We start from the raw sequence: 56,651 nt of genomic DNA, 5'->3' as shown, positions 1-56,651 counted from the left end.
TCGACAGCGGCCTGGGCCTGGTGCACTTCATCAACCTGGTGGACCAACTGGAGCAAATCCCTGACGCCTGGCGCGTGGCGTTCGACCCGGCCCAACCCCTGACCACACCGCGTGGCCTGGCCATCGACCGAGCGCCCGTCGCCAAGGCGTTGCGCGAAGCCATGCTGGCCTCCACCGCCGACGTCGCCAAGCTGGGCCTCAAACCGGGTAGCAAATGGGGTGACGTCCAAGTCAGCGGCCAGACCCCGATCCACGGCGGCCCCCAGGAACTGGGGATCTACAACGCCATGCAAACCGTGCCCCGTGCCGATGGCAAGCGTGAAGTCGTCAGCGGCAGCAGCTACCTGCAAATCGTCACCTTCGACGACCAGGGACCACAGGCCCAAGGCGTACTGACGTTCTCCCTTTCCAGCAACCCCGCATCGAAATACGCCAAGGACCAGACCCAAGCCTTCTCCGAGAAAAAACTGCGCCCACTGCCGTTCACCGACGCCCAGATCAAGGCCGACCCGCAGTACCAGACGCAGCGCATCAAGGAGTAGGGCAGGCACGCAACTCCTTGATGCCAATGCGAAATATTTTTGAAATCAAGGGGTTGCAGGCATTGGCAAATGAGTACATAATGGCGCCCATCGAACGCAACGAAGCATTAAAAACTTCAATGTATTCAATGAGTTAGAGTAGAGGCATGGCTTTATAGTCCACTCAAGTTTTTATGCGGTGAATGTCAGCAACCAGGGCATTGATCGTTTGAGGCCGAGTAGCAAAATGGTTATGCAGTGGATTGCAAATCCACCTACGCCGGTTCGATTCCGACCTCGGCCTCCACTCTTAAAACCCCGTAGATTAACGTCTACGGGGTTTTTTATGGGCGGGTGAAAAGTGGCAGCCGTTTGATCCGACGCGCAAACTCAGTTGCCGCTCGGCTCGGACCTGTTGATGCGCAGCCCCTTAACTTCACGCGCATACAGCGCTAGTTTTTCTTGTTGGTTTGCCAGCAGCGCACAAATCTTCATCAGAGCGACTGCTGCACTTGGCGTATTGCCACCCGCCGCGAGAGCGGTCAACTCCACCACTGACCACCCAATAACAGCCGCTGCATCTTCAAGGTCATAGAACAATTCCTGCTGGGCGGTTCTGGGCCCGTCGAGGCCCTGGATCAACTCTTCCATCTACCTCTCCGTTTGATGCTGATTCAGCTTGAGGCCCATCACAACCATCCCGACCTTTGCCAGATCCGTGTTGAATGGGATTTCACCGATTTGCAGGAACCCAAATGTTTCGTAGAACCGTCGGGCATTTGAATTGCTCTTGAGCACATCCAGCCACAGTAAGAGTTCTCCACGCTTTGCTGCCTGATCGCAAATGAGCTGCAAAAGTTGCTTGCCGTAGCCACGTCCGGCAGCGGATTTCAGGAAATAGATTTTTTGCAATTCTGCGCCCAACTCACCGGTGATAGGTGCTGGTGTCGACCAGTTGACCTTGGAAAACCCAATGGACGTGCCCTGTTCATCTGAGACGATCAGCCATGAGTGACGGTCGGGCAGGTCAAGTGATCGGCTGAGCGAATCGCGTGCGAAATCCCGCTTGAGGAAGTCGCTCATGCCAACAGGGGACCACAAGGTCGAGAAATGCTCTTGATAGGTCTCGCGGCCCAAGGCTCCCAGGCTGTCGAGATCTGCTTTTGTTGCTGCACGAATGTTGATCATCGGAATCGCCCCGGTTAGCTCAAACCCACTGCCCATACACGTATCCACTACAACACAAACCCTACCAAGACGTTACACGAAAGCCGTGACGGACTTCATTTGCAGCGGTCTTATTTTCCGTACACCCAACCTTGTAAAGCAGAGAGTGTTGTCATGAAGTTGAATTACCTAACCAAGGCAGCTGTGGTTGTCGCGCTGTTGTCGACCTTGTCTGGCTGCTGGATGTTTATGCCGCCGGGCGGTGGTGGCGGCGGTGGGCATGGCGGTGGGGGTCATGGTCAAGGCGGCGGCCCTGGTGGCCCTGGCGGCCCTGGCGGCGGTCAGCGTTAACCATCAGTCAACCAGAGGCAGGTCATGAACAATGACCTGCCTCTTTTTTTGCCTGGGACAAATCCCGGACAAAGAAAAGCCCGCGATGGGGAGTGCGGGCTAAAAGGGATGTTCATTAGGAGCTGAGTCCACCCTAGCCCGGCGTCTGTGAAAGCTTTGTGAAAAGTGTACGCCTCATTCCGCGCCTGGCTGTATGGGGCAGGGGAGGCCATAACCCACTACTGTCCTGGCATACCACTCCTGCTTGGATGCTGCCTTATGTTCATCCCCACCAGCCTGCTCTCGGCCTTTGTGCTGTTCGCCTTCGTGTCCTCAATTACACCGGGGCCCAATAACACCATGTTGCTGGCCTCGGGGGTCAATTTCGGGTTTCGTCGCTCGATGCCTCATGCGCTGGGGATCAGTATCGGTTTCATGCTGCTGGTGATTTCGGTCGGCCTGGGGCTGGGCGAAGTGTTCAAGGTGTTTCCTTGGGCCTACACCGTGTTGCGCTATGTGGGCGCAACGTACCTGTTGTACCTGGCGTGGAAGATCGCAACGTCGGGCGGCATGTCCGACAGCAATGACGAACGCGGCAAGCCCATGACCTTCCTCGGCGCCGCTGCGTTTCAGTGGGTCAACCCCAAGGCATGGATTATGGCGCTGGGCGCCATTACCACCTACACGCCGGCCGAGGGCTATGTCGTCAATGTGCTGGTGATTGCGCTGGTGTTTGCCGTGGTAAACCTGCCCAGCGTGTGCGTCTGGGTCGGGTGTGGCAGCGGCCTGCGCAATGTGCTGCGTGAGCCGCGCTGGCTGCGACTGTTCAACTGGTCCATGGCCGGGTTGCTGGTGTTGTCGCTGTACCCGATGTTGTTTGCCAGCTAAGTGCTAGACCGGTGAGATGGTTGCCAGCAGGCCGATGCCGATGGTCAGCACTAAAAAACCGAACAGGAAAATCGCCATCTTGGTCATAAGGCCTCCGAAGGGAAGGGGAAAAGGATTGGGGCTATTGTCCGCCCTGAGGGCATTTCAATACAGGCGCAGATAACAAAGAAAAAACCGTATCAGATGCGCTCTGCACTGTTCTGCCACGGGCTTCGGAGCCCTGTGCTTTTTTCAAGATCAGCGTCTGAGACAGCCACCGCATTTCCCCCTAAGATGGCGCCCACTGCATCAACAATAAGAGTGGGCCAACCCTCGATGGAAAGACGTCAATTTAGCGGTGGCATGAAAGGCAAGAACCTGCGCTACCTCAATGAAACCTCACAGCCGGCGTCGGTCACCCGCGTCGGCTTCCTGTTGCTCGAACATTTCTCCCTGCCTGCCTTCACCCAGACCCTCGACACTCTCGTCACCGCCAACCTGCTACGCCCCGATCTGTTCGCCTCACGCACGTTTGGCTGGGGCGATGGCGAAGTGACCAGCGACCTGGGCCTGGTTATCCGCCCCGATGCGTGCCTGGACGCTGCTGCGTTGCATGAGTTGGAGTTGTTGGTGATCTGCGGCGGATTTCGCACCGAACTCAAGGCCAGCGAGGAATTCATCCAACTGCTGCGCAACGCTGCCGAGCACGGCGTCCACCTCGCGGGTCTGTGGAACGGCGCTTGGTTCCTCGGCCGCGCCGGACTGTTGCAGGGCTACCGCTGCGCTATCCACCCGGAACATCGCCCGGCGCTGGCGGAAGTGTCCAAAGCCACCCACGTCACCAGCGAACCCTACGTGATCGACCGCGACCGTCTGACCGCCTCCAGTCCTTCAGGCGCCTTCCATATGGCCCTGGACTGGATCAAGAGCCTGCACGACAAGGCGTTGGTCGAGGGTATCGAAGACATCCTGGCCTTCGAGGAGTCCCGCTACCGGCGTATCAAGCCCACCGAAAACGTCAGCGTCAGCGCGCCGTTGCGTGAAGTGGTGAAGCTGATGGACGCCAACCTTGAAGAACCCTTGGAACTGGACCAGTTGGCGGTCTACGCCGGCCGCTCTCGTCGACAGTTGGAGCGACTGTTCAAGGAGCAATTGGGCACCACGCCACAGCGCTACTACATGGAACTGCGCGTGACCGAAGCGCGGCGGTTGTTGCAGCACACCGAGTTGTCACAGGTAGAGGTGCTGGTGGCGTGTGGCTTTGTGTCGCCGAGTCATTTCAGCAAATGCTACAGCTCGTACTTCGGCTATCGCCCCTCTAAAGAAAAGCGCCTGGTCAAATAGCCTGGGCCGGGCGTCAGCGAGGCTTTGTTGGCGCTGGCTCAGGTCAGGAAACAGCCGTGCGGTTGACCATCGCCAGAATGGTCGCCAGCAATTCGTGCTGGGCTTCTTCACGGCTGATTTCGCCGCTGGCGGCGGCATGGGACAAGGCTTCCGCCGCGCCGAGCATGGCCCGCAGGCCGGCTTGGGACACTGTGCCGCTGGGAGCGAAGGGCGCCAGGGCGTCGCGGCATTTGTCGAGAAAGATCGCCTCGTACTTGCGCTTGAGGGTTTCCAGCTCCGGTGAGCCGCTGAGTGCGGCGGTGACGCCGGGAATTTCCCGACCCTGCAATAACACGCAGTCCACATACGACGCGGCGATGACCCACGCGCGGTCGTCCAGGGTCGCGCTGCTGGCTTCGATGGCTTGGGCAAACACCTGATTCTGGCGTCCGTCGAAGTCTTCATACAGCGCAGCCAGCAACCCCGCCCGGGTGACGAAATGGTCGTAGACCACCGGCTTGGTCACGCCCGCCAGTTCCGCCAGGCGGCCCAGGGTCAGGGCGTCGGTGCCTTCTTCACGCACCAGTTGCCAGGCCACCTCCAACAATTGATTCAGACGATCTTCACGGGACAGACGACGACGTGGGGCAGGGGGCTCAGTGCTTGACATGCTTATATACCAAAAGTAACTTACTCGAATTAACTTACTAACAGTAACTAAGTCCCAGCCTAAACCGAAAGGGAGTCAATGTCATGCACGCACTGATCGTTGTAGCTCATCACGACCCACAATCCCTCACCCACAGCATCGCCACGCAAGTCGCCGCAGGCCTCATCGCTTCTGGTCACACCTACGAAATCGCCGACCTCGCCGCCGAAGGTTTCGACCCGCGCTACACCGCCGCCGACCACCTTGTCCATCGCACCCGCGCCGCACCGCCGGCCGATGTGCTTGCCGAACAGGCGCGCCTCGACCGCGCCGACGCCCTGGTGCTCGCGTTTCCCATCTATTGGTGGTCGCTGCCGGGGCTGCTCAAGGGCTGGATCGACCGCGTGTTCGTCAATGGCTGGGCAATCGACTACGGCCCGGATACCCCGGTGTTGAAAAAACTACGCCACTTACAGGTGCACCTGCTGGCCCTCGGCGCAGCCGATGACAGCGCGTTTGACCGCCACGGCTATGCCAAGGCGATGCGCACGCAGATCGACTACGGCATCTTTGATTACTGCGGGGCGAAGGTGCTGACGTCCGAGTTGTTGCTGGAGTCGGAGGGCGGCGCGGCCGAGGCGCATCTGAAAACGGCGAAGGCCGTGGGGCAGGGGTTGTTCGAAACCGAGACCGTCACCGGTTGATTCACCCCTCGCGAAACAGGTCGTGGGCGTCCAACAGGCGGTAGGCGATTTCCGGGCGTTTCTCCAGGCCTCGGCGAATCGCCGCCGGGATTGATTGCCGGGTCTTGCGGCACATGCCTGGCAGCTCGTCGATCACGATCTGGATCCCGCGCATGCTCTTGACCTCGGTGTGCCCTGGCGCGATGTGCACGCGGATGCCCAATTGCTGGTACATCAGTTGTTGCAGGCGCTCCAGGTCTTGCAGGCTCTTGAGGTCTTCAAGGCGGTCGAGCAGGCGTTTTTCTTCCTGGCGCGTGAGGTTGAGGATGCGCAGGTCGGCGCCGGGCGCTTCAAGCAGTTGCTCGCGGTCGCAGACACAGGCGCCGGGTGGGCAGGGTTGGCGAATTGTCATGTGCATTCCCTCCCCACTCCGGCGCCGTTGACTCAGTAGCTGAGCTTGACCCCAAGACTGCCCAAGGCCTTCCAGTACTCAGGATAGGTCTTGGCGACACAATCCGGGTCCTGAATGCGGATCCCCGACACTTTCAAGCCCGCCAGGGCAAAGCACATGGCGATGCGGTGGTCGGCGTGGGTGTCGATCAGCGCAGTGCAGGACGTACCGGCCAGCCGAGGATCAGCGGCGACCAGCAAATCGTCACCTTCGATGGTCGCCAGGCCCGGACGGATCTCGTTGAGGCCGTCATGCAGCGCCTGCACGCGATCACATTCCTTGACCCGCAGGTTAGCCAGCTCAGTGAAACGCACCGGGGTGTTGTTGAACGCGGCCAGCACGGCCAGCGTCGGGATCGCGTCCTGCATCTGCGAGCCCACCACGGTGGCCTGCATGTTCGGGAACTGAGCGATCACGGCCTGGGCCTTGGCGTCGGGCTGGGTGAAGTCCTGCGCGGCCACGCCGATGTCGATACGGCCTCCGGTCAGCACTTCAGCGGCCCACAGGTAAGTGGCGGCGGACGCGTCCGGTTCGATCAGGTAGTCATGGGCGGTGTAGCCGGTAGGGGCCACGCGCCACGTGGTGTCGTTGAGCTCGTCCACCTGCGCGCCAAAGGCACGCATGCAGTCCAGGGTCAGGTCCACATAGCCACGGGCGCCGATGTCCTTGCCGGTCAGCGCCACTTCAATCGGCGCCTCACCGCACGCGGCCAGCATCAACAGGGCCGAGACGTACTGGCTGGACAGCCCGCCGTCAATCTCAAAGCGCTTGGCCTGGACCTTGCCCACGCCGTGTACGGTCACCGGTGGGCAACCGGTGGGACTGTCGACCTGGATGCCGTTCTGGCCGAGGGTGGCCAGCAGCGGGCCGATCGGGCGCTTTTGCATATAGTCGTCGCCGTCCAGCACCACGGTGCCTTCGACGGTGGCGACGGCGGCCGTCAGGAAGCGCATCGCCGTGCCGGCATTGCCGAGGAACAGCGGTTGCGCAGGCAACTGCAGCTTGCCGGAACCGGTGACGACAAAGGTGGTGTCATCCGGCTCATCGATGGTCACGCCCATCTGGCGCAGGGCTACCGACATGTGGCGGGTGTCGTCGCTTTTCAGCGCGCCACTCAGGCGGCTGGTGCCCTTGGCCAGGGCGGCCAGCAGCAGGGCGCGGTTGGTAATGGATTTGGAGCCGGGCGGTGCGACCTTGCCGTTCAGGGGAAAGTTGGGCGGTGTAACGGTCACGGTTTTCTGCGAACTCAAGGTACAAGGCTCCTGATCAAGGCAAGGTGGGACGGAGTGGCCGACGGGCGGACCCGAATAATCGGCCAAAGGTGCGGTGCTTGTCGAGGTTTAGCGCTGGCTCAGCCAGTAATCATGCAGGGCACGCGCCGCCGGTTCGATCTCGCTGACGCGTTGCTGGTGGGCCTGCACATCCAGGTCGGCCGGCAATTCGAAGTTGTCCTGCTCGGCGCACCAGGAGATCTTCTCCAGCAGCGCGGTCTGTGCGGCGGGCAGTGTTGGCCAGTTGCCGATGGCGGCGCCACGGATATACCCAAAGCACCATTCTTCGGCGAGGGTCACGGTCTGGCCTTGATGGTCGGTGTCATCGAAGCGTGCCTTGAAACCTTGGGCGTCGGTCGCCAGTTGGGCGGCCAGCAGGTTGATATGACGCACGCACAGGTCCAGGAACTGCTTGGCCTCTTCGGCGCTTTCCCACTCCGGGTTCTGCCCACCCCAGATCGCCGGGAACCACTCTGCAATATCGACCTGCGCGGGGCTGGATACCAGGGCGGTGAAGTAGCCGTCGAGTTCCGCCAGGTTCAGCACCGAATGGTCATCGCCGTACTTGAGCAGGGTTTCTTCGATGAAGTCCAAATCGGCGGTGGCGAGGGGTTGGGCGTGCATGGCATTTCCTTAAAACGTCGAGCGCCGCGGGTAGGGCGGCTTAAAGCGCCAAGGATGGCGCCTGGCAGGGTTTTTTGCCAGTCCCGCTTTTGGCCGATGCGCCGTGGTGCACCCTTGTTATAGTTCGGGCCTTATCACTCGCCAGCCAGGGATCACTGCCATGTCCGAATACCAAGCGTTCGTCGTCGAAGTTACTGGCAACGTTGCCCATGTGCAGATCAACCGCCCGGAAAAAATCAACGCGATGAACGCGGTGTTCTGGACCGAGATCATCGACATCTTCCAATGGATCGAAGACACCGACGCCGTGCGGGCCGTGGTACTCAGCGGCGCCGGCAAGCATTTTTCGTCGGGCATCGACCTGATGATGCTGGCCTCGGTGGCCAATGCGTTCGGCAAGGACGTGGGCCGCAACGCACGCCTGCTGCGCCGCAAGATCCTGGAGCTGCAAGCCTCGTTCAATGCGGTCGACAACTGCCGCAAGCCGGTACTGGCGGCGATCCACGGTTATTGCATCGGCGGCGCCATCGACCTGATCAGCGCCTGCGACATGCGTTACGCCGCTGAAGATGCGCAGTTCTCCATCAAGGAAATCGACATCGGCATGGCCGCCGACGTCGGTACGCTGCAACGCCTGCCCCGCATCATCGGCGACGGCATGCTGCGTGAACTGGCCTACACCGGGCGCCAGTTCGGCGCCGAGGAAGCACGCAGCATTGGCTTGGTCAACCGCGTCTACGCCGATCACGAGCAACTGCTGGCCGGTGTGCTGGAAATCGCCCATCAGATCGCCGCCAAGTCGCCGATCGCCGTGACCGGCACCAAGGCCATGATCAGCTACATGCGTGACCACACGGTCAATGATGGTCTGGAATACGTTGCCACCTGGAACGCGGCTATGTTGCAATCCAACGACCTGCGCGTGGCCATCGCGGCCCATATGAGTAAGCAGAAACCCGAATTCGTGGATTGACTGATATGACCCAAGGCTGGATTACCACAACGCTGCTGGACAACGACACCCCCGGCGGCTGGGCCGTCGCCCGCAGCCGCGACGGCTTTTTGCATGACCCCAACGGCCCGCTGTTCCCTCGCGAATGGCTCAAGCGCCAGGACTTGGTGGTGTTGGCCGAGCACGGCATCGGCCACCTCGACGGTGAGCCGGTGTATTTGCTGGAACTCGACGCCACCGCTGACGTGCCGGGTTGCAGCTGGCAAGGCCTGCGCGGCTTCATGCTGCAAGGTGATCACACACTCTACAAAGTGCTCGGATACGCCGCTCAGATCGGTACGTGGGCGCGGGAGCATCGGTTTTGCGGCAGTTGCGGCCAGGCGATGGTCCAGGTACCACGGGAGCGGGCGATGTTCTGCCAGGCGTGCGACCTGCGCAGCTACCCCAGGATTTCGCCGAGCATGATCGTGCTGGTGACCCGTGGCGACGAGATCCTGCTGGCCCGTTCGCCGCGTTTTGTGACAGGCGTGTACAGCACGTTGGCGGGGTTTGCCGAGCCGGGGGAATCGGCCGAGGACTGCCTGATCCGCGAGGTGCGCGAAGAAGTGCAGGTGGAGGTCAAGAACATCCAGTACATGGGCAGCCAGTGCTGGCCGTTCCCCCATTCGATGATGCTGGGCTTTCACGCCGAGTACGCCGGTGGCGATATCGTGCCCCAGGCTGACGAGATCGAAGACGCGCAGTGGTTCAACATCCACGACCTGCCGCCGTTGCCGGCGTCACGCTCGATTGCGCGCTACCTGATCGACCTCTACCTGGCCCGTCGCCTAGGCCACGCTGAACCAGTGCTGCCAGGCTAGGCGCACCGTCAGGCCGAGGACCACGGTAATAAACACCGGGCGAATGAATTTGGCGCCGCCGCTGATCGCGCTGCGTGCGCCAAAGAACGCGCCACACATCACCGAGACGCCCATCGCCAGGCCGACGATCCAGTCCACCGAGCCGTTGAAGATAAACACCGACAGCGCCGCCGCGTTGCTGACGAAGTTCATGCTGCGCGCCACGCCGCTGGCCTTCACCAGGTCGATGGGGTGCAGCAGCATGGTGCTGACGGTCCAGAACGCGCCCGTACCGGGGCCGGCCACGCCGTCGTAGAAACCCAGGCCAAAGCCTTGGGTGGACTGCCACTTCTTCTTGATCGGCGCGTCGTTATCCAATGCTGCCTTGGGCGTACCGCCAAACAACAGGTACAGGCCACAGCCGAAGACGATCACCGGGAGCATCTTGTTCAGGGTTTCGGCGGGCAGGTAATGGGCGACCACTGCACCGGTCAACGCACCGATCAGCGTACCGACGATGGCGTGCACCCATTGGCGCGGGTGGAACAGCTTGCGGCGGTAGAAGGTAAAGCTGGCGGTGGCCGAGCCGAAGGTGGAACTGAGCTTGTTGGTGCCCAATACCAGGTGCGGTGGCATGCCGGCGGTGAGCAGGGCGGGCGTGGTGAGCAGGCCGCCGCCGCCGGCGATGGCGTCGATAAAACCGGCGACGAAGGCCACGACGGCGAGAATGGCGAGGGTGGTGAGGTCAACGCTGAGTTCGAAGGGCATGGGCAGGGCTTATTGTTGGCGGGACTGCTGAGGGTCGCCATCTTACCTGCCTGATGTACACAGAACCAAATGTGGGAGGGGGCGAGCCCCCTCCCACATTTGAGTTGTGTTCATTTTGCTACTTGTGGGTACCCAGCCACTCCAGCGCGGTGCGCCAGATGCAAATCCCCAGGAAATACGCCGACATCACCGACCACAACCCAAACGTCCACGGGTTGGTGTTCGGGTAATCCACCACCATCAAGAAGCTGCACAGCAACCAGATGGTGGTCACGGCGATATTGATCGGCATGAAGCGCTTGACCCGGAACGGGTGCAGAAACTTCATCGGCGTCACGGTCAGCAGCGCCAGGCCGATCACGGTGAGCAGGGTCACCCAGGCGTCCGGCTGGATGATGTACACGCACAAGGCAACCACGTTCCAGGCGGCGGGGAAGCCGACGAAGTAGTTGTCCTTGCTCTTCATGTTGACGTTGCAGAAGCAGAACAGCGACGAGACCAGGATCACCGACACGGTAAACAGGTGGGTAAACTCCGGCAGGTCGATGTAGCGGTAGATAAACAGTGCCGGAATGAACACGTAGGTGAGGTAGTCGATCACCAGGTCCAGCACCGAGCCGTCAAAGCTGGGGAGTACCGTGCTGACATTGACCCGGCGCGCCAGGGAACCGTCGACGCCGTCCACCACCAGCGCCAGGCCCAGCCACAGCAGGCAGGCCTTGGGTGAGTTCTCCAGCAGCGCCAGGGTGGCCAGGAAGGCCAGCACCACACCGGTGGCGGTGAAGCCGTGGGCGCCCCAGGCTTTGATTCTGGCTACATGCAGGGTCGATATCACGGGCGGTTCTCCAAAAGGTCAAACGGGGCAGCCGACAACGTGACGCCGTCGAGTCTGGCCGGGGAATGCAGGTATCGACCGGGAAGGGGGTCATAAGGTTCACCGCCCGGCGTATCACTTAGCGTAGCAAGCGTAGGACGTTTCGGCATCAGCCTTGACGGAACACCAAGGCCTTCAGGCCACTTTGCACGTCGATATCCGGAAATTCAGGTGGGTTTTGCAGGCGTTCCACAAAGCGCAGGCCCGGCGCCTCGCGGGTAACGCCGTCGATCAGGAAGTCTTCGCCAAAGGCCGGGTCGTTCATGCAAGCGAGCACCGTGCCCTGCGCCGTGAGTAAGTCCGGCAGGCGACGCAATACGCGCTGGTAGTCCTTGGTCAGCAGGAAGCTACCTTTCTGGAAGGACGGTGGATCGATGATCACCAGGTCATAGGGGCCGCTGTTGGTAACTTTGGCCCAGGACTTGAAGAGGTCGTGGCCCAGGAAGGTCACTTTACTCAGGTCATGACCATTCAGGCGATGGTTGTCGCGGCCACGGCTGAGGGCCCCACGGGCCATGTCGAGGTTGACTACATGGTCGGCGCCGCCTTCGATGGCGGCTACCGAGAACCCGCAGGTGTAGGCAAACAGGTTGAGCACGCGCTGGCCCTCGGCCTGTTCGCGCACCCAGTTGCGGCCGTAGCGCATATCGAGGAACAGCCCGCTGTTCTGCTTTTTACCCAGGTCGATCAGGTAACGCAGGCCGCCTTCGGTAATGGTCAATTCGTCGATGGCCTCGCCCACCAGCCATTCGGTGGTGCTTTGCGGCAGGTAGCGGTGTTGCAGGGCGACGGTGTGGGCGCCGAATCCGGCCCAGTCGATCTGCAACAGTTGCGCCTTCAGGGCGTCCAGGTGTTCGGTTTCCTTGAACAAGGCCACTAGCACTACGCCCTGCAGCCAGTCCACCGTCAGTTGCTCCAGACCCGGCCAGCAACGGCCACGGCCGTGGAACAGGCGCCGGGTTTCCGCAGGCACAGTGGCCAGGGCATTGAGCAGGTGGGCGTGCAGGGTGGCGAGTGCGTCTGGGGTCATCGTTGAGCGTCGGTCGTTGAGCGGGCGGCATTTTAACCACAATTGAAGGGTTAAAAGGCAGCGATCAACGGCGGACCAAATGCCTCGCGGATAAACCCCGGCGCGATATACCGCTCGTAATGCGCCTCGGACAGCAGGAAAAACTCGCGGTCGATTGCATCGCGCAGATCCGCCAGGTGGCGCTCACGAAACTCCGGCAATAACGCCAGCCCATACGCGTCCAGCCTGGATATCACCCGCGCACCCCGTGCGATCAACTGGTAGGCCCAGCAGTAGGGGGATTGGTGCGGCATAAAGCGGATCTTGCGGTCTTCCAACTGCTGGCGCAGACGCAGTGGATCAAACACCTCCAGCTTGCTGGCCATCACCTGCACCAGCAATTGCTCAAGGCGCAGCCACACCGCCTGTTTTTCCTCGGCGTTGTAGCCATTCCACTGGATGACTTCATGGTGATAACGCTTGCAGCCGCGGCAGACCAGATCGCCGTAAACGGTGGAGCAGAGGCCGACGCAAGGGGTCTTGATGGTTTGGTTGGGCATAAGAGAGTGTTTGTAAGTCGATGGAGCACCGATAACCAATGTGGGAGGGGCTTGCCCCCTCCCACATTGTTGGTCAGTGTTGAATCAATCCCAGCTCAGCGCGCCGCCGGTCTGGTACTCAATCACGCGAGTCTCAAAGAAATTCTTCTCTTTCTTCAAGTCCATAATCTCGCTCATCCAAGGGAACGGATTCGTCGTCCCCGGATACTCTTCCTTCAACCCAATCTGCGACAGACGACGGTTCGCGATGAACTTGAGGTAGTCCTCCATCATCGCCGCGTTCATGCCCAACACACCGCGAGGCATGGTGTCGCGCGCGTATTCGATCTCCAGCTGAGTCCCTTGCAGGATCATCTGGGTCGCTTCTTCCTTCATCTCGGCATCCCACAAGTGTGGGTTTTCGATTTTGATCTGGTTGATTACATCGATACCGAAGTTCAGGTGCATCGACTCGTCACGCAGGATGTACTGGAACTGTTCCGCCACGCCGGTCATTTTGTTGCGACGGCCCATGGACAGGATCTGGGTGAAGCCGCAGTAGAAGAAGATGCCTTCCAGGACGCAGTAGTAGGCGACCAGGTTGCGCAGCAGCTCTTTATCGGTCTCGACGGTGCCGGTTTCGAACTTCGGATCGGAGATGGAGCGGGTGTACTTCAGGCCCCAGGCTGCCTTTTTGGCGACCGATGGGATCTCGTGATACATGTTGAAGATCTCGCCTTCATCCATGGCCAGCGATTCGATGCAGTACTGGTAGGCGTGGGTGTGGATCGCTTCTTCGAAGGCCTGGCGCAGGATGTACTGGCGGCACTCCGGGTTGGTGATCAGGCGGTATACGGCCAGCACGAGGTTGTTGGCGACCAGGGAGTCGGCGGTGGAGAAGAAGCCCAGGTTGCGCATGACGATGCGACGCTCGTCGTCGGTCAGGCCTTCGGGGTTTTTCCACAGGGCGATGTCGGCGGTCATGTTGACCTCTTGCGGCATCCAGTGGTTGGCGCAGCCGTCGAGGTACTTCTGCCAAGCCCAGTCGTACTTGAAGGGTACGAGTTGGTTGAGGTCGGCGCGGCAGTTGATCATGCGCTTTTCGTCAACGGCGACGCGGGCGGCGGAGCCTTCGAGTTCGGCGAGGCCTTCGGCGACGTCGAGTTTGTCCAGGGCGGCCTTGGCGCGCACGATGGCGGCGGAGTCGTTGGCGGTCACGTGGCGTGCTTCCAGCGCGGCGGCAGCGCCGGCACCGTCGAGGCGGTCCATGTTGGCTTCGCTGGCATGGCCGGCGTTGGCGCCCTTGATCACCGCTGCACCGGTGTCCTCGTTGTCGACTTCATCCCAACTCAGCATTGAAATACTCCCTTCTGTTCTGGTTTGACGGCATGAGAACCCGTCCAAAAATATGCGATTTGCAGGCTGTCAGGCATTGAAATAGTGCGCATAGTGTGGTCGGTAAATACCGATACTGCACACTATGTAGTGGTCTGTTTTGTTTGTGGGCACACTATATGGGGTGTCACACGGTTGGTCAACGAACAAGAAGAGCGCAACTGTCGCAGAGACCCGCGCCTAAGCTAATTCTAAAAAGATATTTATTGGCGGTTTTTAAGATCGTTTAGCTTGGACGCTTCTAACAGATTCTGTTCAAGGAGCGAGCCGCCGATGTCCCACGTGCGATCCCTGGCCCATCGCCGCTAAGGCGCGCGCACCGCCTTGAGCAACAGCGCTTCAAACACCCGCTGTACCCGCGGCTCATCGGTATGGGCCACATTAAAACGCATCGAATCACGATGGGCCGGGTCGTAGCCGAACAGCGCGCCCGGCGCCAGCACCATGCTGCGTTTCAATGCCTCCTGGGCCAACAGCTCGCCATTGACCCCCGGTGGCAGGCGCGCCCAGATAAACATCCCGCCGTCATACGCCATCGGCAACTCACAGCCGCAGCGCTTGAGCCATTGCTCGACGCGCCCACCGGCCTCCATCAAGCGCTGGACCATGCGCTTGCGGTGCTTGGCGTAGCTGCCTTCACTGAGCATGCGGTAGACGATCTGCTCGAACAGCTCCGAGGTCACGCCGCCGCTCATCAACTTCATATTGGTCAGGTTGGCCGCCAGTTGCGGCGCGGCCACCACAAAGCTGACGCGGGTGTTGGCGCTCAGAATCTTGGAAAAGCCCGACAGGTAGGTGACCTGATCCAGCCCGGCGACGGCCGCCAGACGCGGTGGCGGGTTGGGATGAAGGTCACCGTAGAGGTCATCCTCGACGATATGGCAGTGGTACTGCTGGGTCAGTTGCAGCAGCCGAAACGCCTGGCTGGGACTGAAGGAATGGCCGGTGGGGTTATGCAGCACGCTGGTGGTGAGATAGAGGCTGGGGCGGTGTTCGGCCAATAGCTGTTCGAGGGCGACGAAATCGAAGCCATCGGGACGGCGCTGGATGGTCACCACCTTGACGCCATGCAGCGCCAGGTTGGCGTGGAAGTTGAAGTAGCACGGCGCGTCAAGCAGCACCGTATCGCCGGGACGGGCGAGCAGGCGCATCAGCATGTCCAGGCCCTGCACGGTATTGGGGGTGGTGATGATCTGCTCCACCGGCACCGACAACCCTTCGCCGTGCAGCTTCTGTTGCAGGGCCTGGCGCAACGGCAGCAAGCCGGCCGGCGTGCCCAGCCCGGCGATGCGCAGCGACGGCGCACGCACCACGCTGCGCATGGCTTGGCGGATGGCGTCGGCGTCCAACCAATCTTCCGGCAGGTGGCCGCCGCCGGGGCGCAGTTCGCCGCTGGCAGTGACCAGGGGCCGACGCAAGACGCTGAGCAGATCCTGGGGCAGCAGGTCGACCCACGCCACCGAGGCCGGGCGTGCGCTGTCCATCGCCACAAAGTAGCCACGGCCCTGGCTGGAGGTGAGCAGATGGCGCCCGCGCAGGCGGTCCAGGGCTTCATTGAGGGTGAACTTGCTCACGCCCAGGGTCTGGGTCAATTCGCGCACCGACGGCAACTTGCTGCCAGGCGCCCATTCGCCGTTCTCGATGGCCTGGCTGAACGCCTCGACGATCTGTTGCACCTTCGGCGTGCCGTCCACAAAGGCGATGGCGGATACGAACATAAACCTTCCTTGTGTTTACTGGTGATTTTACCGGTGAAGTTAGGCCGGATTAGGCATTACTTCACCTGCCTTGTGCAATGCCGCTCCCCTAGACTGCGCGCCATCTCGCCTGGAATTGGCGAACTTTCCTACCAGCGAGCCATGGATTTCGCATTCTCATGAAGACTTATATGTGTGCGCCCTGCGGATTTATGTACGTAGAAGAATTGGGCATTCCTGAAGACGGAATCCCGGCCGGCACCCCTTGGGAAGAGGTGCCGGAAGACTGGACATGCCCGGATTGCGGCGTGACCAAGGCCGATTTCATGGCCATTGAACTGTAACCCTCCATCACGAAAGGAATCGCTTCATGGAAAGTAACCTGATCAACGCCGCCGTACCGTTCTGTACCGGTGTGGCCCACCAGAAATACCTCGCCGCCGAGAAGGGCCTGGACACCGCCATCGAAGGCGGCTGCACCCATTGGTATATCGATGGCAGCCTGTTCGGCGAAATGGTCGATGACTGGACCGACGAACGCATCGCCAGCCTGCAGGCGCAGATCGCGGCCACCGGTGTGAAGCCCGTCTACCACGGCAACTTCAAGGCGCCGCTGGGCAGTGACGTCGAAGCCTTTCGCGTGGCCGCCGTGGCGTATGTGAAAAAGGAAGTCGACATTGCCAGCCGCCTGGGCGCGCCGTTGATCATCCACGGGGGCTGCATCGTCGAACCAAAAATGGTGCTGATGGCCAAGAAAGTCGCCCTGGAGCACTACCTCAAGTCGGTGCAGGAACTGGCGCGTTACGCCGAGGCCAAGGGCGTGGACATCTACCTGGAAAACCTGTCGAACTACGTCAACTACCGGCCTTTCCACTACATCTTCACCCATGAAGCGGAATACGCCTTTGTGTTCGAGCGTCTGCAGGCCCACAGCAACGTGTACTTCTTCCTCGACGCCGGCCACGCCAATATCGAAGACGGCCTGCCGGCCGAGGTGGTGCGCAAGTATCACCACCTGATCAAGGGCATTTCCTTCAGCAACAACAATGGCGTGCAGGACCAGCACTTCGGCATTCATGACGGCAACTGCGACTACGCCGACGTGATGCAGGCCATTGTCGAAACCAACTGGAAAGGCCTGGTGGCCTTCGAAACCCGCAACCAGACGGCCAAAGCGGCCCTCGGTGAGCTGGCGGTGATGTACCGCGAATCCCTGGCCACCGAGATCGCTGTCGCTTGATGGATGCCGGGGCGGGCGCCGGTGTGCCCGTCCCACGGCTGTCGTTTCTACTTATTGAAGGCCCTGGCCCATGACCACTGCGTTAACCCTGTCTTCGTTTCTCTATTTCCTGCTGTTCTGCGCCACCATGACCTTCAGCCCCGGCCCCATGACCCTGCTGCTGCTGAGCCTGGGCTTGAAGGACGGTTTGCGCAGCTCGATCCCGGCGCAGATCGGCGCCAGCGTGTCGTACCTGATTTCGATCCTGATCTTCGCCGTGGGCTTCTCGGAGCTGATCAAGGGCAACCTCGCGATCACCCAGACTATCCAGTTTGTCGGCGTGGCCTACATTCTCTACCTGGCCTACAAACAGTGGACCAGCAGCGGCGTGGCCATCGGCAAGGCCGGCGCCGTGGAGGGCTCGCGCAGCCTGTTCGGCAAAGGGCTGCTGACCGGGTTTTCCAACCCCAAGACCATCATCATGTTCAGCGCCGTGTTCCCGCAGTTTGCCGGGGCAGGGGAGCACAGCTCGGCGGCGGATATCGCCATCCTCGGCGCGACGTTCCTGTTGCTGCAATTTGCCAGCGGCTGCCTGTATTGCTACTTCGGCCAGCGCATCAAGCACGTCCTGGAAAACCCCAAGCGTCGCGTGCTGTTGCAGCGGGTCACGGCGGTGTTGCTGCTGGGCGTAGCGTTGATGCTGGCCCGGGGTTTTTCCCACTGAGCGCTTTGGATCGGGCATTTGCGCGGGTGATGAGCTTATGAGTGGTAGTGGCGAATTGCTGGCGCCCTGATAGACTCCAGGCATTCATCCAGGATTACCCTCGACCATGCCAGCTGCCGGAGGAAAAGGACTTCCGCTCGCTATTCGTTTGTACAAATCCCGCACCCTGGGGCTGACGCTCGGTCTGGTGTGTGTGGTCTTTGGCATGTACCCGCTGCAACCGTCGCCCTGGGTGTGGGCGTGGATGCTGATCAACGCGTTTGTCTGGCCCCATCTGGCGTTCCAACTTTCCTTGCGAACCGCCAACACGCTGCGCACTGAGCGCGGCAACCTGTTGTTCGATTCGTTCTGCGGCGGTTTCTGGGTCGGTGCCATGCACTTCAATCCACTGCCCAGCGTCACCACATTGTCGATGATGACCATGAACAACGTGGCCCTCGGCGGCCCCCGCCTGATGCTGGCGGGGTGGTTGGCGCAGGCGCTGGGCATCGGCGCCTCGCTGCTGATCTTCGCGCCGGCCTTTGTCGCCACCACCACCCAGGGCCAACTCTACGCATGCCTGCCGATCCTGATGCTGTATCCCCTGGCGCTTGGCTGGATCTGCTACCGCCAGGCCCTGAACCTGGCCCGGCACAAACGTGAATTACTCGCCTTGAGCCGCACCGACAGCCTGACCGGCCTGCTCAACCATGGCGCCTGGAAAGATCACCTGGAGATTGAATTCCAACGCTGCCGCCGCGAGCAGCAGGGCGCTGCGATTGCGCTGATCGACATCGACCATTTCAAGACCATCAACGACACCTACGGCCACGTTACGGGCGATATCGTCCTGCGCCAACTCGGTAAAATACTGCGCCAGAACCTGCGCGCCACCGACCTGGCCGGACGCTACGGCGGCGACGAGTTCTGCGTGATCCTGCCGGGCATGCCGCTCAACCGGGCCACGGAAGTCATGGACGCACTGCGTGACCGCTTCAATGCCCTGGCATACGCCCAGGACCCGACGTTACGCGCCAGCTTGAGCATCGGCCTGGCGCCGTATCGACCCGAACATGCCGATTCCACCGGTTGGCTCAACGATGCCGACCTGGCGCTGTATGAAGCCAAGAGCAGCGGGCGCAACCGTGTCAGCGCGGTGCACGGGAGTTGGTTACGGTCCGTTTAGTGGGGTAGGGTGTGGCGGCCCCTCCAACAAAAAACAAGGACCGGTTTATGCTCTTCACCTTCCCCCGTACGCTCCTGGCCGCCACGCTGGCCTTGTCCTTCGCACTCCCGGCCTACAGCGCCGAACTCCACCCGCAGATCCAGGCGGATGCCCAGCAGTACAAGGCCGAGGCCCTGAAACTGCTGGAGCGCCTGGTAAATATCGACTCCGGTTCCGGCTACGGGCCGGGCCTGACCCAGGTCAGCGACATCGCCGTGGATGAGTTGAAACAGTTGGGCTTCAGCATCGAACGCGTGCCGGACGCCGCCGCCAACAGCAACCATGTGATTGCCACCCTCAAGGGCTCCGGCAAGGCCAAGATCCTGTTGATGGCCCACATGGACACCGTGTTCAAGGAAGGCTCGGCTGCAGAACGCCCGTTTCACATCAAGGACGGCCGCGCCTATGGCCCCGGCGTGATGGATGACAAGGGCGGCATCGTCGCAGGCATCTACGCACTCAAAGTCTTGAAAAACCAAGGCTTCAAGGACTACGCGCAAATCACCTTCCTGCTCGACGCCAGCGAAGAAACCGGCTCCGACATCGCCTCCGAGCTGATCCGCACCACCGCCAAGGCCCACGACGTCACCCTCAACCTAGAACCCGGCCGCCCCGCCGACGGCCTGGTGGTATGGCGCAAAGGCAGCGCCACCGCCGTGGTCGAAGTCAAAGGCAAAGCCGCCCACGCCGGCGTCGCCCCGGAACTGGGCCGCAACGCCGCCATGGAAGCCGCGCACCAGATCCTGCAACTGGGCAAGCTGGGTGATGAAGAGAAGAAAACCACCATCAACTTCACGGTGATCAAGGCCGGTGACCGCACCAACGTGATTCCAGACCAAGCCACCGCCAAGGCGGATGTCCGCGCAGCCTTGCCGGAAGAGTTTGATCGGATCGAGAAAGACCTGGTGCGGGTTTCAGCCAACAAACTGATCCCGGAAACCGACGTGACCACCACCCTCAAACGCGGCCTGCCGCCAATGCCGCAGACGGCGGAGTCGGACAAATTGGTAGCGATTGCCCAAGGGATCTATGGGGAATTGGGCAAGAAGCTGACCATCGAAGGCAGCGGCGGCGCGGCGGATGCGAGTTTGTCGGCCGGAGTGGGGACACCGACGTTGGATGGTTTCGGGATTGTGGGTGGGAATATTCACACGGCCGAGGAATATGCGGAGGTGGAGAGCGTGGTGCCTCGGGTTTACCTGTTGAGTCGGATGATTATGGAGTTGGCGAAGCGGTGAATTGACGGTACGCAGTGTGGTCTTTGTGGTGAGCCTGCTCACCACAGAGATTGGCGCTATTAGTCTTGATAACGGGAATCAAGAGGCAGCCCCGTCAACCAGGGCCTTAACGAAAAAAACCATCTGCAATCCTTCGCCCTGTGTGATCAGGCGAAGGACTTTGCAGAGGTTTTCAGGGGGAAGCTGTAGAGCTTATCCGGCGGCCACGTGGGAAGCTTCGACGGCTTTTGTCTTCTCGCGCCCCAGCACCAGACTGCACAGCGCCGGCAAGAACAACAGCGTCAACAGCGTGCCCACCAGCACTCCACCGATCAGCACATAGGCCAGGGACGACCAGAACACCGACAACGTCAGCGGAATAAACGCCAGCGCCGCTGCCAACGCGGTCAAGATCACCGGCCTGGCCCGCCGCACCGTGGCTTCGACGATGGCCTCGCGTATCGCCATGCCCTGTTCCTGGTTCTGGCGAATCTGGTCGGTGAAGATCAGTGTGTTGCGCATCAGAATGCCGCCGATGCCGATCAGCCCCAGTATCGCGTTGAACCCAAACGGCTGGTTGAACAGCAACAGCGTCGGCACCGCGCCGATCAAGCCCAAGGGCGCGGTGGCAAAGACCATGAACATCACGCCGAAGGAGCGCACCTGGAACATGATCACGCTGAGGGTCAGCAGGATCATGATCGGGAACAGCGCGGCCAGGGCGACGTTGGCCTTGGCGCTTTCTTCCACCGGGCCGCCGATGTCGAGCGTGTAGTCCGCCGGCAGTTTGGCGATCAGCGGTTGCAGGTCTTTGTACACGGCCATTTCCACGTCGGGCGGTTGCACGCCGTCGATAATGTCGGCGCGCACTTCCACGGTGGTCGCGCGGTTGCGGCGCTTGAGGATCGGCTCTTCCATCACCGCCTGGAAATGCCCGACCTGGGCCAGGGGCACTGAGGTGCCAGCGCTGTTGGTCAGGGTCATGTTGTTGAGGTTGCCGAGGTTCTCGCGTTGGTTGCCCTGGGCGCGGGCCACGACGGACACGGTGCGATTACCTTCACGCACCTCGGTGATCGGATTGCCGCTGAGCAGGGCGTTGAGCTGGGACTTGACCTCATTGGGGGTGAAACCCAGCAGGCGCAGGCGGTCTTGATCGAGCACCAGGCGATAACCGCTGGTGCGCTCGCCCCAATCAAGGAAGGCATCTTTGGTCAGTGGGTTGGCGGCGACGACGTTGCGTACGTCTTCGGACAGCCCGCGCAGCACGTCCAGATTCGGGCCGGACACGCGAAATACCACCGGGAAGGGCACCGGCGGACCGAACAGCAATTGCGTGACGCGCACCCGCGCCGCCGGGAATTCGCCGGCCGCGATACGTTCGCGCATGCGCAGTTTGAGGGCATCGCGGGCGTGGGAGTCCGGGGTCTGCACGATTAATTTGGCGAAAGCCGGGTCGGGCAGCTCAGGGTTCAACGACAGGAAAAACCGTGGCGCGCCGCCGCCCACGTAGGTGTCGACCATGCTTGTCTGCGGTTCTTGCAGCAGCGCCTTCTCCAGTTGCGCCGCCACCGCCTCAGTGCTTTTGAAGGCGCTGCCGGGCGGCATGTACACCTCCAGAATCAATTCGGACCGGTCGGAGTCGGGGAAGAACTGTTTCTTCACGACGCCCATGCCCAGCCCGCACAGCACAAACGCCGCCACCACCAGCCCGGTCACCAGCCAGCGCCTGCGCACGCAGAGTTCCACCAGGGCGCGCAGTTTCTGGTAGTAGCGCCCGGCGTAGATAGCGTCGTGGCCACCGGGCACCGGCTTGATGTTCGGCAGCAGCTTGACCCCCAGGTACGGGGTGAACACCACCGCCACCAGCCACGATGAAATCAGCGCGAAGCCGACAATCCAGAAGATATTGCCGGCGTACTCCCCGGCGCCCGAGCGCGCAAACCCCACCGGCAGGAAGCCGATGATGGTCACCAGGGTGCCGGTCAGCATTGGCGCGGCGGTCGAGCTCCAGGCGTAAGTGGCGGCGTGAATGCGGTCAAAGCCTTCTTCGAGTTTGACCACCATCATCTCGATGGCGATGATCGCGTCGTCCACCAGGAGGCCGAGGGAAATGATCAGCGCGCCAAGGGTGACGCGGTCGAACTCTCGCCCCGTCACCAGCATGATCACGAACACCACGGACAGCGTCAGCGGCACCGCAGCTGCCACCACCAGGCCGACGCGAAAGCCGAGGGCCAACAGGCTGATGATCATCACCACCGCCAGGGCAACGAAGAATTTCAGCATGAATTCATTCACCGCCAGGCTGATGTTTTTCGCCTGGTCGGAGACCTTGGCGAAGTTCACCCCCAATGGCAGGTCTGCGTGGATCCGTGCCTCCTCGGCCTTGAGACGCTTGTCCAGCTCCAGGCCGTTCCAGTGTTTTTCCATGATCACGCCGAGCATCAGCGCCGGGTCGCCCTGATGGCGGATGCGGTAGCTCGGCGGGTCTTCATAACCGCGGCTGACGGTCGCGACATCGGCAATGCGCAGCAACCGGCCGTTGACTTCCAGCGGCACGTTTTCAATCAGCGCCAGGCTGTCGAAAGCCCCGTCGATACGGATATAGGCGCGGGCCCCTGCGGTTTCCACAAAGCCCGACGGCGCCACGGCGTTTTGCGCGGCGAGAGCGGCGAAGATCTGGTCGGGCTTGATGCCCAGAGTCGCCAGACGCTCGTAGGAAAACTCGACAAAAATGCGTTGTGCCTGTTCGCCCAGAATGTTGACCTTCTTCACCCCCGGCAGATTAAGAAAGCCCTGGCGCAGTTCCTCAGCCATCTGCACTTGTTGGCGATGGGGCAGGTGCTCGGCCTCCAGGGCGTACAGCGCAAAGTACACATCGGAATATTCATCGTTGAAGAACGGCCCGATCACCCCGTTGGGCAGCCGCGACGCTTCATCGCTGAGCTTTTTGCGGGTCTGGTAGAACAGGTCCTGGATCTCGCCGGGACGGGTGGATTCGAGGAACGTCATGCGCATCGACACAAAACCCGGCTGGGCGATGGTCTCGACGCGGTCGTAGTAGTCCAGCTCCTGCAGGCGTTTTTCCAGGCGGTCGGCGACTTGTTCCTGCATTTCCTGGGCCGTGGCGCCGGGCCAGGCGGCGGTGATGGTCATCACCTTGACGGTGAAGGACGGGTCTTCGGCGCGCCCCAGTTTGCCGAACGAGAAAATCCCGGCGGCCAGGATCGCGATGATCAGGAACAACGTGACGGCGCGGTGCTTGACCGCCAGTTCAGAGAGATTGATGCCGCGCATGTTCATTGGTCCTGTTTGCGGTTGAGGGCCAATGCCTGGGCGGGCAGCAGGCGTACCGCATCGCCGCTGTGCAGCAGGTGCGCGCCGAGGGCGACGATGACGGTGCCGGGGCTCACGCCGCTGTTGAGCAGGGCATCTTCCTGGCCGAGGCTGGCGACGTTGACCGGCGAGAAAGTGACTGTGTTATCCGCGCCGATCACCCATACCCCGGTGCCTTGCCCTGCATCGTGCAATGCGCCGATGGGGACGCGGGTCTGTTGCGCCTGGCCATTACCTTGCAGGCGCACGGTAATGGTCGAACCGAGGGCGAAGCGGTCGACGGCGCCGTGCAACACATAACGCGCGCGGTAGGTGCGGGTGGTGGGGTCGGCGCTGGCGGAGAGTTCGCGCAAGGTGGCCGCTACGGCTTGATCAGGCGCGCCGAACGGGAAGGCCAGGGCTTTTTGCGAGGCCTGTTCGCGCTGGTTTTCCGGCAGGTTGACGATGGCTTCGCGGGCACCATCACGGGCCAGGCGCGCGACGATCTGGCCTTCGGCGACTACTTGGCCGGGGTCGACCCGTACGTCGGTGATGATGCCGTCGCCGTCGGCCTTGAGCACCGAGTAAGTGCGGCGGTTTTCGATCTGGCTGGCGTCGGATTGCGCCGAGGCCAACTCTGCTTCGGCGACGCGCAGGTTGGTCGCCGACTGGTCGAAGATCTGCCGCGACACGGCGCCGGTACTCGCCAGGCGCTGATAACGGTTGGCGTCATCGCGGCGCTGGCGCAGTTGCGCCTGGGCGGCATTGACGCGGTTTCTGGCCGAGCGCAGGGCCAGCTCGAAGTCGCCGATATCCAGGACCAACAGGGTGTCGCCACGGGAGACATGCTGGCCGGGATCGACCTTGCGCTCGATCACCTTGCCACCTACGCGAAAGCCCAGGTCGCTTTCTGTACGAGCCGCGACCACACCGGTGTAGGCGCTTTGTTGGGTGCCGGCGGCTTCGACCTTGGCGGCGAGTACCGGTCGTGGTTGGGGCGCCTGGGCGGCGGGGTCGGCCTGGCTGTTGCAGCCGCTGAGGATCATCAGCAAAGCCACGGGCGAGAGAAGGCGCAGCGGGAGAAGGTTCATGTCGGGCTCCAGGGATGACCATCGGGCAAAAAATTATGGACATAATTTTTTACGCATATTATGGTCGAAATATAAATTAATCCAGCCCCCGGATAATCCCCATGTCGAATGCCCCGGTTCCGTCGCGAAGCCTGCTCTTGCTACTGGTTGCCCTTACGGCACTCGGCGAAGTCTCGACCCAATTGATCATCCCCGGCCTCGGCGCCATCGAGCAGGCGCTGGTCGCACCGCCGGGCTCGGCATTGATGGCGCTGTCTGCCTTCGTTGCGGCGTTTGGCCTGGGGCAATTGGTGTTTGGGCCCTTGTCGGACCGCATTGGTCGGCGTCCGGTGTTGATCGGCGGGTTGCTGCTGTATGTGCTGGCGACCTTGTCGATGCTGCTGGTCAGCGACATGCATCAATTTATCGCCGCCCGCGTGCTGCAAGGGCTTGGCGCCTGCGCAGCGCTGGTGTTGGCGCGCACGGTGGTGCGCGATGTATGGAAAGCCGAAGCGGGGCCGGCTCTGGCGCTGACCATGATCGGCATGCTCTACGCCATTGTTGTTGCGCCGATGGTTGGCGGTCTGCTGATCAAATTGTTGGGCTGGCATGCGCCGATCTTGCTGGCACTGGTGATCGGCAGTGTGGTGTTGTTGCTGGCGCTGCGGTTCTTTCGTGAAAGCAACGCATACCTGGACCCGAAGGCCGGCCATTGGCGCACGCTGGGCGGCCAGTATCTGGATTTGCTCAAGGGCCGCCCATACCGTGCATTCGCCGTGGCGTTGGCATGCACCTATGGCGCGATGTTCGCGGTGATTGCCGGTTCATCGGCGGTGTTTATCAACTTGCTGGGCTTTAGCAGCCTGGAGTACGGCATCAATTTTGGCGTGCTCGTGTCGATGCTGATCGTCGGTTCCACCTATACCCGGCGCAATATCCTGCGCCTGGGGCCGCAGCGGATTGTGTCGATGGGGGTGACGCTGGTAGCGCTCGGTGGGGTGTCGGCAGCGGTGATTTATGGCCTGTTTGGCTTGTCGGTGTTGGGGCTGGATATTCCGATTGCCCTGGCCACGCTCGGCGGCGGCCTGGTGTTGCCCGGCTCGGTCACGGGCGGGGTGATGCCCAACGCGCACCGCGCCGGGTTGGCGGCTGGGTTGATGGGCTTTGCGCAAATGTTCGGCGCCACGTGCAGTGGCGTGCTGCTGAGTCAATTGCGCGATGGCAGCGCTACACCGATGATCATGATCCAGGCGGGGTTTGCGGTGATGGCGTTTGTGGCGTTTCACGTATTGCGTGAGCGGCGTGTGGCGCCGGTTCTTGTAGGAGATGCCTAGTTTTGGCGAGGCTGAACGACCGCTATTGGGGCACGGGTATCTACACAACTTCCAGTGGATGCTGAATCTATGGCAAACACGCTTCTGTGGTGAGCGGGCTTCCGTGGTGAGCGGGCTTCTGTGGTGAGCGGGCTTGCCCCGCGCTGGGTGGCGAAGCCGCCCCAAACCATGCGACCGGGTTCTGTCTGATACTGCGCGGTGTGTTTATTGGGGCGGCTTCGCCACCCAGCGCGGGGCAAGCCCGCTCACCACAGAGTTATGTGTCAACTTTTAAGAGTTGTGTAGATACCTATAGCTATCGGGGGCAAGCCCCCTCCCACATAGGCGAAACGGAACTCCCTGAAATCCGCACCAGTTGTCACACTTTGTCCAAGTTATTCGGGGCTGGATGATTACGATTCTCTTTTGAGTCCAATCCTAAGGTCCACGCCCATGCTTGCTGCTTTTCGCTTTACGCCCCTGGCCATGCTGGTTGCCGGCAGTTTCAGCGCCCATGCCGACGAACCCGTTGCCCTGGAACTCAACGATGTGGTGGTGACGGCTGCCGGTTATGCCCAAAGCGTGGAAGACGCGCCGGCCTCGGTTACGGTGATCGACGGCGAGGCACTGCGCCGTAAGTCCTACCGCGACCTGGGCGATGCGGTGCGGGATGTGGAAGGCGTGACGGTCAACGGCGGGGCGAATGAAACCGACATCTCCATCCGTGGCATGCCCGCCGATTACACCCTGATCATGGTCGACGGCAAACGCCAGAGCGCGAGGGAGTCGCGGGTCAATGGCAACAGTGGCTACGAGCAGAGCTTCGTGCCGCCTGCCGCCGCCATCGAGCGGATCGAAGTGGTGCGCGGGCCGATGTCGTCGCTGTACGGCTCGGATGCGATCGGCGGGGTGATCAACGTGATCACGCGCAAGGTCTCGCCGACCTGGGGCGGCTCCATCGGCTACGACTACTCGGCCCGCCAGCACAGCAACCAGGGCAATGCGCGCCAGACCCAGTTCTACCTCAGCGGTCCGCTCAAGGAGGATTTCCTCGGCTTGCAGGTGTGGGGCCGTTACCTCGACCGCCAGGCCGACGATGACATCGAACAGACCAACGGCTTCAGCCAGGCCGACCACCGCGACCTCACCGCGCGCCTGGCCTTCACCCCGACCATTGATCACGACATCCTGCTGGAAGCTGGCGCCACGCGCCTGAAAAATGGCGACGGGATGAGCGCCAACTGGGCCACCCGCGAGCAGGAAAACAACCGCGATCATTGGTCCCTGTCTCACCAGGGCCGCTGGGGCTGGGCGACCTCGGACATTGCGCTGTCCCAGGAAACCTCGACCCGTGAAGGCAAGGCCACCCCGGCTCAAACCGATATCTACGGGCGTAAACCCGAGATCAAGAACACCGTGTTCGACGCCAAGCTGGTGGTGCCCACCGTCCATAATGTCAGCACCGTCGGCGTGCAATGGAATGAAAGCGAGCTGACGGACTGGAACCAGGGCCTGGGTGACCGCGTCGACTATAAATTCTCGGTGGTGCAAAAAGCCCTGTTCGCCGAAAACGAATGGTCAGTCACCGACCGCTTTGCCTTGACCACCGGCCTGCGCCTGGATGAACACGAAGAGTACGGCGCGCATCTAAGCCCGCGGGTCTACGGCGTGTGGCGCGCCACCGACCAGTGGACGCTCAAGGGCGGTATCGCCCGTGGCTTCAAGGCGCCGGAACTGCGCGCCGTGGTCGAGGATTACGCTTACTTGCGCCGCAACCGCTTCGTGATGTTCGGCAACCCCGATCTCAAGCCCGAAACCAGCACCAACTACGAAATCTCCGCACTGTGGAGCAACCGCGATGACCTGTCGGGCGGCGTGACGCTGTTCTACAACGATTTCCAGGACAAGCTCTCCACCGTCACCACCGATCGGCGCTGGAACGGCTACACCATCATGGAACGGGTCAACGTCGACAAGGCGATCATCCAGGGCGTGGAACTCAACGGCCAATGGGATATCAGCCCGAGCGTGCTGCTCAAGGCCAACTACACCTACACCGATTCCGAGCAGAAAAGCGGCGCCAACAAAGGTGCGCCGCTGGCCCTCACACCGGAGCAAAAAGCCAATCTGCGCACCGAGTGGAGCATCAACGACCGCACCCAGGCGTGGGCGTCGCTGAGTTACTACGGCGAAGAAACCGGCAACACCATTACCGACGAACCTGCGCCGGGCTACACCACGGCTGACCTTGGCGGCTCCTACGATGTAAACGATGCGTTGACCCTGAACGCCTCACTCAACAACCTCACCGACAAGCGGCTGGACGATGAAACCTACGGCACGGTGAACTATGGCCGCACCTTGTGGATGGGCGCCACGTACAACTTCTAAAGCGCTGCGGGCAATCGCACCACCGCGCACAGGCCTGCCGGTGGGCGATTCTGCAACACCAGTTCGCCGCCATGGGCCTGGATGCACGACCGAGCAATCGCCAGGCCCAACCCCACACCGCCGTCGCTGACGCCGCGTTGCACAAAGGGTTCGAAGACTTTATCCAGCCAGTCCTCGGGCAGGCCTTGGCCGTGGTCGAGAATCTCGATGCGCAGCCAGCCGTTGTCTTCCCGGATCAGGCTCAGGTGGGCATCGCCGGCATGGTGCAGGGCGTTGTCGATCAGGTTGGTCAAGGCGCGTTTGAGCGCCAGGGCGCGGCACGTCAGCATAAGGGGCGGCGCAACGGCCCAACTGACGGGTTGCCGCAGGCGCTGATAACGCTTGGCCAGGTCATCCAGCAGGCTGCTCAACGATAGCGTGGCGGTCGCTTCCTGCACTGCATCATCGCGCACGAAACTCAGGGTTTCTCGCACCATTGCACTCAGCTCCGCAAGGCTTTCGAGCATGTCGTCCCGGACGTCGCCGGGCTCCAGCAATTCCACTTGCAGGCGCAGTTCGGTGATCGGCGTATTCAGGTCGTGGCTGACCGCCGCAAGCATCCGCGTGCGGCCTTCGACATGCCGGGCAAGATTGGCCTGCATGGTGTTGAAGGCGGCTGTAAGGTCGCGGGCTTCCTGCGGGCCGCGTTCCGGCAGAGGCGCGATCCATTCACCCCGGCTGACGCGCTCCGTGGCCTGGGCCAACGTCTTGATCGGGCGCACCACGCGGGCGATGAAAAACATCACGATCAGCAGCACCGGCAGCGTCGTCACCGGCAGGCTGTAGGCCAGCACGCGGCCCCATTCATAGGCGCCGGCGGGGTACTGCACGGCATTGAGGTAGTTGCCATTGGGCAGCGGCACGCTGGTGCGCAGGCGCAACGGTGCCCAACCGGCGGGGCTGAATACGTGGGTGCGGGCGTCGGCGCCGCTGATGCGTTCCAACTGCATGCCGATGGTGGCCGTGTCGTCCAGTTGCAAGTGGCGGCGCAGTTCGTTGGCCAGCCGCTGTTCTTCCGGGCGCAGCTCAAATAGCGCCACTTCCGGCGTGGGGGCGATCCAGAAGCGTGTGTCGTCATGGCTCATTCCGGCCAGCAGGTGTTCGGTTTCCGTTGAGGTCAGGTCGATTGCCGTGTGGTGCGCAATTCCCAGGCGCTCCAGGCTGAAACTGCGTGACAGCGGGTGGATCAGGCTGCCGGTGCGCTGCAGAAACAACATCGCGATAGCGTTGGAGGCGAGCAATGCGAGCAATAACAACAGGCTCAATTGCCGCGCCAGGGTGCGCGGCCAGAGCCGGTTCAGGGCGTACATTCATTGACCTCGGCCGCCAACAGATAGCCGCCGCCCCAGATCGTGCGCAGCAGGTCCGGCGCGGCATCGCCCTGGGCCAGTTTGCGGCGCAGGCGGCTGACCTGGCGGTCGATGGCGCGGTCGCTCACGTCGCTGTCGGCAGCGGCGGTGAGGTCGATCAAGCGTTCGCGGGGCAGCAAGGTGTTGGGGTGGTTCAGGAACACCTGCAACAGGCGGCTTTCCGCTGTACTGAGCTGGATCGCCGGGCAGGCCTCGCGCTGCAAGGTGGCGTTGGCCACGCTGAACTGCCAGCCGGCAAACCGATAGGCGCGGGCGCCACTGCTGGGCGCGGCGGGCCCGGTGTTGCGGCCTTGGCGGCGCAGCACACTGTTGATGCGTGCCACCAGTTCGCGGGGTTCGAAGGGCTTGGTCACGTAGTCGTCCGCGCCCAGGTCCAGGCCTCGGATGCGGTCGGCGGCGGTGTCACGGGCGGTCAACAGAATCACGGGGGTATTGCTGCGCCGATGCAGTTGGTTGCACAGCTCGAAACCATCACCGTCGGGCAGCAGCACGTCGAGCACCACCACGTCGAACGCCTGGGTCTTGAGCAATTGCCACATGCCGGCCGCGTCCTCGGCTGTGCGCACGTCGAAGGTGTGTCGACGCAGATAAGTGGCCAAGGGTTCGCGGATTTTGCGGTGGTCATCCACCACCAGCACGCGCGGTGCGACAGGCGCAGGGGCAAACGGCATTGCAGCCCTCGGAAGGTTGAGCGGGAGAGGGTGGATATTACTACGAGTCATTATCATTAACGCTGTTTTTATGGCGAGTTGCGGGTATGCCGTTCTATCAGTAGGACGCTCTAGGGTGTTTTAGCCGCCTAGCGCTCAATTGCTATCGGTTTTAAGGTGTATGCACTTTGGAGGATCACCATGAAAAAACTCATCGGCATCTACACCAGCCCTCGCGCCCATTGGGTCGGCGACGGTTTCCCGGTGCGCACACTGTTTTCCTACGACAGCCTGGGCAAACACATCAGCCCATTCCTGCTGCTGGACCACGCCGGCCCGGCCGAATTTACCCCTACCGAACAACGTCGCGGCGTCGGCCAACACCCTCATCGAGGGTTTGAAACCGTGACCATCGTCTACGACGGCGAAGTCGAGCACCGCGATTCCACCGGCGCCGGTGGCACCATCGGCCCAGGCGATGTGCAATGGATGACCGCCGCAAAAGGCATTCTCCACGAGGAGTTCCACTCCGAAGCGTTTGCCCGCAAAGGCGGCGCGCTGGAGATGGTGCAACTGTGGGTCAACTTACCCGCCAAGGACAAAATGGCCGACGCCGGTTACCAGACCATCGTCGACGGCGACATCCCCGTGCTGCCGCTGGCCAATGACGCCGGGCACCTGCGCCTGATCGCCGGTGCATTCGCGGGCACTCAAGGCCCCGCACGGACCTTCACACCGATCGACGTATGGGACCTGCGCCTCAACGCCGGCCAACCAGTGACCCTGGACCTGCACGCCGGGCGCAACACCGCTCTGGTAATCCTGCGCGGCACCGTGCTGGTCAATGGCGAGGAGGTTGCGCGCCAAGGCCAATTGGCACTGTTCGAGCGCGATGGCACGCAACTGGTCCTGGAGGCCAATGACAACGCCGTGGTGCTGCTGCTCAGCGGCGAGCCGATTGACGAGCCTATCGTCGGCCATGGTCCTTTTGTGATGAATACAGAGCAGGAAATTCACCAGGCGTTTGCGGATTTTCAGTCGGGTAAATTTGGGCGGATGCACGCCTGACGAAGTGTGGCATTGCCCACGGCGAGATTGTTTTTGCGGTGGGCTTTATGTATGGGGCTTCGTCTTCAGGGGGAAACCAACGCAATTGCTATCAGTGTGAGGGGGAGCAGGAATTGTAAAAATCCCGTTAGGGATAGAGGGATTTTGCCGGTGGAGTAGGAAAACATGAGCAAAGGTAAGATTGATATCGCACCTGCCAGCCAAATCAGATTGCTCGATAATGTACCCAATTCACTGAGTTGAGTGATGGGCAAGTCAAGTAAAAAAATAGCGGGCACCAAGCAGCTTGTTAGAAAAAGCGTTTCTATGAATAATCCGTTTGCCGCGTCCAAAGATGTAGATTTCTTGAGGTACGTGTAGAGTCCCCATGTTAGTGCAATCAATATAGATGTCCCGTGATTAAAGTTGTCGATCAGCACCATGAGAAGGGCAACCAAACCAAATACGAGAAAAGTAAACAGCGCTTTTCCCGTGCTTACTCGCTCGCGATAAATCATTGTTCCCAGCGTCACTGAAATAATAGGCGCCAGCAGGTAGCCGAGACCGCTCTCCAGAATGTATCCGTTAATGGATGACCAGATGAAAACGCCCCAGTTGATAGCGATAAGCAGCGACGCGATGCAGTGCAGCCGAATCAGCTTTAGCGTGTATCGTTCTATTTGATTGTATCGCCGAAAAGTGAAAATCAAAAAAGCGAGAATTAAAGTGGATAGCGAAACTCTGTAGGCAACCAACGTGAGGGACGAAACGTCGTTAAGCGCTCTCCAGTAAACAGACGACGCCCCTAATAGAACATTCGCCAGCGCAGATAAAATAATCGCTAACGCAGAAGTCTGGCGACTTTCTTGCTGTGTTTTCTGCATGTCAGTGCTACCTGTCGGTCATTCGTTGTCAGCTTCTTGCCGGATTGGGTCTACATCAAACCCCTCACTTCCCAAAAGTATGTAGTTCTTTTCCTGTGCTTTTTTGCAGAAAGGGAAAGGGAGTTTGGGGGGCTTGAGTTTTTTTTCGCGCCCTATACCCGCCACCCCCATTTCATGCGATCTTCCCGTCATTCGCCCTGGAGTCGCCTGGATGCCCTCATTTATCTCCGATCACCCGATGCTCTGCGCCCTGGCGCTGATCCTCATCGACATCGCCGTGTGGCGGCTTATCTCCGCCAACCTCGCCAACTGGAAACTCGCGGCGCGGTTGGTGATCTTCGCTGTCTTCAGTGCCGTGCTGTTCAACGACGGCATGAATCCCATGCTCGTCGCGCCCTATGCCGACAACACCGCGTTGCACATGGCTGCCACGGCGTTGCAGATTGGTTGGTGGTTGTTCGCGGCGCGTACGCTGACGGTGTTGCTCGGGGCGTTGATGATGCAGCGGGTCGGGCATACCGGGCGGTTGTTGCAGGATTTGATGGGCGCGGTGATTTTCCTGATTGCGATCATCGCGGCGCTGGCCTACGTGCTCGACTTGCCAGTCAAAGGCGTGCTTGCGACGTCCGGCGCGGTGGCGATCATTGTCGGCCTGGCGTTGCAAAGCACGTTGAGCGATGTGTTTTCCGGAATCGTGCTCAACACCACCAAGCCCTATCAACTGGATGACTGGATTTCCATCGACGGCACCGAAGGCCGGGTCACCGATATCGACTGGCGCGCCACGCGCCTGCAAACCTCCCAGGGCAGCATGGCGGTGATTCCCAACTCCCTGGCGGCGAAGGCCAAGATCATCAACTTCTCGCGCCCGGCGGACATGTTCGGCCTGGCAGTCAGCTTGCAGGTCAGCCCCCATGCGCGGCCGCAAACGGTGATCGAAGCGCTGGAGCGTGCCATGCAGGGGTGCCGGCCGTTGTTGGCCAAGCCCGCGCCGAGTGTGGCGTTCAAGACTTCCGCGAGCGGTGGCGTGGAGTATGAAATCAGCGGCTTCGTGCCGGCCATGCCCCTCAAGCGCGAAGTGCGCAACCAACTCTACGACCTGGCGTTCCGGCACCTGCAAGCGGCGGGTGTGAGCCTGCTGTCTCCTGGCGAAAGCGCGACCCCGGTGCCAACTTCCCGAGCACGGGCGTTGCTGGACAGTTCTTCGATTTTCTCGACCCTGCGCCAGGAGGAAAAAGACACCTTCAGCCAGAACATGACCCTGCACAGCTACCGTCCCGGCGAGATGATTTTGCCGGCGGGGGAGGTCAGCGATCATTTGTTTATCGTGGAGTCGGGTGTGGTGTCGGTGATGCTGATCAAAGGCGGTCATACCTTCGAGGCCGGGCGCATGGGCCCTGGAGAGGTCATCGGCGAAGCGGGGATTTTGACCGATCAGGCCGCGTTGGCGGACTTCACCGCCAAGACGTTCTGCACCCTGTACCGCATTGAAAAGGAATACCTGACGCCGTGCCTGGACGCACGACACGACATCGCCGACGCCATGAAAACCCTGCTGGACTTCCGCTTGCACGCGGCCCAGGCCCTGACCCAGGACGCGCCCGTGGTGCCGGTCAAGAAGGGCTTTTTACAGTGGCTGCGCAAGCGCGGTCTTTGACAGACCGCACAGGCACACAGAGATCCCCTGTGGGAGAGGGCTGTGATGTTTGAGGGAGAGCGGGGGTTACTGCAGGTTTACGTAAAGGCCGCCATCGACGAGCAACGAAGCGCCTGTGACGTAGCGCGCCATATCCGAAGCCAGGAACACAATCGGCCCAGCCACATCATCCGGCTCACCCAACCGCCCCAACGGCGTACGCGAGGTCATGTAGGCGAGTTTTTCCTCGTCGGCCAGATCGTCTTTGTTGATGTCGGTGGCGATGGTCCCCGGCAGCACCGAATTGCAACGAATGCCATAGGGCCCCAGTGCAATGGCGCAGGACTGCATCAACGAATGCAGCCCGGCCTTGGTTGGCGTGTAGTGGGTTTGCATGCCGCCGCCCACCAGCGCGCTGATGGAGCTGACCGCGATGATCGCGCCGCCACGGCCCTGGTTTTTCATCTGGTTGGCCGCCGCCTGCACGGCGAAGTAGGCGCCGTTGAGGTTGGTGTTGACGGTTTTCAGGTAGACCTCGCGCGGCATGTCGAGGAACGAGTGGAACGGGCAGATCCCGGCGTTGTTGACGAACACGTCGACGCTGCCGAACGCCTTCACCGCGCCAGCCACCAGCTTGTCGCCGGTGTCCGGGTCGGCGGCATCGCCACCCACTTCGATGGCCGCACCGCCAAACGCCTTGATCTCTTCGATCAGCGAATACGCCGCCTCGGTGCCCTGGCCGCTGCCACTGTGGTCGATCACCACGCGGGCGCCCTGGCGTGCACATTCACGGGCGGCGGCGCGGCCGATGCCACGGGAGGCGCCGGTGATGATCACGGTTTTGTCTGCAAGCAACATAAAAACACTCCTTCAAAAATAGGCGGCGTCAGCCGAGGTAATTACCGTAACCGACCATGGCGATGGCCCCGAGGATCACTGCGATACCGGCCACCAGCACGCCTTTGTTGGCGGCGCTGGTGCCGTGCCATTCGCGAAAATACAGGCCCCAGCAGTTGGACACGATGATGATGAATGACATGTGCAGCACCCACGAACTGGCGTCGTTCTGCAGGCGGCTTTCGCCCATGCCGTAGAAAAAGAATTGCAGAAACCACAGCGTGCCGGCGATGGCCACCAACAGGTAATTGCCCAGCAATGGCGTGCTTCGATCGAAATAGTTATGGAAGCTGCGGTTGCGCCAGTTCAGCCACAGGCACCAGATGCCGTTGGTGGTCAGCCCGCCCCACATGATCACCATAAAGGTCACGTTGTTCTGGAACAGGCTGTTGGCGCCGTGCTCCACAGCCGCAGCGGCCAGCGGGCGGCCGGCAGAAATGCCGTAGCTGAAACACGCACTGAGCACCCCGGAAATCACCGCCACCAGCATGCCCTTGCCCAGGGAAAACTCGCTGACACTGGCGAACTTCACCGCCTCGGACACTTCCCGTTCCTTGATCAGCCCAGCCTTGCCGCACACCGCTATACCCACCAGCGACACCGCCACGCCCCACAACACCCAGTGCCCGCCCTGAGAGGCCAGCATCGAAGTCAGGGTGCCTTCGGTGGCATCGGTGAACAGGTCGCGGTACAGCGCCGGCATCAGCGCGCCGAGGGCCGAGGTCAGGCCCATGATCAGCGACATGCCCAGGGACAGCCCGAGGTAGCGCATGGTCAAGCCGAAGGTCAGCCCGCCGATGCCCCACAACACGCCGAACAGATAGGTCCACAGCAGGGTGCTGGTGTCGGCGTTGCGCAGGATGTCTACCCAGCCCGGCACCGTCAGTTGCGCCGCGATCAACGGCACGATCAGCCAGGACACCAGGCCGCCGGTGATCCAATAACTTTCCCAGGCCCAGCCGCGGACCTTCTTGTAGGGGATGTAGAAACTGCCGGAGGCGAAGCCGCCGATAAAGTGCAGAATCACACCAAGGAGAATGATTTCCACGTAGTCGAATCCTTTTTATTGTTGTTGGGCGTCCGTTAATTCAGGGGCGCGACAGGTGGAACATGGGCAGCAAGTCGACGCTGATCGGCGAGGCATCCGCATGGCTGGGCATGATGTCCTGCATGTAGGTCCACCAGCGTTGCATCAGTGCGGTGCCGGGCAGCTCATCCAGGCCGTGGGCGTCCTCATGGGTCAGCACGGCGAACAGCGCGTTGGCCGGTTCGTCGAGGTAAATCCGATAGTCCACCACACCCGCGTCCAACAACGCCTGGGCCAGTTCGGGCCAGATCTCGTCGTGACGCCGGCGATATTCATCGGCCTGCCCGGGGTTGAGGTTCATGCGAAAGGCACGGGTCTGCATCACTGCGCTCCATGGGTCGGGGTGTAGATGCGCACTGCGTTGTGCAGGAAAAACTGCGCCTGCACGGCTTCGGGTTTGTGCGCCAGGCAGCTTTTCACGAGCCCCAGCGTGGTGGCGAAATCCGCCAGGTGATCGCTGTTGGGCCAGTCGCTGCCGAAGAAACAGCGCTCGTCGCCAAACGCTTCCCACAACACCGCCAACCGGTCGTTGTAGAACGCGGTGTCGACGATCAGGCCGTGCGGGCCGACCTGGGGGATTTCCGCGAGTTTGGCGAATACATTCGGCCGCTCCGCCAGGCGCAGCAGGTCGGCGTGATAGGCGGCCTCTTCACCGGCCGGCACTTGGGCATTGGGCAAATGGTCGACGATGATGCGCAGCTCGGGCAGTGCATCGCTGAGCTTCAGCAGTCCCTTGATCAAACGCGGGTTCGGGTTGGCACTGTCCAGGCTGCGCCCGCTGGCGGCCAGTTGGCGCAGGCCGTTGATAAAACCGGGGCGCGTCTGATCCAGCAGCAGGTCGCGGTCCCACAGGTTGCCGTAGCGCAGGCCGAGGAACAGTGGCTCTTGCACCAATGCAGCGAGGTCGGCGGCGAAGTCGGCGTGCAGCGGGTCCAGGTTGCCGACAAACCCGAGCATGCGCGGGTCGCTGCGCAGGGTTTCGAGGATCCAGCGGTTGTCGTCGCGCCATGGGCTGGCTTCCACCGCGATGGCGCCGACCACATTGTGCGAGCTGGCGACGGTCCAGTAATCGAGGGGTAAATGCGCGGCATACAAGCGGTTGCCCGGCTCGGGCCACGGGATGCCCTGGGGGCGACGCGGATCGAACAGGTGCAGATGACTATCGATGATAGGGCCGGTATAGAGCGTCTGGGGCATTGCGCAATCCTTGTGGGACTCTGTCAGGAACGGCCAGCACGCTACCGCGCACCGGCCCATTTCACCACCTCAGCTCTGCAGGTACACCACATGGGTATGGGTGTATTCGTAGAGGCCGTGCTTACCATCGGCACCGCCGATCCCGGACTTACGCACGCCAGCATGGAAACCCTGCATGGCCTCGAAGTTTTCGCGGTTGACGTAGGTTTCGCCAAAGTCGATCTCGCGCACCGCGTGCATGGCCTTGCCCAGGTCACGGGTGTAGATCGACGAGGTCAGGCCGTAGTCACAGTCATTGGCCAGGGCGATGGCTTCGTCGAGGTCGTCGACGATCTGGATCGGCAGCACCGGGCCGAAGATCTCTTCGCGCATGATCTCCATGTCGGCGCGGCAGCCGGCCAAAACCGTCGGCTGGAAGTGAAAGCCCGCGCCAAGGTCAGCGATCTGCCCGCCGCTGACCAGCGTGGCGCCCTGGCTCAACGCGGTGCGCACCTTGCGATTGACGTTGTCCAGGCCCTGGCGGTTGATCAGCGGGCCCATTTCCGCATCGGCCATGGCCAGCGGATCACCGTAGCGCGTGGCCGACATGGCCGCGCTGATACGCTCGATAAACTGATCCGCGACCTTGCGCTCCACATACACCCGCTCGGCGCAGTTGCACACTTGCCCGGTGTTGATAATGCGCGAGTCGCGGATGGCTTTGACGGCCAGGTCCAGGTCGGCATCCGCCAGCACAATGGCCGGCGCCTTGCCGCCCAGCTCAAGGTTGAGCTTGGTAATGTTCGGCGCGGCGGCGGCCATGATGCGTGAGCCAGTGGCAACGCTGCCGGTGAAGCTGATCATGTCCACGCCTTTGTGAGCGGTGAGTGCACCGCCGACCTGGCCATCACCGCAGACCACATTGAACACGCCGGCGGGCAGGTCGGTCTCGGCCACCAGTTTGGCGAATTCAAAGCAGTTGTTCGGGGTTTCTTCACTGGGCTTGATCACGATGGTGTTGCCGGTGAGCAGCGCCGGGGCCATTTTGCGTGCGATCAAAAAGAACGGGAAATTCCACGGAAGGATGCCCGCCACTACGCCCAAGGGTTTGCGGAACAGGAAGATGTTTTCGTTGGGCCGGTCGCTGGTGATGATCTCGCCTTCGATGCGGCGCGCCCATTCGGCCATGTAGTCGAGGTAGTCCGCGGTGAAATTCACTTCGACTTCGGCCAGCCCGCTGACCTTGCCCTGTTCCAGGGTGATGGTGCGGGCCAGGTGCGCGACGTTTTCCCGCAGCTTGGCGGCGATACGGCGCAGGTGCCCGGCGCGTTCGATGGCCGGTTTGCGCGCCCACTCTTTTTGCGCACCCCGTGCAGCGGCGAGGGCCTGGTCGACGTCAGCGCCGGTGGAGGCGGGCACCTTGGACAGCAAGGCGCCGGTGGCCGGGTTGAGCACATCGAGATGGGCTTCGCTGGAGACGAAGCGGCCATTGATGAAGTTCTGGTACACGGGAACGGATGACATGGGCAGCTCCTTAGTAAGTGCGCGACGGCGCTTTCGCGTCGGTAACCGGGCGATAGCGGGCGAGGGTGGCCAGGGCGCTCTGGCGCAGCAGGCTGATGTCGATGGCCACGGCGATAAAGCGGCAACCCCAGGCCTGGTAGCGGCGTGCGTCGTCTTCGTTGGGCGCCAGGATGCCGCAGACCTTGCCGGCGGCGAGGGTGGCGTCCACCGCGTGCCGGATGCGCTCCTGCACCTCGGGGTGGCCGGGGTTGCCGGCGTGGCCGAGGCCGATGGACAAGTCGGCGGGGCCGATAAATACCGCATCCACGCCTTCGACAGCGGCAATCGCCGCGACGTTTTCCACGCCCAGGCGCGACTCCACCTGCACGATCAGGCACAGCTCTTCGTGGGCGGTTTGCAGGTAGTTCGCCACACCATCCCAGCGGGTGGCGCGGGTCAAACCGCCGCCGACGCCGCGGATGCCGTGGGGCGGGTAACGCATGGCGCGCACCAGGGCCTGGGCCTGTTCGGCGGTTTCGACCATAGGGATCATCAGCGTCTGGGCGCCGACGTCGAGCAGTTGCTTGATCAGGCTGGCGTCGCCATTCACCGCACGCACCACCGGCGCGGTGGCGTAGGGCGCCACTGTCTGCAATTGGTTGAGTACGCTGGGCACGGTGTTGGGCGCGTGTTCGCCGTCGATCAGCATCCAGTCGTAACCCAGGCCTGCGACGATCTCGGCGGCGTAGCCGGTGGCGAAACCGGCCCAGATGCCGTACTGGGTGGCGTCGTGCGCCAGGGCGGCCTTGAAGCCATTGCGGGGCATGTTCATGGCAGGTTCCTTAGCGGTTATACGGACGGTGCAGTTGGCAATCCGGGTTCAGGTCAACGCCGAAGCCGGGCTTGTCGAGCACCGACAGGCGCATGCGGCCATTGATTGGCACCGGTTCGCCGAGCAGTTGCGGGTGGAACATCGGCACCACTTCATCGGCCTTCGGCGCCATCATCAGGAATTCGGCGAACGGGCTGTTTTGCCGCGTGGCGACAAAGTGGTAGCTGTACACCGACGAGCCGTGGGGCACGACCATCGCGTTGTGGGCGTCGGCCAGGGCCGAAATTTTCACCAATTCAGTGAGGCCACCGCACCAGCCAACATCCGGCTGGATAATGTCGCAGCAGCCCATTTCCAGCAGCATGCGGAAACCCCAGCGGGTGGCTTCGTGTTCGCCAGTGGTCACCAGCATGCCCTTGGGCACGTTGTTGCGCAGGGCCGCGTAGCCCCAGTAATCGTCCGGGCTCAGGGCTTCTTCGATCCACTTGAGCCCGTGTTCATGGGCGCCGATCGCCAGTTTGGTGGCGTAGTTGAGGTCCAGGCTCATCCAGCAATCGAGCATCAGCCAGAAGTCCGGGCCGACCCGCTCGCGCATGTCGGCCAATTGTTCGAGGTTTTTGCGCAGGCCTTCTTCACCTTCGCTGGGGCCGTGGTGCAGGGGCATCTTGCCGCCGATAAAGCCCATCTTCTGGGCCAGGTCCGGGCGGGCGCCGGTGGCGTAGAACTGCAATTCGTCACGCACCGCACCGCCGAGCAGTTGGTGCACCGGCTCCTGGCGGATCTTGCCGAGCAAGTCCCACAGCGCCAGGTCGACGCCGGAAATGGTGTTGATCACCAAGCCTTTGCGGCCGTAGTAGAGGGTGGACTGGTACATCTGGTCCCAGATCTTTTCGATATCGGTGACGCGGGCACCTTCGATAAAGCGCGCCAGGTGCTTTTCGACGATATACGCCGCCGGTTCGCCGCCGGTGGTCACGGCAAACCCGACGGTGCCGTCGCTGGCTTCGATCTCCACCACCAGCGTGCCGAGCACGTTGATGCCGAAACTGCGGCGGCTCTGGCGGTACTCGGGGTATTTGCTCATGGGTGTGCAGATGTGATCGTCGATCCAGTGGCCGTCGGCCTGATCGTGGTAATCGGCGCCGCCGCCTCGCAATACAAAGGCGCGCACGTGTTTGATAGTGAGATGACCCATGGTAAGACTCCTGGCGTTAAACAGTGGCCGGCGTGTTCGATGCAGTGCGGCCGGGTGAATGGATGCCCAGTACCAGCAACGCAGCCAGTACCGTAGTGGCGGACAGCAGGTACAAACCGGCTGCCGGGGAATGGAAGGCGCCTTCGGCCCAGTGCTTGATGACCGGTGCGATAAAGCCGCCGAGGGCACCGAAGGAGTTGATCAGCGCAATGCCCGCTGCCGCAGCGCTGCCCGCCAGGTAGCTCGACGGAAAGGTCCAGAACACCGGCTGCACCGCGATAAAACCCGAGGCGGCAAAACACAGGGCGAGCATGCCCAGCAACGGGTTGGTGAAGGTCACCGAGCAAGCGATGCCGGCAGCGGCCATCAATAACGTCAGGCAGGCGGTGCGGCGGCGCTCGCCGGTGCGGTCGGAATAACCGGGAATCCACCACGCAGCAAACAGCGCGCAGATCCACGGAATCGCCGAGACCAGCCCGACCATCAAGCCGACCTTGGTGCCGAGCAGGTCGCCCACTTGGGTCGGCAGGTAAAACACCACGCCGTAGACGCTGGCCTGGATCAGCAAATACACCAGGCACAGGTACAGCACCGATGGCTGGCACAGCACGTTGAGCAGGCTGCGGCCGTGGGAGGTTTTGTGTTGGTCTTCTGCATCCAGCAAGGTCTGGATTTGCTCGCGCTCATCCGCGCTCAGCCACTTGGCATCGGCGGGACGGTTGTCCAGGTACCAGTAGGCCCAGATGCCCACGGCGGTGGCCATCAGGCCTTCCACCGCGAACAGCCACTGCCAGCCATGGATGCCAGCGAAGCCGTCCATCTCCAGCAGCAAACCGGACAGCGGGCTGCCGAAGATAAATGCCAGGGGCGCACCAAAGTAGAAGAAACCCATGGCCTTGCCGCGTACGGCCTGGGGGAACCAGTAGGTGAGGTAGAGGATCACGCCGGGGAAGAAGCCGGCTTCGGCCACACCGAGCAAGAAACGCAGCAGGTAAAAACTGGTTTCGTTGTGGGCAAACACCATCGCCGCCGAAATCAGGCCCCAACTGACCATGATGCGGCACATCCACAGGCGGGCGCCGACACGGTGCAGGATCAGGTTGCTTGGCACTTCCAGCAGCGCGTAGCCGACAAAGAACACACCGGCGCCGAAGGCGAACGCGGCATCGCTCAAGCCGGTGTCGGCCTGGAAGGCTTGTTTGGCGAACCCGACATTGGCGCGGTCGAGAAACGCCATGATGTACATCAACAGCAGGAAGGGCAGCAGCCGCCAGGAAATCTTGGCGAGCAGGGGCGCGGGCAGGGTTTTCATGATGGAGTCCGTTGTTTTGTTCTTATGGGACGGACTGTACGGCGACCGAGCAATGCGCTACAAATCGAATCTAGCTTACAAGTGATACCCTCAGGGTATCGATAATGAGGAATTCATGAGTAGTCCCGTCATCTCCCGCAGCCTGTTCAATCGCCTGCGCTACAAGCATCTGCACATGCTGGTGGCGCTCAGTTCCAGTCAGAACCTGCACCGTGCCTCCCAGGCCCTGAACATGTCGCAACCGGCGGCCACGCGCATGCTGCGCGAGATTGAGGACATGTTCGGTTGCGACCTGTTCGAACGCTTGCCACGGGGCATGCGGCCTACGGCGCTGGGCCAGGAGCTGATCCGCTTCGCCGAGTCGGCCCTCAGCGGCCTGGACCGTTGCGCCGAGGACTTGATGGCGCGCCAGCAGGGCGGCTACGGCTACTTGTCCATCGGCACCATCATGGGCGCCGCGCCGGACTTGGTGATGGACGCCATCGCGCAGATCAAAGCGCTCAACCCGCAACTGCGCATCCGCATCATGGGCGACACCAGCGACCAGGTGATCCAACTGCTCGAACAGGGCCGCATCGACCTGGCCATCACCCGGCGCAACGCCGCCACTGACAGCGAGCACTACAGTTTCGAGCCTCTGGGCAACGAGCGAATGCTGGTGGTCGTGCATGCCGGGCACCGGCTGGCGCAACGTAAACACCTGGACCTGGCGGAACTGGTGCGCGACTGGCCATGGATCCTGCAACCGCAAACCAGCCCGGCGCGCATCGGCTTCGACCAGGCGTTGCAGGACCTGGCACTGCCAAGCCCGGCGGACATTATCGAATGCAGCTCGGTGTACTCCATGCAGCAGTTGATCCAACTGACCGACGCAGTGATGGTGCTGTCGGAAAGCGCCCTGCGCGATTACCTGAAGATGGGCCTGGTGGTGGCGCTGCCGGTGGCCCTGGATGTGCGCCTGGCACCGTTCGGCATGTTGCTGCGCAAGGGCGAGGGGGTGAGCCGGGAATTGGGGCTGTTTATGGATTTGCTGCGACAGAAAGCGGCGATGCTCTAAACGCAATGTTGAAAAGGGCATGGTGTCGCGGCAGGATATTAAATAGAATGAATCTCATTTGAGACTCACTCGCGCCGTGCAGGTTGCTTGCCATGAATGATGCTGTTGTCCCGACGCATGCCCCTGAACTGACGCTGTCAAGCTTGTACCGTGACCATCGCAGTTGGCTGGAAAGCTGGCTGCGCCGGCGCCTGGGCAATGCCTGGGATGCGGCGGACCTGAGCCAGGATACGTTCCTGCGTGTACTGGCCAGTGCCCAGCCGATTGCACAGATGCAGGAGCCGCGGGCGTATCTAGTGACGGTGGGTAAGCGCCTGTTGGTGAATTTTCATCAGCGTCGCAGCCTGGAACAGGCGTATATGAACGCCCTGGCCAGCTTGCCCGAAGCCTGTGTGCCGTCCCCCGAACAGCGCTGGCTGATGCTGGAAACCCTGCAAGCCCTGGATGAATTGCTCGATGGCTTGCCCGTGCTGGTGCGCCGCGCCTTTTTGTGGAGCCAACTGGAGGGCCTCGGGTACCGCGAGATTGCCGAACGGCTGGACGTGTCCGAGCGCACGGTCAAGCGTTACATGGCCCAGGCCTACGAACATTGCCTGCTGGTGGAACTGTGAGCCGCGACGTCGCCCGTGCTGCCGCCCAGTGGCTGGCGCTGCTGGAGTCCGGCGCGGCCACCGAGCGTGATCACGCCGCGCTGCAGCACTGGCGCGACAGCCATCCGCAACATGAACAGACCTGGCAGAAAGCCCAATCCCTGCGTCAACGCTTCAGCGGCTTGCCCCAGGCACTGGCGATGGCCAGCCTCGACCGCCCGCAACCGGGCCGGCGTGCGGTGCTCAAGCGCGCATTGGGCGTGGCGGCGCTGCTGCCGACGGCTTGGCTGATCAGCCGCCAGTTGCCCATCGACACTTGGCGGGCCGACTTGCATACCGCCACCGGCGAGCGAAAACGCCTGCCGTTGGCCGACGGTGCCAGCCTGCTGCTCAATACCGCCACGGCAGTAGACGTAGACCTGGCGCAGCGCCGCATCAGTCTGGTCGACGGTGAACTGGCGCTGACGGTGCCGGGCACGGCGGCGATGACCGTGCACACCCGCTACGGTGAACTGCGGCTCAGCCAGGCTGAACTTTGTGTTCGGCAACTGGCGTCCGGTTGTCTGGTGTCGGTGCTCAAGGGCATGGTGCAGGTGCGCGACCTGAACGGCCGGACGGCGACCTTGCAGGCAGGCCAGCAAGCGCCGCTCAAGGCCAGTGGACTTGGCGCCTGGGTGCCGTTTGATGTGTTGCAACTCGGTTGGCGCGACGGTGTGCTGACCGCGCAGAACCAGGCGTTGGGGGATTTTCTGCGGGAATTGGAGCGCTATCGTCCGGGTGTGTTGCGCTGGGAGCCTCGGCTTGAAGCGTTGCGGGTGACCGGCAGTTTTCGCCTGGACGACACTGATCGCATCCTCAACCTGCTGGCCTCGACCCTTGGCTTTGAGGTGCAGGCGCGCACGCGGTATTGGGTCACACTCAGCTGAGAGCGATCTTGCCCGCTCACCACAACAGCTTTTATATATCTATATCGAATAAATAAAGAGTTATATATTCCTTTTAATGTCTCTACCGATAGCGCACTTTGAGGGCCTGCGCATTCGTGCGGATTGACCCAACAACCAAAAGGAAAGCCGACATGACTATTAAAGCGATCAACGTGCGCAACCAGTTCAAGGGCGTGATCAAGGAAATCCTGCTGGGCGAAGTGGTGTCGGAGATCGACGTGCAAACCGCGTCCGGCATTGTGACGTCGGTGATCACCACCCGCTCGGTGCGCGACCTGGAATTGAAAGTGGGCAGCGAAGTGATTGCCTTTGTGAAGTCCACCGAAGTGTCTATCGCCAAGCTGTAGACCCTAGCCCCCGCCATTGCAGCGGGGGCCATTTTTTTGCGCGTTTCAGCGGTTGCGCAAACTGCGCTCCATACGCTGCAAGCCTTCCTCCAGCATGACCCGTGGGCAACCGAAGTTCAGGCGCACGAACTGCTGGCTGTCATCACCGAATTCGATCCCTGCGCTCAACCCGACCTTGGCCTGTTCGAGGAAAAATTGCTGTGGGTCATCCAGGCCCAGGGCGCTGCAATCGAGCCAGGCGAGGAAGGTGCCTTGGGGGGCATGCATCACCACGCCCGGCAAGCGCGTTTGCACAGCGTCGAGCAGGTAATCGCGGTTGGCTTGCAGGTACTGTTTCAACGCTTCCAGCCATTCGCCGCACTGGCTGTAGGCGGCGCGGGTGGCTTCCAGGCCCAGGGGGCTGACGCTGTCGACCATGCCGCAACGGGCGTGGTTGAAACGCTCGCGAATCTCGGCGTTCTGGATCACCGCAAAACAGGTCTTCAAGCCTGCCACGTTATAGGCCTTGCTCGCCGACATCAGGGTGATGGTGCGCTGGGCAATCTCGGGGCTGAGGCTGGCGGTGGGGATGTGGCGGCGGCCGTCGAAGCACAGCTCTGCGTGGATTTCGTCGCTGATGATCAGCGCGCCGTTGTCCAGGCAGGCCGTGGCCACGGCCAGCAGTTCTTCACGGGGGAAGACCTTGCCCATCGGGTTGTGCGGGTTGCTCAACAGCAGGGCGCCGGCGCCGGTCAAGGCCTCGCGCATGGCGGCCATTGGCGTGATGTATTCACCGTCGATCAATTCGAATGGGACTTCGATGCGCGGCAGGTTCCAGTGCCCCGGCGCCAGGCGAATCGGCCGGTAGTTGGGCGTTTGCAGCACCACCGGCTGGCCCGGTTGTACAAAGGCGTGCAGCGCCATGTTGAAGCCGGGCTCGACGCCGGGCAGGAACAGCAATTCGTCAGGTTGCACGCGCCAGGCGTACTTGGCCCACAGGTCGGCGACGATGGCTTCGCGCACATCCGGGCCGGCCACGCTGTAGCCGAGGATCTGCTGGTCCAGGCGCTCGTGCAGGGCTTGCAGAATGGCAGGCGGCGCGGCGATGTCCATGTCGGCGATCCACATTGGCAGCACATCGGCCGGGTAGCGGTTCCACTTGGTGCTGCCGGTGCCGAGGCGGGGGTGGATCGTGTCGAAATCAAAACTCATGGAGGGGCTCGCGGTTGAAAGGGCCTGTGACAGAGCGCCGATTCTAACCGCATGCCGGGTTTATCGCACCCGGCACGCCAGGTAATCCGGGGTCGTCACAGACCTCGGGTTGCGCCAATGGGCAGTAACGCGGCCCTTAGTCAATAAAGCCAAAAACATCCTCGGCCATCTGTTTGCTCAAGACGCCCTGGGTTCCGTCCTCCGTCACCAGTTGAAATGTCCCATCCGGGTTGACATCAATGGCGGTAGCGCTGGCCAGACTGGACGAAACCCCTGGTTTTTTTACGATGTCCAGCAGCGGTTGTCTGCCATCCACGGTCTGCCCCAGAACAGTGGCCATACCTACGACCGACTTGGAGTTGCTGCCGCCCACAAAGATGACTTTTGCGTCGCTACCCAATGACTGTTCCAGCTTCGCAAGCTCTCGCGATGCGCTCAGGCTGCCAAGACCGTTCTCGACATTACTGCCGAGCAGATGCATCAGGGTACGTTTTTGAAAAACACCGTTTCTAAGGTCGGTTAGAACGATGAGCGCTGAGCAGTCTGACAGTCCGCGTGTAGACAGTACGGCGTTGCCGCCCTCCAGGGTTTCGCTGGCGCCTGCGGGAACGTAAACGGTCGGCGGCTTGACGGGCGCATCAGGCCTGGGAACCCGTAGGGCAGGTGCGGGTAATTCGTAACTGTGCGGGTAAGCAGTTTTCGGTTTTTCGATCAGGGCATCCAGCCATTCTTGCTTGGTTGGGCTCCCCAGGCCTGTAGCGCCACTGCCGTCCACGATCTTTATTCCCTGGGCCTCCCATTGGCGCATGACTTCGTCCAGTTTGCCGGTGTACTGACTGGCAGGGCATGCAATATCGGCCCAGGGGTCGACAATCCATGCGTCACCCCATTCGGGGCCGGAAAAGTCCACCGTCGCACCGGGCAGCTCTGCGGGGCCGCCCACCACGGTAAATGCATGCTCATTCCCAGCCCTCCATTCATAGGCTCTGCCGCCGCTGCTGTTGATCGTGTCTTTGGCCAACAGGCTCATCTCGCCGCAGTTTCCAACGCCGCTCTTGAGCGCCATCGTCGCACGCTCCGGCGCTCCGGATGGGTGGGTACGTCGCATCCATTGCAGGGTCTGATGCGCAGCCCTTGCTCGTGCCACGTCATCGGCGGAGCGCACCAGATTGCCTGGGCCAAGCCCCGTGGCCTTGAACTGCTGGGTTACTGCCTCTTTTGCCCGGGTCGCAAAAAATTCATTTTTTTGCGAAACCGACAGCGTGTTGAAGTTGCGGGGTTTGGTCAGCGGTCGAACCTTCGCGGTTTTCAGTGCGATGACCTGTTTCTCAATAGCCCCTCTTGCCTGTAGTTCGTACACGACCTCACGCTTCTGGCTGCTGCTCATTTTTGCCAGCTCGGTTTTCAGCTCATTGATCTGCGGGTCTGTGTAGCCTGACTTTTTCAAGTCGGCGAGAGCCTTATCGAGGGGTGGCAATGCGACAAAATCGGCGTCGATCGGCAGGGCGGCAGAGCCTTGGCGTGCGTAGAGTTCGGCGCGGTATTTCTTGCCCAGCTCAGTATTGAAGTCGTTAAGGTCACATTTGATGAAGCGCACCTCCCCGGTCTGACCTGGGGTTATTTTTGCTGTATAGAATTGCGCAGTGTCTGCCTCGATCACCAGGTATTGAGCCGTGTCACCCGCTACTGGACTGGTGACGACGATGCCTCTGAGTTCGCGCGAGTCTTTACAGACGCTGCTGATATTTCCCAGCTTTACGACATAGGTATGGTCACGCAGGAATTCACTTTCGGTCCTGTCAACCATGCCGAATCGGGCATCCTTGGTGATAGTGCCGGTGACGATCGACTTGTATTCGATGAAGGGTTTGCCCTGAACTGGCACCAGTTTACTGCCCACCTCGGTCTCGACCACTTCATTCAAGCGTCTTTCGGCAACCACGAACCGCTTACTGTTAAACAGTGATTTTCGCGCGGCTGGGTACAGGCGTGTATGTTCCAGAGATTGCAGTTCTTTTGCTTTATCTTCGGTTAAGTCAGCCAAGGATTTGACGAAACACAGACTACTTGTGTCTCGTCGCATTCTTCCAGAGAAGGACATGGGGGCCGGACAGAATTCTTCGAAACGGTCCAGGCTGCCAGGGCGCGCCGTGGTAGCGAGATCGGTCAACCGATCCGGCTCGCTGGATTCGTAGCGATAGACTTTTTCACCCGCAACCAGATCGAACCCGTCGGAGCGAGCCACGGTGTACGCATCGGGCGGCATCGGTCGTTCAAGCACGAGGGCCGTGGTACCGTCGGAAAAACGCTCGCGTTGCACGGGCAGGTGAGCCTCGGTGATGATCTCCCTGGATACGCCGTTGTTCACCAGCACGCCGGTTGCTTCGCGGGCCGCGGGGCGTGCGAGCGGCCTGGAGGTCGGCCGCACAAAGGGATCTTCGGGGACTTCTGCGGCGTTGCAGGAGAACAGCGCGTTGAGCACACCATCCAGCATTTTGCTTGAGCCGTCGCTTCGTTCGGCTTCGGTATCGCCCGTGTCGGACTTTTCCGCCCCAATTACAGCCTCCGCGAGGCTGGTAACAACGGCAGCTGCGGCGACTGGAGCGGCAATCGGAGCCAGTTTGGCCAGTAACTCGGCGGCAACAGACAGATCGTTGAGCCAGGTATCGCGGGTGACTTCACTGTTGGATTTGATGGTGGTGTCCGCATCAGCACGCATGCGCTGGCTGGTGGCTTTCGTCACTGTGCTGAAAACGTCCTCGTGGATCACGAAGTTGCCCTGATCGATATGGTTACCTTCCAGGTTGTCTGCGGAGCCCGTTGAGAGCCTATCGAGCAAGGAGTCGATGCCTTCTTTCGAACGATCTTTAGGCGCAAGCAGCCCATACAACGGAAGAAACTGCTCCAGCATCGTTTTCAACACGGGACTGGACGCTCTTTCCTGACGATCTGACAGGGTGAAATGGGACGCCAGGGCCTTGCGTTTGTCAGGGTTTTTGGCTTGATCAGCGATCCAGTTATCCATGCTCTCTAAAGAGTCAAAGCGTAAAAAATCCGGGTTGTTTCCAGGTATATACAGTATCTGACGGCCGTCCCGGCGCCCTTTGAGGTAGCGGTATTGGCCATCATCCAGCTCGGTGAAACGCAGGATGTCGTTGGACATGAGGCCGTTGATGTCGAAGGCATGTACGCGTACGACATGTTTTACCGGGCTGAGGGTCCTTATCTGTTCAAGGGACAGTTGTTGATGTACATCCAATGGCACATTGGCGGCAGCTTTCATGACCAGTTCATAGTCCTGGCGAGTAAAGCGTTGTTCCGCCGGTAGCGCTGCCCGTTCGGCCGGTGTGGCTTGTTCAGCGGCCTTCAATTGCTCTCGCGCCTTGAAAATAAACTGGCCTTTGACCGCCGCCCGATAGTCATCAGCGTGCTCTGTCCAGAAATTGTCGAGTTTTTGGGAGATCTGGTTTTGAAAGTCGGTTTTCCAGCTTTCATGCATCAGTTGCGAAGGTGACAGCGCAAGTTCGTTATGAGTGCCATACCCGCCGTTTTTACTTTTGCCCGGGCCGTCTGTATACAGGCCGGCTTCGGAATCGAGGTTGCCGGGGACCCAGTCGTCCTCCGAGAAGTTGTGTAACAAAGCGTCAGGCAGGCGCAGCGAAGAAGTCGGCTCTTCGTTCATATGTTCCCAGCCGGTGACGGTGTTCGCACTCTGGGAACCCTGGAATCGGTTGAGGTAGATCGTATCGGCATCGACCGTTTTGCCGGTGAGTTTGAGAACCAGGGCCTCGGCCCATTTTTTTGCTTCTGCGCGCAAGTTCGGCAAGTCGCGTGCGACGGTTGTCATCAGGTTTTTGTAGTCGGTCTTGTCTCGTCTCGAGCGCTTGATGGCGCTGCTGTAAACGTGTGCCTGGCGGTGCAGATTGTCCAGCGCCTCCGCCGTTCTTGCCCTGGCGGGCCGCAGCGCGTCGTTTGGCGCAGGCGGATCAAAGCTGCCTTTGTGCCGCAACTGATTGACCCTGGTACGAATGTCGGCCGCTGTGGTAGGCGCCTGCTCCCCGTAAAAGTTGGCGACCACCTCAAGCGGCGTGGCGATGAAACCATTGCCCGGGGCGATGCGCAGGCTTTGATCGGGGACGGGGGCAATAACGTTGGCAACGCTCAAGAGGACAGGGGCAATCTCTTTCCAGTCGGAATCATCGTTCAATGAAAAGACCCTCACTGAACTGTCGTCGCGGACCAGTAACTCACCCGTAGACGGCGTGAGTTCGATGAGCGCTGGGTCGATTTTTTGCTCGCGCATCCAGTCTGCTACCAGCGGGTGGTCGAGGAGGCCGCGATACATTTCCAGCCATTTGCCCAGCGTCGAGCCCTCAGGCGCACGAACCCAGGCGGCATCGCTGCCATCCGCTGTCTTGAGAAGCTCTGTGGCGTAAGCCTCGACCAAGCGTTGCTCGTCGATGTTTTGTGCGGCAGGTGGTTGAGGCTCAGGGGTGAGCGATTTCAGGACGGATTGTTGCCTTTCACGCGCTCGACGATAGTCGCCGCGAGGGTCGGCTACGCCGTCCACAAGAGCGCTGAACGTATTATTGCGATTGATTCGGGCACATTGATTGAAAGTGGCCAATGTTGAGCCCACAACCGGGCTTTCGCCGTAGAAAGCCATTACGTCAAACAGGCAGGCCCGTTTGGGTTGCGGGTAACTCCAGTGTCTGTCCAGTCCGGCGGCCAACGTCCTGACGGCTTCCAGGACCTGGGGTGAAGCCAGCTTCCAGCCTGATGCGTCGTTTGATTTAAAAACCTTTTCATCCCCATTAATCGTGCAATGCAGATCGCCACTGATGGGATCAATCGAGATGCTATTCAGGTTGATGGACTGGTCTACCGCAAATCGCGCAAAAGGCTCGGTGTTCAACGTGTGTCTAAAATGCTCTTGGGCCTTTGAGAAGGTTGAGTCTTCAGGGATGTCATGAATCATCAAATAAAAAATTTTATATGGGTCGCTGTTAAGCCCATCGACGTTGTTGATCAGAGCCTGACTGCAAAGTCTTGCCAAGGCACTGTCGCCGCGTTTGAGTTGCTGCGAAACATCCGAGGGGCGCGACGCGGTAAGGGCGGTGATTTCCTCAGGGGTCATTGCTCCGACAGCGCGTATTGCCTCGGCCTGTTTTCTGTAGTTGAAACTATCTGGAACGCGGCCCGGAAGGAGCGAATGAAACGTCCGGTATTCATTCAGAAAGTTGATAAAGAAGCGTGGAGAGCTTGAGCTTTCGTCGAAGCCGGCGTGGTAGAAGCGGCTGATGAGTTCGAGAGAGGCTCTGTTAACGCCAGGAAAGTCTATCGTCGCGACTTTGAGTGGCGTCAGTTGTTTTGCCGCCGTCAGCACTCGCGGAGCAACTGCGTACCAGCCGGACCTGTCGGTCAACGTAAAGACCGCGGGCTTGCCATTGCTGAGGCAGTTCAATGTGCCCGATGGCAAGGAAATCCGTACGGTGGTGACGTCAATCCCTTTACTGGCTGCAAAGGTTTTGAAGGGTTCGCCGGTGAGCAATGCCGAAAGCTTCGACCATGCCAGGCCGAAGGTTGAGAAGGGTGGGATATTGGACACGGTTTCTGGCGCTGGGAGCGCGCGTTTTTCCTCGATGGCGATATAGCGTTCGAGCATTGCGTTGGCCGACAGCAAGGCCAGTTCACTGTCGCCTTGGGTCACTATTGTGCGGGGAGAGGAATTGGTCTCGGTGGACGTGGGTTGCGCTCGGTCTGGGGCTAGAGCGCGCCGGTTGCGTGACAACACGTGTGCGGCGTCATACGCTACTGTCGCCGCACCTTGCAGGCTGTCGCTGATCAGTTGGGCATAGGTTTTTCGTACATCTTGGTGGCTGGGCTGATCCAGTAAATGAGCGACTGCCTGGGCCATTCCTGCGTCCTCCAGGGGGCTGCTCGATGCATGCATCAGGTAGAGGATCTGATCGGCAAGGTTGGGCTGGTTCACCGACGGGCGTTGTTCCAAGACACTCAGGACACGTTGTTCGGCAGATGCCGCCGCGCTCGATTGAGGCGGGCTGAAATGAGCGCTTGTGCCGCCAAGATCGGCGTGCATTTTGACTGCCAGTGTTTTCAGCACGTTTGAAACTATCGGTTCAGTGGCAGGTAAGTTCAGGTGTGTTGCGCTGGTGAGTGGTGCAATCTTTGTGTTGAGTGTGTTGACGTTTTTCATGTCGGGCTTCTCGCGTTGACCAATACTGACTTCAGGCGGGTTTCGCTGAGTGGCGCGCGGAGTGTGTAAGTTCCTGTGAGTTGTTCGGCCTGTTGGGCGCGAAATATCGCAGCGGCTTTTTCGGCTCCGTTCCATGACCGACAAGTTCTGTAATAAAAACGCCATCGCGCTGGGGATTAAATCTCCAGCGGGCTATTTTGGTGCATCTCAACAACTAGAGTAGCCATGGATGAAATACCAACCCTTCAGCCGTACCTTGATTGCCACTGCCCTGGTGTTGACGGTCAGTGGTGTACAGGCCGCTTCCCAGGCCCCGGTGGCCGGTGAAAATGGCATGGTGGTGACGGCCCAGCATTTGGCAACGCATGTCGGCGTGGATGTACTCAAGGCCGGCGGCAACGCAGTGGACGCGGCCGTGGCCGTGGGCTATGCGTTGGCGGTGGTGTATCCGGCGGCGGGTAACCTGGGCGGCGGCGGTTTCATGACCGTGCAACTGGCGGACGGGCGCAAGACCTTCCTCGACTTCCGCGAAAAAGCTCCGCTGGCAGCCACCGCCAACATGTACCTGGACAAGGACGGCAACGTCATCGAAGGCCTGAGCGCCAAGGGCCACCTGGCTGTCGGCGTGCCCGGCACCGTGTCCGGCATGGAGCTGGCGCTGAGCAAGTACGGCACCCTCAAGCGTGCCCAGGTGATTGCCCCGGCGATCAAGTTGGCAGAAAACGGCTTCGCCCTGGAACAAGGCGATATCGACCTGCTGCACACCGCCACCGGCGAGTTTGAAAAAGACCAGGACCTGCGCGGCATCTTCCTGCACAACGGCCAGCCGATGCAGGTCGGGCAGAAACTGGTGCAGAAAGACCTGGCCAAAACCCTCAAAGAAATCTCTGCCAAAGGCTCAGACGGTTTCTATAAAGGCTGGGTCGCCAAGGCCCTGGTGGACTCCAGCCAGGCAGGGAAGGGCATCATCACCCAGGCTGATCTCGACAAGTACAAGACCCGCGAACTGGCGCCCATCGAGTGCGACTACCGTGGCTACCACGTCGTTTCCGCGCCGCCGCCGAGCTCGGGCGGTGTAGTGATCTGCCAGATCATGAATATCCTCGAAGGCTACCCGATGGCCGACCTGGGCTATCACTCGGCCCAGGGCCTGCACTACCAGATCGAAGCCATGCGCCACGCCTATGTGGATCGCAACAGCTACCTCGGCGACCCGGACTTCGTGAAGAACCCGATCGAGCATCTGCTGGATAAAAACTACGCCGCCAAACTGCGCGCAGCCATCGAACCGCAAAAGGCCGGGGATTCGCAGGCGATCAAACCGGGCGTTTCGCCCCATGAAGGCAACAACACGACCCATTACTCCATCGTCGACAAGTGGGGCAATGCGGTCTCCGTCACCTACACCCTCAATGACTGGTTCGGCGCGGGCGTGATGGCGAGCAAGACCGGTGTGATCCTCAACGATGAAATGGACGACTTCACCGTCAAGGTCGGCGTGCCGAATATGTACGGGCTGGTGCAGGGTGAAGCCAACGCCATCGCCCCTGGCAAAGCGCCGCTGTCGTCGATGAGCCCGACCATCGTGACCAAGGATGGCAAGGCCGTGATGGTGGTGGGTACGCCGGGTGGCAGCCGCATTATCACTGCGACCTTGCTGACCATCTTGAACGTGATCGATTACAAGATGAACATCCAGGAAGCCGTGGACGCGCCGCGTTTCCACCAGCAGTGGATGCCGGACACCACCAACCTTGAGACCTTCGCGGTCAGCCCGGACACCCAGAAGCTCCTGGAAAGCTGGGGTCACAAGTTTGCAGGGCCGCAGGATGCCAACCATTTGGCGGCGATCCTGGTGGGCGCGCCTGCATTGGGCGGCAAGCCGGTGGGGAATAATCGTTTCTACGGGGCGAATGACCCGCGTCGCAATACGGGCCTGTCCCTGGGCTACTGAAGCCTGACGCGGTTAAAAATGTGGGAGGGGGCAGTGTTAAGGTTCAAGCAGGTGTTCCACTGCCGCAAACGCCGCAGCGCGGCGCGCCTCCCAATCCCCTCGAATCACCACCACCGGCTGCTGATGCTGCTGCATCCAGTCCAGGCTTTGCTGGAAAAACGCGCGGCGATCTTCCAGCTCCGGCTGGCAGCGTTGGCCATCGGCTGTCCACTCCACATCTTCCGGCGAGAGCAGCAGGTGCAGGTCGTAATGACGGGCCAGCAGCTCATCGTCGAGCCACGCCGGGTAGTCGCCGAACAGGGTCTTGCTCCACAGCGTGTTGGTGAGCAGGTGGGTGTCGAGAATCAGCAGGTTGGGTTGCTGTTTGCGGGCGGCATCTTCCCAGGCCAGTTGGCCGTGGGCGATGGCCGGGATGTCCGCCAGGGTGGTATCGCGCTGATGGTGGTCGATGAAATGGCGTACATATTCGCCGACCATCAACCCGCCGAAGTGTTTGTTCAACTCGGCAGCCAACCAGCTCTTACCGCTGGATTCGGGCCCCGCCAACACCACGACCTTCATGTGCGCAACGCCGGATCGGCGCGCCATTCGCGCCAGCCTTGTACAGCTATCACGGTGAATAGCGCATAGAGACCGGCGGTGAGGTACAGGCCTTTATAGAGGAACAGCCCGACGAAGATGACATCCACGGCAATCCACAGCGGCCAGCATTGCACGCGTTTCTGCGCCATCCACATTTGCGCCACCAGGCTGAAGCCGGTGAGGGCGGCGTCGAGCCAGGGTTGCGCGGCGTCGGTCCAGTGGGCCATGGCGGCGCCGAGCAGCAGGCTGCCCACCGCGCCGATCGCCAGGCTGGTCATGATGGCCGGCACGCCCAGGCTCGTGACCTGGCGGCCCTGCTTGACCTCGCCGGCGCGGGTCCACTGCCACCAGCCATAGACTTGCAGCGCGGCGTAGACCACTTGCAGCAGCATGTCGGAATAGAGTTTCACGTCGTAGAACACCCAGGTGTACAGCAACACCATCACCAGGCCGATGGGCCAGCACCAGGGGTTTTGCTTGACCGTGAGCCAGACAGCGATCACCCCCAGGGCGGCGGCGAACAGTTCAAGCCCGGACATGGCGATTCCTTGGGGGAGTGGGAGAGGGCGGTGATTGTAACCACAGGCCAGCAATCTTCAAAACACAGGAGAGCAAAGGTGGGAGGGGACAGGCCTCCTCCCACCTTTGGAGCAGTGTCAGACCTTGAACTGGCGCAGGAGGCCGTCGAGTTGCTCGCTCAAACCGCGCAAATGCACACTGGCCACGCTGGACTGCTCCGCCGCCAACGCCGTGCTATGGGACAACCCCGCCGCCTGGGTGACGTTCTGGTTGATGTCTTCCACCACATGGGCCTGTTGCAGGGTGGCACTGGCGATTGAGGCGTTCAGGCCGTTGAGGTTGTGCAGGGCCTGGCCGATGGCGGTCAGGCTGGCACCGGCCTGGCCCGCTTGCTCGATAGTCAGTTGCGAAGCGCTGTGGCTGTCGCTGATCACCTTGACCGCCGCTTCCGAGTGCCCTTGCAGGCGCTCGATCATCGCCTGGATTTCGGCGGTGGACTTCTGCGTGCGTTGGGCGAGCAGGCGGACTTCGTCGGCTACCACCGCAAACCCCCGGCCTTGCTCCCCGGCGCGAGCGGCTTCGATGGCGGCGTTCAGGGCCAGCAGGTTGGTCTGGTCGGCGATGGAGCGGATCACTTCCAGCACGCCACCGATCTGGGTGCTTTCGCTGGACAGCGTGCGGATCACTTCCACGGCCTGGCTGATGGTGCTGGAGAGCTGGTCGATCTGTTGCAGGCTACCGTCGATATTGACCTGGCCTTGTTGCGCTTGGGCCTGGGCGTCGCGCATTTCGCTGGCGGCGTGTTCAGCGTTCTTGGCCACGTCCTGCACGCCGTAGGTGACTTCGTTGATGGCGGTGGCCACCAGTTCCATCTGTTGCGACTGCTGCTGGCTGCGGTCATGGGCCTGGCTGGCGTTGTTGCCCAGCTCGGTAGAGGACTGGCCCAAGGCGTTGGCGCACACCTGCAACTGGCTCACCACCTGGCGCAGCTTGGCGGTGAAGCTGTTGAAGTGCTGGGACAGTTGGGTGACTTCGTCACGGCCGTGGGTGTCGAGGCTGCGGGTCAGGTCGCTTTCGCCGCTGGCGATATTGCCCATGGCATGCACCGCCGCCTGCAACGGCCGCACGATGCTGCGCGCAATCAGCGACACCAGCAGGCCCATCACCAGCGCAATGACCAGGCCGACCACTGAGGCTTTCCAGACCT

The 56,651-nt window shown here is 61.2% G+C and carries 51 protein-coding genes and 1 tRNA gene (2 of these 52 running past the window's edge); 22 read left to right on the top strand and 30 right to left on the bottom strand.

Features of this window, described 5'->3' with window-relative positions:
- Both DNK50_RS17800 and DNK50_RS17795 read left to right on the top strand, forming a co-directional pair.
- Positions 1-542, top strand: partial view of an acylase gene (locus DNK50_RS17800; RefSeq protein ID WP_112195485.1) — the end only. The gene continues 1,747 nt to the left of window position 1, outside the view; only the last 542 of its 2,289 coding nucleotides appear in the window; the start codon falls outside the window, past its left edge; its stop codon occupies positions 540-542.
- A gap of 212 nt (positions 543-754) precedes the next feature.
- A tRNA-Cys gene (locus tag DNK50_RS17795) sits at positions 755-828 on the top strand.
- An 83-nt stretch (positions 829-911) separates the two neighbouring features.
- On the opposite strand, the gene DNK50_RS17790 is transcribed toward DNK50_RS17795, so the two are convergent.
- Entirely contained in the window at positions 912-1,172 is a 261-nt protein-coding gene (locus DNK50_RS17790; RefSeq protein WP_112195483.1) for a hypothetical protein, read from the bottom strand.
- Complete coding sequence (locus DNK50_RS17785) at positions 1,173-1,709, bottom strand: GNAT family N-acetyltransferase (protein WP_112196959.1); 537 nt, start codon at positions 1,707-1,709, stop codon at positions 1,173-1,175.
- A 153-nt stretch (positions 1,710-1,862) separates the two neighbouring features.
- Between DNK50_RS17785 and DNK50_RS28960 the strand changes: the two genes are divergently transcribed.
- The 3 genes from DNK50_RS28960 (at position 1,863) to DNK50_RS17775 (ending at position 4,229) form a co-directional block, all read left to right on the top strand.
- Positions 1,863-2,039, top strand: a complete 177-nt coding sequence (locus DNK50_RS28960; RefSeq protein WP_177411541.1) for a hypothetical protein — start codon at positions 1,863-1,865, stop codon at positions 2,037-2,039.
- 258 nt (positions 2,040-2,297) lie between these two features.
- Positions 2,298-2,906, top strand: a complete 609-nt coding sequence (locus DNK50_RS17780; protein ID WP_112195482.1) for a LysE family translocator — start codon at positions 2,298-2,300, stop codon at positions 2,904-2,906.
- A 342-nt stretch (positions 2,907-3,248) separates the two neighbouring features.
- A complete protein-coding gene (locus DNK50_RS17775) occupies positions 3,249-4,229 on the top strand; it encodes a GlxA family transcriptional regulator (RefSeq protein WP_177411617.1) in 981 nt (326 codons plus the stop codon).
- Positions 4,230-4,272: 43 nt separating this feature from the next.
- Here DNK50_RS17775 and DNK50_RS17770 read toward each other — a convergent pair whose 3' ends face one another.
- Positions 4,273-4,878, bottom strand: coding sequence for a TetR/AcrR family transcriptional regulator (locus tag DNK50_RS17770; RefSeq protein WP_112195480.1), 606 nt, complete (start codon positions 4,876-4,878; stop codon positions 4,273-4,275).
- An 83-nt stretch (positions 4,879-4,961) separates the two neighbouring features.
- Here DNK50_RS17770 and DNK50_RS17765 point away from each other — a divergent pair, with 83 nt between their 5' ends.
- On the top strand, positions 4,962-5,561 hold the full coding sequence (locus DNK50_RS17765; protein WP_112195478.1) for an NAD(P)H-dependent oxidoreductase: 600 nt from the start codon (positions 4,962-4,964) through the stop codon (positions 5,559-5,561).
- 1 nt (position 5,562) lies between these two features.
- Here DNK50_RS17765 and DNK50_RS17760 read toward each other — a convergent pair whose 3' ends face one another.
- From DNK50_RS17760 to DNK50_RS17750, 3 genes are all read right to left on the bottom strand, one after another.
- Complete coding sequence (locus tag DNK50_RS17760; protein WP_099585274.1) at positions 5,563-5,952, bottom strand: hypothetical protein; 390 nt, start codon at positions 5,950-5,952, stop codon at positions 5,563-5,565.
- A 32-nt stretch (positions 5,953-5,984) separates the two neighbouring features.
- Entirely contained in the window at positions 5,985-7,241 is a 1,257-nt protein-coding gene (locus tag DNK50_RS17755; RefSeq protein WP_112195476.1) for a 3-phosphoshikimate 1-carboxyvinyltransferase, read from the bottom strand.
- 90 nt (positions 7,242-7,331) lie between these two features.
- A complete protein-coding gene (locus tag DNK50_RS17750) occupies positions 7,332-7,886 on the bottom strand; it encodes a UPF0149 family protein (RefSeq protein ID WP_112195473.1) in 555 nt (184 codons plus the stop codon).
- 160 nt (positions 7,887-8,046) lie between these two features.
- Between DNK50_RS17750 and DNK50_RS17745 the strand changes: the two genes are divergently transcribed.
- Positions 8,047-8,859: a crotonase/enoyl-CoA hydratase family protein gene (locus DNK50_RS17745; protein ID WP_099585271.1), complete on the top strand. Its 813-nt coding sequence runs from the start codon at positions 8,047-8,049 to the stop codon at positions 8,857-8,859.
- Positions 8,860-8,864: 5 nt separating this feature from the next.
- Entirely contained in the window at positions 8,865-9,698 is an 834-nt protein-coding gene (gene nudC, locus DNK50_RS17740; RefSeq protein WP_112195471.1) for an NAD(+) diphosphatase, read from the top strand.
- On the opposite strand, the gene DNK50_RS17735 is transcribed toward nudC, so the two are convergent.
- From DNK50_RS17735 to DNK50_RS17710, 6 genes are all read right to left on the bottom strand, one after another.
- Complete coding sequence (locus tag DNK50_RS17735) at positions 9,666-10,445, bottom strand: TSUP family transporter (RefSeq protein WP_032886830.1); 780 nt, start codon at positions 10,443-10,445, stop codon at positions 9,666-9,668. The two genes, nudC and DNK50_RS17735, sit on opposite strands and share 33 nt — an antisense overlap.
- Before the next feature lie 118 nt (positions 10,446-10,563).
- The gene (gene pcsA, locus DNK50_RS17730; protein ID WP_099585269.1) at positions 10,564-11,280 is read right to left on the bottom strand and encodes a phosphatidylcholine synthase; all 717 of its coding nucleotides are present in this window, start codon (positions 11,278-11,280) and stop codon (positions 10,564-10,566) included.
- Between the two features lie 148 nt (positions 11,281-11,428).
- Positions 11,429-12,349, bottom strand: a complete 921-nt coding sequence (locus tag DNK50_RS17725) for a class I SAM-dependent methyltransferase (RefSeq protein WP_112195470.1) — start codon at positions 12,347-12,349, stop codon at positions 11,429-11,431.
- 50 nt (positions 12,350-12,399) lie between these two features.
- Positions 12,400-12,888: a DUF1289 domain-containing protein gene (locus tag DNK50_RS17720; RefSeq protein WP_099585267.1), complete on the bottom strand. Its 489-nt coding sequence runs from the start codon at positions 12,886-12,888 to the stop codon at positions 12,400-12,402.
- An 84-nt stretch (positions 12,889-12,972) separates the two neighbouring features.
- On the bottom strand, positions 12,973-14,223 hold the full coding sequence (locus tag DNK50_RS17715; protein ID WP_112195468.1) for a ribonucleotide-diphosphate reductase subunit beta: 1,251 nt from the start codon (positions 14,221-14,223) through the stop codon (positions 12,973-12,975).
- A gap of 344 nt (positions 14,224-14,567) precedes the next feature.
- Positions 14,568-15,980: a PLP-dependent aminotransferase family protein gene (locus DNK50_RS17710; protein WP_112195466.1), complete on the bottom strand. Its 1,413-nt coding sequence runs from the start codon at positions 15,978-15,980 to the stop codon at positions 14,568-14,570.
- Between the two features lie 158 nt (positions 15,981-16,138).
- On the opposite strand from DNK50_RS17710, the gene DNK50_RS17705 reads away from it, so the two are divergent.
- The 5 genes from DNK50_RS17705 (at position 16,139) to DNK50_RS17685 (ending at position 20,344) form a co-directional block, all read left to right on the top strand.
- A complete protein-coding gene (locus DNK50_RS17705; protein WP_016968943.1) occupies positions 16,139-16,303 on the top strand; it encodes a rubredoxin in 165 nt (54 codons plus the stop codon).
- Between the two features lie 26 nt (positions 16,304-16,329).
- Complete coding sequence (locus DNK50_RS17700) at positions 16,330-17,199, top strand: sugar phosphate isomerase/epimerase (RefSeq protein ID WP_099583163.1); 870 nt, start codon at positions 16,330-16,332, stop codon at positions 17,197-17,199.
- 70 nt (positions 17,200-17,269) lie between these two features.
- Positions 17,270-17,902, top strand: coding sequence for a LysE family translocator (locus DNK50_RS17695; protein WP_099583162.1), 633 nt, complete (start codon positions 17,270-17,272; stop codon positions 17,900-17,902).
- A gap of 106 nt (positions 17,903-18,008) precedes the next feature.
- Positions 18,009-19,067 (top strand): diguanylate cyclase, encoded by a 1,059-nt coding sequence (locus DNK50_RS17690; RefSeq protein ID WP_112195464.1) that lies wholly within the window; start codon positions 18,009-18,011, stop codon positions 19,065-19,067.
- Positions 19,068-19,114: 47 nt separating this feature from the next.
- The gene (locus DNK50_RS17685) at positions 19,115-20,344 is read left to right on the top strand and encodes a M20/M25/M40 family metallo-hydrolase (RefSeq protein ID WP_112195462.1); all 1,230 of its coding nucleotides are present in this window, start codon (positions 19,115-19,117) and stop codon (positions 20,342-20,344) included.
- A 192-nt stretch (positions 20,345-20,536) separates the two neighbouring features.
- On the opposite strand, the gene DNK50_RS17680 is transcribed toward DNK50_RS17685, so the two are convergent.
- Both DNK50_RS17680 and DNK50_RS17675 read right to left on the bottom strand, forming a co-directional pair.
- A complete protein-coding gene (locus DNK50_RS17680) occupies positions 20,537-23,620 on the bottom strand; it encodes an efflux RND transporter permease subunit (protein WP_112195460.1) in 3,084 nt (1,027 codons plus the stop codon).
- 2 nt (positions 23,621-23,622) lie between these two features.
- Positions 23,623-24,729, bottom strand: coding sequence for an efflux RND transporter periplasmic adaptor subunit (locus tag DNK50_RS17675; protein WP_099583157.1), 1,107 nt, complete (start codon positions 24,727-24,729; stop codon positions 23,623-23,625).
- 101 nt (positions 24,730-24,830) lie between these two features.
- On the opposite strand from DNK50_RS17675, the gene DNK50_RS17670 reads away from it, so the two are divergent.
- Together DNK50_RS17670 and DNK50_RS17660 are read left to right on the top strand one after the other, a co-directional pair.
- Positions 24,831-26,042 carry a multidrug effflux MFS transporter gene (locus DNK50_RS17670; RefSeq protein ID WP_112195458.1) on the top strand — a complete coding sequence of 404 codons (1,212 nt, stop codon included), beginning with the start codon at positions 24,831-24,833 and terminating at the stop codon, positions 26,040-26,042.
- Positions 26,043-26,474: 432 nt separating this feature from the next.
- Positions 26,475-28,412, top strand: coding sequence for a TonB-dependent receptor domain-containing protein (locus DNK50_RS17660; protein WP_112195454.1), 1,938 nt, complete (start codon positions 26,475-26,477; stop codon positions 28,410-28,412).
- Here the strand turns inward: DNK50_RS17660 and DNK50_RS17655 are convergent.
- Both DNK50_RS17655 and DNK50_RS17650 read right to left on the bottom strand, forming a co-directional pair.
- Complete coding sequence (locus DNK50_RS17655) at positions 28,409-29,728, bottom strand: ATP-binding protein (RefSeq protein WP_162633413.1); 1,320 nt, start codon at positions 29,726-29,728, stop codon at positions 28,409-28,411. The two genes, DNK50_RS17660 and DNK50_RS17655, sit on opposite strands and share 4 nt — an antisense overlap.
- Positions 29,729-29,748: 20 nt before the next feature.
- Positions 29,749-30,492: a response regulator gene (locus DNK50_RS17650; protein WP_112195450.1), complete on the bottom strand. Its 744-nt coding sequence runs from the start codon at positions 30,490-30,492 to the stop codon at positions 29,749-29,751.
- A 180-nt stretch (positions 30,493-30,672) separates the two neighbouring features.
- Here DNK50_RS17650 and DNK50_RS17645 point away from each other — a divergent pair, with 180 nt between their 5' ends.
- Positions 30,673-31,539: a pirin family protein gene (locus DNK50_RS17645; RefSeq protein ID WP_112195448.1), complete on the top strand. Its 867-nt coding sequence runs from the start codon at positions 30,673-30,675 to the stop codon at positions 31,537-31,539.
- A 65-nt stretch (positions 31,540-31,604) separates the two neighbouring features.
- Here the strand turns inward: DNK50_RS17645 and DNK50_RS17640 are convergent, their stop codons facing one another.
- A complete protein-coding gene (locus DNK50_RS17640; protein ID WP_099583151.1) occupies positions 31,605-32,402 on the bottom strand; it encodes an EamA family transporter in 798 nt (265 codons plus the stop codon).
- Positions 32,403-32,613: 211 nt separating this feature from the next.
- Here DNK50_RS17640 and DNK50_RS17635 point away from each other — a divergent pair, with 211 nt between their 5' ends.
- The gene (locus tag DNK50_RS17635; protein WP_099583150.1) at positions 32,614-34,059 is read left to right on the top strand and encodes a mechanosensitive ion channel family protein; all 1,446 of its coding nucleotides are present in this window, start codon (positions 32,614-32,616) and stop codon (positions 34,057-34,059) included.
- A gap of 66 nt (positions 34,060-34,125) precedes the next feature.
- On the opposite strand, the gene DNK50_RS17630 is transcribed toward DNK50_RS17635, so the two are convergent.
- From DNK50_RS17630 to DNK50_RS17595, 8 genes are all read right to left on the bottom strand, one after another.
- Positions 34,126-34,896, bottom strand: coding sequence for an SDR family NAD(P)-dependent oxidoreductase (locus DNK50_RS17630; protein ID WP_112195446.1), 771 nt, complete (start codon positions 34,894-34,896; stop codon positions 34,126-34,128).
- 28 nt (positions 34,897-34,924) lie between these two features.
- Positions 34,925-35,983 carry an L-rhamnose/proton symporter RhaT gene (gene rhaT, locus DNK50_RS17625; protein WP_099583148.1) on the bottom strand — a complete coding sequence of 353 codons (1,059 nt, stop codon included), beginning with the start codon at positions 35,981-35,983 and terminating at the stop codon, positions 34,925-34,927.
- 40 nt (positions 35,984-36,023) lie between these two features.
- The gene (rhaM, locus tag DNK50_RS17620; protein WP_112195444.1) at positions 36,024-36,344 is read right to left on the bottom strand and encodes an L-rhamnose mutarotase; all 321 of its coding nucleotides are present in this window, start codon (positions 36,342-36,344) and stop codon (positions 36,024-36,026) included.
- On the bottom strand, positions 36,344-37,219 hold the full coding sequence (locus DNK50_RS17615; protein WP_112195442.1) for an amidohydrolase: 876 nt from the start codon (positions 37,217-37,219) through the stop codon (positions 36,344-36,346). Before DNK50_RS17615 ends, rhaM begins: the two co-directional genes overlap by 1 nt.
- Positions 37,220-37,288: 69 nt before the next feature.
- Positions 37,289-38,722: an aldehyde dehydrogenase gene (gene aldA / locus DNK50_RS17610; RefSeq protein WP_112195440.1), complete on the bottom strand. Its 1,434-nt coding sequence runs from the start codon at positions 38,720-38,722 to the stop codon at positions 37,289-37,291.
- Positions 38,723-38,732: 10 nt separating this feature from the next.
- Positions 38,733-39,533, bottom strand: a complete 801-nt coding sequence (locus DNK50_RS17605; RefSeq protein WP_112195438.1) for an aldolase/citrate lyase family protein — start codon at positions 39,531-39,533, stop codon at positions 38,733-38,735.
- Positions 39,534-39,543: 10 nt separating this feature from the next.
- On the bottom strand, positions 39,544-40,728 hold the full coding sequence (gene rhmD, locus DNK50_RS17600) for an L-rhamnonate dehydratase (protein WP_112195436.1): 1,185 nt from the start codon (positions 40,726-40,728) through the stop codon (positions 39,544-39,546).
- A gap of 16 nt (positions 40,729-40,744) precedes the next feature.
- Entirely contained in the window at positions 40,745-42,040 is a 1,296-nt protein-coding gene (locus tag DNK50_RS17595; RefSeq protein WP_099583142.1) for an MFS transporter, read from the bottom strand.
- A gap of 115 nt (positions 42,041-42,155) precedes the next feature.
- On the opposite strand from DNK50_RS17595, the gene DNK50_RS17590 reads away from it, so the two are divergent.
- The 4 genes from DNK50_RS17590 (at position 42,156) to DNK50_RS17575 (ending at position 44,981) form a co-directional block, all read left to right on the top strand.
- Positions 42,156-43,097 (top strand): LysR family transcriptional regulator, encoded by a 942-nt coding sequence (locus tag DNK50_RS17590; protein WP_112195434.1) that lies wholly within the window; start codon positions 42,156-42,158, stop codon positions 43,095-43,097.
- 92 nt (positions 43,098-43,189) lie between these two features.
- Positions 43,190-43,708 carry a sigma-70 family RNA polymerase sigma factor gene (locus tag DNK50_RS17585; RefSeq protein WP_099583140.1) on the top strand — a complete coding sequence of 173 codons (519 nt, stop codon included), beginning with the start codon at positions 43,190-43,192 and terminating at the stop codon, positions 43,706-43,708.
- Positions 43,705-44,613, top strand: coding sequence for a DUF4880 domain-containing protein (locus DNK50_RS17580; protein WP_112195432.1), 909 nt, complete (start codon positions 43,705-43,707; stop codon positions 44,611-44,613). The genes DNK50_RS17585 and DNK50_RS17580 overlap by 4 nt, the downstream gene beginning before the upstream one ends.
- 152 nt (positions 44,614-44,765) lie before the next feature.
- Entirely contained in the window at positions 44,766-44,981 is a 216-nt protein-coding gene (locus DNK50_RS17575; RefSeq protein ID WP_003173733.1) for a molybdopterin-binding protein, read from the top strand.
- A 45-nt stretch (positions 44,982-45,026) separates the two neighbouring features.
- On the opposite strand, the gene DNK50_RS17570 is transcribed toward DNK50_RS17575, so the two are convergent.
- Both DNK50_RS17570 and DNK50_RS17565 read right to left on the bottom strand, forming a co-directional pair.
- Complete coding sequence (locus DNK50_RS17570; protein WP_099583138.1) at positions 45,027-46,172, bottom strand: MalY/PatB family protein; 1,146 nt, start codon at positions 46,170-46,172, stop codon at positions 45,027-45,029.
- Between the two features lie 136 nt (positions 46,173-46,308).
- Entirely contained in the window at positions 46,309-52,389 is a 6,081-nt protein-coding gene (locus DNK50_RS17565; protein WP_112195430.1) for a dermonecrotic toxin domain-containing protein, read from the bottom strand.
- A gap of 229 nt (positions 52,390-52,618) precedes the next feature.
- On the opposite strand from DNK50_RS17565, the gene ggt reads away from it, so the two are divergent.
- Positions 52,619-54,343 carry a gamma-glutamyltransferase gene (gene ggt, locus DNK50_RS17560; protein ID WP_112195427.1) on the top strand — a complete coding sequence of 575 codons (1,725 nt, stop codon included), beginning with the start codon at positions 52,619-52,621 and terminating at the stop codon, positions 54,341-54,343.
- Positions 54,344-54,379: 36 nt separating this feature from the next.
- On the opposite strand, the gene DNK50_RS17555 is transcribed toward ggt, so the two are convergent.
- The 3 genes from DNK50_RS17555 to DNK50_RS17545 all read right to left on the bottom strand — a co-directional run.
- Positions 54,380-54,904: an AAA family ATPase gene (locus DNK50_RS17555; protein WP_112195426.1), complete on the bottom strand. Its 525-nt coding sequence runs from the start codon at positions 54,902-54,904 to the stop codon at positions 54,380-54,382.
- Positions 54,901-55,464, bottom strand: coding sequence for a nicotinamide riboside transporter PnuC (pnuC, locus tag DNK50_RS17550; protein ID WP_032891136.1), 564 nt, complete (start codon positions 55,462-55,464; stop codon positions 54,901-54,903). The genes DNK50_RS17555 and pnuC overlap by 4 nt, the downstream gene beginning before the upstream one ends.
- A 117-nt stretch (positions 55,465-55,581) precedes the next feature.
- Positions 55,582-56,651, bottom strand: the 3' portion of a protein-coding gene (locus DNK50_RS17545) for a methyl-accepting chemotaxis protein (RefSeq protein WP_099583134.1). Its footprint extends 565 nt past the window's final position; only the last 1,070 of its 1,635 coding nucleotides appear in the window; its start codon lies off the right edge, out of view; it ends in the stop codon at positions 55,582-55,584.

The sequence above is a fragment of the Pseudomonas sp. LG1E9 genome (assembly GCF_003290225.1).
Lineage (GTDB): Bacteria > Pseudomonadota > Gammaproteobacteria > Pseudomonadales > Pseudomonadaceae > Aquipseudomonas > Aquipseudomonas cyclaminis.
Note: the sequence above shows the minus strand (reverse complement) of the source record. Positions and strands in the feature narration are given on the sequence as shown.

Excerpts from the sequence above, each read along its gene's own strand:
- DNK50_RS17585 (WP_099583140.1), top strand. The coding sequence starts at position 43,190 with ATGAATGATGCTGTTGTCCCGACGCATGCCCCTGAACTGACGCTGTCA.
- DNK50_RS17700 (WP_099583163.1), top strand. The coding sequence starts at position 16,330 with ATGGAAAGTAACCTGATCAACGCCGCCGTACCGTTCTGTACCGGTGTG.
- DNK50_RS17720 (WP_099585267.1), bottom strand. The coding sequence starts at position 12,888 with ATGCCCAACCAAACCATCAAGACCCCTTGCGTCGGCCTCTGCTCCACC.
- DNK50_RS17785 (WP_112196959.1), bottom strand. The coding sequence starts at position 1,709 with ATGATCAACATTCGTGCAGCAACAAAAGCAGATCTCGACAGCCTGGGA.
- DNK50_RS17715 (WP_112195468.1), bottom strand. The coding sequence starts at position 14,223 with ATGCTGAGTTGGGATGAAGTCGACAACGAGGACACCGGTGCAGCGGTG.
- DNK50_RS17575 (WP_003173733.1), top strand. The coding sequence starts at position 44,766 with ATGACTATTAAAGCGATCAACGTGCGCAACCAGTTCAAGGGCGTGATC.
- DNK50_RS17765 (WP_112195478.1), top strand. The coding sequence starts at position 4,962 with ATGCACGCACTGATCGTTGTAGCTCATCACGACCCACAATCCCTCACC.
- DNK50_RS17605 (WP_112195438.1), bottom strand. The coding sequence starts at position 39,533 with ATGAACATGCCCCGCAATGGCTTCAAGGCCGCCCTGGCGCACGACGCC.
- DNK50_RS17685 (WP_112195462.1), top strand. The coding sequence starts at position 19,115 with ATGCTCTTCACCTTCCCCCGTACGCTCCTGGCCGCCACGCTGGCCTTG.
- DNK50_RS17635 (WP_099583150.1), top strand. The coding sequence starts at position 32,614 with ATGCCCTCATTTATCTCCGATCACCCGATGCTCTGCGCCCTGGCGCTG.
- DNK50_RS17705 (WP_016968943.1), top strand. The coding sequence starts at position 16,139 with ATGAAGACTTATATGTGTGCGCCCTGCGGATTTATGTACGTAGAAGAA.
- DNK50_RS17710 (WP_112195466.1), bottom strand. The coding sequence starts at position 15,980 with ATGTTCGTATCCGCCATCGCCTTTGTGGACGGCACGCCGAAGGTGCAA.
- ggt (WP_112195427.1), top strand. The coding sequence starts at position 52,619 with ATGAAATACCAACCCTTCAGCCGTACCTTGATTGCCACTGCCCTGGTG.
- DNK50_RS17590 (WP_112195434.1), top strand. The coding sequence starts at position 42,156 with ATGAGTAGTCCCGTCATCTCCCGCAGCCTGTTCAATCGCCTGCGCTAC.
- DNK50_RS17660 (WP_112195454.1), top strand. The coding sequence starts at position 26,475 with ATGCTTGCTGCTTTTCGCTTTACGCCCCTGGCCATGCTGGTTGCCGGC.
- DNK50_RS17775 (WP_177411617.1), top strand. The coding sequence starts at position 3,249 with ATGAAAGGCAAGAACCTGCGCTACCTCAATGAAACCTCACAGCCGGCG.
- DNK50_RS17745 (WP_099585271.1), top strand. The coding sequence starts at position 8,047 with ATGTCCGAATACCAAGCGTTCGTCGTCGAAGTTACTGGCAACGTTGCC.
- DNK50_RS17750 (WP_112195473.1), bottom strand. The coding sequence starts at position 7,886 with ATGCACGCCCAACCCCTCGCCACCGCCGATTTGGACTTCATCGAAGAA.
- DNK50_RS17645 (WP_112195448.1), top strand. The coding sequence starts at position 30,673 with ATGAAAAAACTCATCGGCATCTACACCAGCCCTCGCGCCCATTGGGTC.
- DNK50_RS17770 (WP_112195480.1), bottom strand. The coding sequence starts at position 4,878 with ATGTCAAGCACTGAGCCCCCTGCCCCACGTCGTCGTCTGTCCCGTGAA.
- DNK50_RS17735 (WP_032886830.1), bottom strand. The coding sequence starts at position 10,445 with ATGCCCTTCGAACTCAGCGTTGACCTCACCACCCTCGCCATTCTCGCC.
- aldA (WP_112195440.1), bottom strand. The coding sequence starts at position 38,722 with ATGTCATCCGTTCCCGTGTACCAGAACTTCATCAATGGCCGCTTCGTC.
- DNK50_RS17630 (WP_112195446.1), bottom strand. The coding sequence starts at position 34,896 with ATGTTGCTTGCAGACAAAACCGTGATCATCACCGGCGCCTCCCGTGGC.
- DNK50_RS28960 (WP_177411541.1), top strand. The coding sequence starts at position 1,863 with ATGAAGTTGAATTACCTAACCAAGGCAGCTGTGGTTGTCGCGCTGTTG.
- DNK50_RS17695 (WP_099583162.1), top strand. The coding sequence starts at position 17,270 with ATGACCACTGCGTTAACCCTGTCTTCGTTTCTCTATTTCCTGCTGTTC.
- DNK50_RS17780 (WP_112195482.1), top strand. The coding sequence starts at position 2,298 with ATGTTCATCCCCACCAGCCTGCTCTCGGCCTTTGTGCTGTTCGCCTTC.
- DNK50_RS17760 (WP_099585274.1), bottom strand. The coding sequence starts at position 5,952 with ATGACAATTCGCCAACCCTGCCCACCCGGCGCCTGTGTCTGCGACCGC.
- DNK50_RS17650 (WP_112195450.1), bottom strand. The coding sequence starts at position 30,492 with ATGCCGTTTGCCCCTGCGCCTGTCGCACCGCGCGTGCTGGTGGTGGAT.
- DNK50_RS17640 (WP_099583151.1), bottom strand. The coding sequence starts at position 32,402 with ATGCAGAAAACACAGCAAGAAAGTCGCCAGACTTCTGCGTTAGCGATT.
- DNK50_RS17595 (WP_099583142.1), bottom strand. The coding sequence starts at position 42,040 with ATGAAAACCCTGCCCGCGCCCCTGCTCGCCAAGATTTCCTGGCGGCTG.
- rhaM (WP_112195444.1), bottom strand. The coding sequence starts at position 36,344 with ATGCAGACCCGTGCCTTTCGCATGAACCTCAACCCCGGGCAGGCCGAT.
- DNK50_RS17615 (WP_112195442.1), bottom strand. The coding sequence starts at position 37,219 with ATGCCCCAGACGCTCTATACCGGCCCTATCATCGATAGTCATCTGCAC.
- DNK50_RS17565 (WP_112195430.1), bottom strand. The coding sequence starts at position 52,389 with ATGAAAAACGTCAACACACTCAACACAAAGATTGCACCACTCACCAGC.
- DNK50_RS17790 (WP_112195483.1), bottom strand. The coding sequence starts at position 1,172 with ATGGAAGAGTTGATCCAGGGCCTCGACGGGCCCAGAACCGCCCAGCAG.
- rhmD (WP_112195436.1), bottom strand. The coding sequence starts at position 40,728 with ATGGGTCATCTCACTATCAAACACGTGCGCGCCTTTGTATTGCGAGGC.
- pnuC (WP_032891136.1), bottom strand. The coding sequence starts at position 55,464 with ATGTCCGGGCTTGAACTGTTCGCCGCCGCCCTGGGGGTGATCGCTGTC.
- DNK50_RS17570 (WP_099583138.1), bottom strand. The coding sequence starts at position 46,172 with ATGAGTTTTGATTTCGACACGATCCACCCCCGCCTCGGCACCGGCAGC.
- DNK50_RS17690 (WP_112195464.1), top strand. The coding sequence starts at position 18,009 with ATGCCAGCTGCCGGAGGAAAAGGACTTCCGCTCGCTATTCGTTTGTAC.
- DNK50_RS17725 (WP_112195470.1), bottom strand. The coding sequence starts at position 12,349 with ATGACCCCAGACGCACTCGCCACCCTGCACGCCCACCTGCTCAATGCC.
- DNK50_RS17670 (WP_112195458.1), top strand. The coding sequence starts at position 24,831 with ATGTCGAATGCCCCGGTTCCGTCGCGAAGCCTGCTCTTGCTACTGGTT.
- nudC (WP_112195471.1), top strand. The coding sequence starts at position 8,865 with ATGACCCAAGGCTGGATTACCACAACGCTGCTGGACAACGACACCCCC.
- DNK50_RS17680 (WP_112195460.1), bottom strand. The coding sequence starts at position 23,620 with ATGCGCGGCATCAATCTCTCTGAACTGGCGGTCAAGCACCGCGCCGTC.
- DNK50_RS17675 (WP_099583157.1), bottom strand. The coding sequence starts at position 24,729 with ATGAACCTTCTCCCGCTGCGCCTTCTCTCGCCCGTGGCTTTGCTGATG.
- DNK50_RS17555 (WP_112195426.1), bottom strand. The coding sequence starts at position 54,904 with ATGAAGGTCGTGGTGTTGGCGGGGCCCGAATCCAGCGGTAAGAGCTGG.